The 57671-nt window shown below is 40.6% G+C and carries 61 protein-coding genes and 1 pseudogene (1 of these 62 running past the window's edge); 56 read left to right on the top strand and 6 right to left on the bottom strand.

Annotated features, from left to right (window positions below):
* Positions 1-71 precede the first annotated feature (71 nt).
* Complete coding sequence (locus tag JR334_04290) at positions 72-473, top strand: CBS domain-containing protein (GenBank protein QRN86450.1); 402 nt, start codon at positions 72-74, stop codon at positions 471-473.
* 8 nt (positions 474-481) lie between these two features.
* Positions 482-1660: an NAD-dependent malic enzyme gene (locus JR334_04285; GenBank protein QRN86449.1), complete on the top strand. Its 1179-nt coding sequence runs from the start codon at positions 482-484 to the stop codon at positions 1658-1660.
* Between the two features lie 33 nt (positions 1661-1693).
* On the opposite strand, the gene JR334_04280 is transcribed toward JR334_04285, so the two are convergent.
* Positions 1694-2059, bottom strand: a complete 366-nt coding sequence (locus tag JR334_04280) for a hypothetical protein (GenBank protein QRN86448.1) — start codon at positions 2057-2059, stop codon at positions 1694-1696.
* Between the two features lie 162 nt (positions 2060-2221).
* On the opposite strand from JR334_04280, the gene JR334_04275 reads away from it, so the two are divergent.
* The 42 genes from JR334_04275 (at position 2222) to JR334_04070 (ending at position 43334) form a co-directional block, all read left to right on the top strand.
* Complete coding sequence (locus tag JR334_04275) at positions 2222-2734, top strand: YigZ family protein (GenBank protein QRN86447.1); 513 nt, start codon at positions 2222-2224, stop codon at positions 2732-2734.
* A 38-nt stretch (positions 2735-2772) separates the two neighbouring features.
* Positions 2773-3468, top strand: coding sequence for a formate dehydrogenase accessory sulfurtransferase FdhD (locus tag JR334_04270; protein QRN86446.1), 696 nt, complete (start codon positions 2773-2775; stop codon positions 3466-3468).
* A complete protein-coding gene (locus tag JR334_04265) occupies positions 3461-3817 on the top strand; it encodes a YlbF family regulator (GenBank protein ID QRN86445.1) in 357 nt (118 codons plus the stop codon). Before JR334_04270 ends, JR334_04265 begins: the two co-directional genes overlap by 8 nt.
* A 22-nt stretch (positions 3818-3839) precedes the next feature.
* The gene (locus tag JR334_04260) at positions 3840-4463 is read left to right on the top strand and encodes a hypothetical protein (protein QRN86444.1); all 624 of its coding nucleotides are present in this window, start codon (positions 3840-3842) and stop codon (positions 4461-4463) included.
* 15 nt (positions 4464-4478) lie between these two features.
* Complete coding sequence (locus JR334_04255) at positions 4479-6632, top strand: xanthine dehydrogenase family protein molybdopterin-binding subunit (protein QRN86443.1); 2154 nt, start codon at positions 4479-4481, stop codon at positions 6630-6632.
* A gap of 198 nt (positions 6633-6830) precedes the next feature.
* A complete protein-coding gene (locus JR334_04250) occupies positions 6831-7322 on the top strand; it encodes a small multi-drug export protein (GenBank protein QRN86854.1) in 492 nt (163 codons plus the stop codon).
* A 205-nt stretch (positions 7323-7527) separates the two neighbouring features.
* Positions 7528-7965, top strand: coding sequence for a division/cell wall cluster transcriptional repressor MraZ (gene mraZ / locus JR334_04245; GenBank protein ID QRN86442.1), 438 nt, complete (start codon positions 7528-7530; stop codon positions 7963-7965).
* A gap of 11 nt (positions 7966-7976) precedes the next feature.
* Positions 7977-8918 (top strand): 16S rRNA (cytosine(1402)-N(4))-methyltransferase RsmH, encoded by a 942-nt coding sequence (gene rsmH / locus JR334_04240; protein ID QRN86441.1) that lies wholly within the window; start codon positions 7977-7979, stop codon positions 8916-8918.
* Positions 8911-9396, top strand: a complete 486-nt coding sequence (locus JR334_04235) for a hypothetical protein (protein ID QRN86440.1) — start codon at positions 8911-8913, stop codon at positions 9394-9396. Before rsmH ends, JR334_04235 begins: the two co-directional genes overlap by 8 nt.
* Before the next feature lie 13 nt (positions 9397-9409).
* Positions 9410-11536 (top strand): PASTA domain-containing protein, encoded by a 2127-nt coding sequence (locus tag JR334_04230; GenBank protein ID QRN86439.1) that lies wholly within the window; start codon positions 9410-9412, stop codon positions 11534-11536.
* A 1-nt stretch (position 11537) separates the two neighbouring features.
* The gene (locus tag JR334_04225) at positions 11538-13022 is read left to right on the top strand and encodes a UDP-N-acetylmuramoyl-L-alanyl-D-glutamate--2,6-diaminopimelate ligase (GenBank protein QRN86438.1); all 1485 of its coding nucleotides are present in this window, start codon (positions 11538-11540) and stop codon (positions 13020-13022) included.
* Positions 13015-14418 carry a UDP-N-acetylmuramoyl-tripeptide--D-alanyl-D-alanine ligase gene (locus JR334_04220; GenBank protein ID QRN86437.1) on the top strand — a complete coding sequence of 468 codons (1404 nt, stop codon included), beginning with the start codon at positions 13015-13017 and terminating at the stop codon, positions 14416-14418. Before JR334_04225 ends, JR334_04220 begins: the two co-directional genes overlap by 8 nt.
* Complete coding sequence (locus JR334_04215) at positions 14411-15367, top strand: phospho-N-acetylmuramoyl-pentapeptide-transferase (GenBank protein QRN86436.1); 957 nt, start codon at positions 14411-14413, stop codon at positions 15365-15367. Before JR334_04220 ends, JR334_04215 begins: the two co-directional genes overlap by 8 nt.
* Before the next feature lie 29 nt (positions 15368-15396).
* Entirely contained in the window at positions 15397-16761 is a 1365-nt protein-coding gene (murD, locus tag JR334_04210; protein ID QRN86435.1) for a UDP-N-acetylmuramoyl-L-alanine--D-glutamate ligase, read from the top strand.
* The gene (locus tag JR334_04205; protein QRN86434.1) at positions 16733-17854 is read left to right on the top strand and encodes a cell division protein FtsW; all 1122 of its coding nucleotides are present in this window, start codon (positions 16733-16735) and stop codon (positions 17852-17854) included. Before murD ends, JR334_04205 begins: the two co-directional genes overlap by 29 nt.
* A gap of 1 nt (position 17855) precedes the next feature.
* Positions 17856-18944 carry an undecaprenyldiphospho-muramoylpentapeptide beta-N-acetylglucosaminyltransferase gene (murG, locus tag JR334_04200; protein QRN86433.1) on the top strand — a complete coding sequence of 363 codons (1089 nt, stop codon included), beginning with the start codon at positions 17856-17858 and terminating at the stop codon, positions 18942-18944.
* 72 nt (positions 18945-19016) lie between these two features.
* Positions 19017-21194 (top strand): UDP-N-acetylmuramate--L-alanine ligase, encoded by a 2178-nt coding sequence (gene murC / locus JR334_04195; protein ID QRN86432.1) that lies wholly within the window; start codon positions 19017-19019, stop codon positions 21192-21194.
* Between the two features lie 35 nt (positions 21195-21229).
* Positions 21230-21964, top strand: a complete 735-nt coding sequence (locus tag JR334_04190) for an FtsQ-type POTRA domain-containing protein (protein QRN86431.1) — start codon at positions 21230-21232, stop codon at positions 21962-21964.
* Positions 21965-21973: 9 nt separating this feature from the next.
* Positions 21974-22324: a small basic family protein gene (locus tag JR334_04185; GenBank protein QRN86430.1), complete on the top strand. Its 351-nt coding sequence runs from the start codon at positions 21974-21976 to the stop codon at positions 22322-22324.
* 14 nt (positions 22325-22338) lie between these two features.
* Positions 22339-23451, top strand: a complete 1113-nt coding sequence (gene ftsZ, locus JR334_04180; GenBank protein ID QRN86429.1) for a cell division protein FtsZ — start codon at positions 22339-22341, stop codon at positions 23449-23451.
* A gap of 15 nt (positions 23452-23466) precedes the next feature.
* Positions 23467-23934 carry a transcriptional repressor NrdR gene (nrdR, locus tag JR334_04175; protein ID QRN86428.1) on the top strand — a complete coding sequence of 156 codons (468 nt, stop codon included), beginning with the start codon at positions 23467-23469 and terminating at the stop codon, positions 23932-23934.
* Positions 23934-24755 carry a peptidoglycan editing factor PgeF gene (pgeF, locus tag JR334_04170; protein ID QRN86427.1) on the top strand — a complete coding sequence of 274 codons (822 nt, stop codon included), beginning with the start codon at positions 23934-23936 and terminating at the stop codon, positions 24753-24755. The genes nrdR and pgeF overlap by 1 nt, the downstream gene beginning before the upstream one ends.
* A complete protein-coding gene (locus tag JR334_04165; GenBank protein ID QRN86426.1) occupies positions 24752-25438 on the top strand; it encodes a YggS family pyridoxal phosphate-dependent enzyme in 687 nt (228 codons plus the stop codon). The genes pgeF and JR334_04165 overlap by 4 nt, the downstream gene beginning before the upstream one ends.
* A gap of 11 nt (positions 25439-25449) precedes the next feature.
* Positions 25450-26004, top strand: a complete 555-nt coding sequence (locus tag JR334_04160; GenBank protein QRN86425.1) for a cell division protein SepF — start codon at positions 25450-25452, stop codon at positions 26002-26004.
* Between the two features lie 4 nt (positions 26005-26008).
* A complete protein-coding gene (gene proC / locus JR334_04155; GenBank protein ID QRN86424.1) occupies positions 26009-26809 on the top strand; it encodes a pyrroline-5-carboxylate reductase in 801 nt (266 codons plus the stop codon).
* A gap of 1 nt (position 26810) precedes the next feature.
* Positions 26811-27059, top strand: coding sequence for a YggT family protein (locus JR334_04150; protein ID QRN86423.1), 249 nt, complete (start codon positions 26811-26813; stop codon positions 27057-27059).
* Position 27060: 1 nt separating this feature from the next.
* Positions 27061-27837 (top strand): RNA-binding protein, encoded by a 777-nt coding sequence (locus tag JR334_04145; GenBank protein ID QRN86422.1) that lies wholly within the window; start codon positions 27061-27063, stop codon positions 27835-27837.
* 15 nt (positions 27838-27852) lie between these two features.
* A complete protein-coding gene (locus tag JR334_04140; protein ID QRN86421.1) occupies positions 27853-28314 on the top strand; it encodes a DivIVA domain-containing protein in 462 nt (153 codons plus the stop codon).
* A 307-nt stretch (positions 28315-28621) separates the two neighbouring features.
* Positions 28622-31408 (top strand): isoleucine--tRNA ligase, encoded by a 2787-nt coding sequence (gene ileS, locus JR334_04135; protein QRN86420.1) that lies wholly within the window; start codon positions 28622-28624, stop codon positions 31406-31408.
* Positions 31408-31989: a phosphate propanoyltransferase gene (locus tag JR334_04130; protein ID QRN86419.1), complete on the top strand. Its 582-nt coding sequence runs from the start codon at positions 31408-31410 to the stop codon at positions 31987-31989. The genes ileS and JR334_04130 overlap by 1 nt, the downstream gene beginning before the upstream one ends.
* Positions 31990-32328: 339 nt before the next feature.
* Positions 32329-32778 (top strand): signal peptidase II, encoded by a 450-nt coding sequence (gene lspA, locus JR334_04125; GenBank protein QRN86853.1) that lies wholly within the window; start codon positions 32329-32331, stop codon positions 32776-32778.
* Between the two features lie 11 nt (positions 32779-32789).
* A complete protein-coding gene (locus JR334_04120; GenBank protein ID QRN86852.1) occupies positions 32790-33749 on the top strand; it encodes an RluA family pseudouridine synthase in 960 nt (319 codons plus the stop codon).
* Positions 33730-34617 carry an Hsp33 family molecular chaperone HslO gene (gene hslO, locus JR334_04115; GenBank protein QRN86418.1) on the top strand — a complete coding sequence of 296 codons (888 nt, stop codon included), beginning with the start codon at positions 33730-33732 and terminating at the stop codon, positions 34615-34617. The genes JR334_04120 and hslO overlap by 20 nt, the downstream gene beginning before the upstream one ends.
* On the top strand, positions 34614-36374 hold the full coding sequence (locus JR334_04110) for a DUF4445 domain-containing protein (protein ID QRN86417.1): 1761 nt from the start codon (positions 34614-34616) through the stop codon (positions 36372-36374). Before hslO ends, JR334_04110 begins: the two co-directional genes overlap by 4 nt.
* A 126-nt stretch (positions 36375-36500) precedes the next feature.
* A complete protein-coding gene (gene pyrR / locus JR334_04105; protein QRN86416.1) occupies positions 36501-37043 on the top strand; it encodes a bifunctional pyr operon transcriptional regulator/uracil phosphoribosyltransferase PyrR in 543 nt (180 codons plus the stop codon).
* The gene (locus JR334_04100) at positions 37036-38328 is read left to right on the top strand and encodes a dihydroorotase (protein ID QRN86415.1); all 1293 of its coding nucleotides are present in this window, start codon (positions 37036-37038) and stop codon (positions 38326-38328) included. Before pyrR ends, JR334_04100 begins: the two co-directional genes overlap by 8 nt.
* 11 nt (positions 38329-38339) lie before the next feature.
* Positions 38340-39128 (top strand): dihydroorotate dehydrogenase electron transfer subunit, encoded by a 789-nt coding sequence (locus tag JR334_04095; protein QRN86414.1) that lies wholly within the window; start codon positions 38340-38342, stop codon positions 39126-39128.
* On the top strand, positions 39121-40041 hold the full coding sequence (locus JR334_04090; GenBank protein QRN86413.1) for a dihydroorotate dehydrogenase: 921 nt from the start codon (positions 39121-39123) through the stop codon (positions 40039-40041). The genes JR334_04095 and JR334_04090 overlap by 8 nt, the downstream gene beginning before the upstream one ends.
* Before the next feature lie 8 nt (positions 40042-40049).
* A complete protein-coding gene (gene pyrF / locus JR334_04085; GenBank protein ID QRN86412.1) occupies positions 40050-40775 on the top strand; it encodes an orotidine-5'-phosphate decarboxylase in 726 nt (241 codons plus the stop codon).
* Positions 40762-41343, top strand: a complete 582-nt coding sequence (locus tag JR334_04080; GenBank protein ID QRN86411.1) for an orotate phosphoribosyltransferase — start codon at positions 40762-40764, stop codon at positions 41341-41343. The genes pyrF and JR334_04080 overlap by 14 nt, the downstream gene beginning before the upstream one ends.
* 230 nt (positions 41344-41573) lie before the next feature.
* Positions 41574-42386, top strand: coding sequence for an S-layer homology domain-containing protein (locus JR334_04075; protein ID QRN86410.1), 813 nt, complete (start codon positions 41574-41576; stop codon positions 42384-42386).
* 246 nt (positions 42387-42632) lie between these two features.
* Positions 42633-43334, top strand: coding sequence for a hypothetical protein (locus JR334_04070; protein ID QRN86409.1), 702 nt, complete (start codon positions 42633-42635; stop codon positions 43332-43334).
* 102 nt (positions 43335-43436) lie between these two features.
* Here the strand turns inward: JR334_04070 and JR334_04065 are convergent, their stop codons facing one another.
* Complete coding sequence (locus tag JR334_04065) at positions 43437-44840, bottom strand: MATE family efflux transporter (GenBank protein QRN86408.1); 1404 nt, start codon at positions 44838-44840, stop codon at positions 43437-43439.
* 353 nt (positions 44841-45193) lie between these two features.
* Between JR334_04065 and JR334_04060 the strand changes: the two genes are divergently transcribed.
* Positions 45194-45376 carry a 4Fe-4S binding protein gene (locus JR334_04060; protein ID QRN86407.1) on the top strand — a complete coding sequence of 61 codons (183 nt, stop codon included), beginning with the start codon at positions 45194-45196 and terminating at the stop codon, positions 45374-45376.
* 8 nt (positions 45377-45384) lie between these two features.
* The gene (locus JR334_04055) at positions 45385-45741 is read left to right on the top strand and encodes a rhodanese-like domain-containing protein (GenBank protein QRN86406.1); all 357 of its coding nucleotides are present in this window, start codon (positions 45385-45387) and stop codon (positions 45739-45741) included.
* A gap of 187 nt (positions 45742-45928) precedes the next feature.
* Here the strand turns inward: JR334_04055 and JR334_04050 are convergent, their stop codons facing one another.
* The gene (locus JR334_04050; GenBank protein ID QRN86405.1) at positions 45929-46174 is read right to left on the bottom strand and encodes a hypothetical protein; all 246 of its coding nucleotides are present in this window, start codon (positions 46172-46174) and stop codon (positions 45929-45931) included.
* A 40-nt stretch (positions 46175-46214) separates the two neighbouring features.
* Positions 46215-46892 (bottom strand): molybdopterin-dependent oxidoreductase, encoded by a 678-nt coding sequence (locus tag JR334_04045; protein QRN86404.1) that lies wholly within the window; start codon positions 46890-46892, stop codon positions 46215-46217.
* Positions 46893-47082: 190 nt separating this feature from the next.
* On the opposite strand from JR334_04045, the gene JR334_04040 reads away from it, so the two are divergent.
* The 4 genes and pseudogenes from JR334_04040 to msrB all read left to right on the top strand — a co-directional run bounded on the left by JR334_04040 (position 47083) and on the right by msrB (position 50454).
* Positions 47083-47745 carry an ABC transporter permease gene (locus JR334_04040; protein QRN86403.1) on the top strand — a complete coding sequence of 221 codons (663 nt, stop codon included), beginning with the start codon at positions 47083-47085 and terminating at the stop codon, positions 47743-47745.
* 4 nt (positions 47746-47749) lie between these two features.
* Positions 47750-48655 carry a glycine/betaine ABC transporter substrate-binding protein gene (locus JR334_04035; protein QRN86402.1) on the top strand — a complete coding sequence of 302 codons (906 nt, stop codon included), beginning with the start codon at positions 47750-47752 and terminating at the stop codon, positions 48653-48655.
* Position 48656: 1 nt separating this feature from the next.
* Positions 48657-49502, top strand: a complete 846-nt coding sequence (locus JR334_04030) for an ATP-binding cassette domain-containing protein (GenBank protein ID QRN86401.1) — start codon at positions 48657-48659, stop codon at positions 49500-49502.
* A pseudogene (msrB, locus tag JR334_04025) lies at positions 49499-50454 on the top strand (peptide-methionine (R)-S-oxide reductase MsrB). Before JR334_04030 ends, msrB begins: the two are co-directional and overlap by 4 nt.
* 142 nt (positions 50455-50596) lie before the next feature.
* Here the strand turns inward: msrB and JR334_04020 are convergent.
* The gene (locus JR334_04020) at positions 50597-50932 is read right to left on the bottom strand and encodes a phage holin family protein (GenBank protein QRN86400.1); all 336 of its coding nucleotides are present in this window, start codon (positions 50930-50932) and stop codon (positions 50597-50599) included.
* A 254-nt stretch (positions 50933-51186) separates the two neighbouring features.
* Here JR334_04020 and JR334_04015 point away from each other — a divergent pair, with 254 nt between their 5' ends.
* The 4 genes from JR334_04015 to JR334_04000 all read left to right on the top strand — a co-directional run bounded on the left by JR334_04015 (position 51187) and on the right by JR334_04000 (position 54435).
* Positions 51187-51408, top strand: a complete 222-nt coding sequence (locus tag JR334_04015; GenBank protein ID QRN86399.1) for a hypothetical protein — start codon at positions 51187-51189, stop codon at positions 51406-51408.
* A 67-nt stretch (positions 51409-51475) separates the two neighbouring features.
* Complete coding sequence (locus JR334_04010) at positions 51476-52204, top strand: S8/S53 family peptidase (protein QRN86398.1); 729 nt, start codon at positions 51476-51478, stop codon at positions 52202-52204.
* 383 nt (positions 52205-52587) lie between these two features.
* Positions 52588-53175 (top strand): hypothetical protein, encoded by a 588-nt coding sequence (locus JR334_04005; protein ID QRN86397.1) that lies wholly within the window; start codon positions 52588-52590, stop codon positions 53173-53175.
* Positions 53176-53694: 519 nt separating this feature from the next.
* The gene (locus tag JR334_04000; GenBank protein ID QRN86396.1) at positions 53695-54435 is read left to right on the top strand and encodes a sugar ABC transporter ATP-binding protein; all 741 of its coding nucleotides are present in this window, start codon (positions 53695-53697) and stop codon (positions 54433-54435) included.
* Positions 54436-54575: 140 nt separating this feature from the next.
* Here the strand turns inward: JR334_04000 and JR334_03995 are convergent, their stop codons facing one another.
* Positions 54576-55790, bottom strand: coding sequence for an IS256 family transposase (locus tag JR334_03995; protein ID QRN86395.1), 1215 nt, complete (start codon positions 55788-55790; stop codon positions 54576-54578).
* Positions 55791-55804: 14 nt separating this feature from the next.
* On the opposite strand from JR334_03995, the gene JR334_03990 reads away from it, so the two are divergent.
* Together JR334_03990 and JR334_03985 are read left to right on the top strand one after the other, a co-directional pair.
* Positions 55805-56797, top strand: a complete 993-nt coding sequence (locus JR334_03990) for an ABC transporter permease (protein ID QRN86394.1) — start codon at positions 55805-55807, stop codon at positions 56795-56797.
* Between the two features lie 21 nt (positions 56798-56818).
* On the top strand, positions 56819-57671 hold the 5' portion of the coding sequence (locus JR334_03985; GenBank protein ID QRN86393.1) for a substrate-binding domain-containing protein. Its footprint extends 242 nt past the window's final position; 853 of the gene's 1095 nt are visible here — the first part of the coding sequence; it begins with the start codon at positions 56819-56821; its stop codon lies off the right edge, out of view.

Genomic DNA, 57671 nt, shown 5'->3' with positions numbered 1-57671 from the left:
CGATATGACTCTTTGACTTGTAAAAGAATAGGTTCTCTAATATAATTCAGAGTGGCAAAGGAGGGGTAGAAATGAACATAGCTTTTTTTCTGTTGCCGAAGAATGACGTTATTGTTATCGATAAGGAATCAACCATTAGACAAGCTTTGGAAAAGATGGAATATCATGGCTATACAGCGATTCCCGTTATTGACTCAGATGGGAAATATGTAGATACGTTAACAGAAGGCGATATTCTTTGGAAAATCAAACATACCAAAGGATTGACCTTTGAAACGACAAGCAAGTATTATATTAAGGATGTTGAAAGAAAACGCCAAATGATGGCGGTCTCGATTAATTCTGATATGATGGATTTGTTGGAATTAGCCAAAAAACAGAACTTTGTTCCAGTGGTGGATGACCAGAACGTATTCATTGGTATTGTTAGAAGAAGTGAGATTATATCATATTGTTTTGATCAGATTAAATAGGTGGATAAATGAACATATTCGAAGAATCATTATTAGCACACAAAAAAGCAAAAGGGAAAATTGCCATAAAGAGCAAGATGCCGCTTGAGAGCAACAAGGATTTGAGTATTGCATATACGCCAGGTGTAGCAGAACCGTGTCGCCACATCGCCAAGGATGAAATGCTAGCTTATGATTATACCAACAAAGGGAACCTTGTAGCTATTGTGAGCGATGGAACAGCTGTCCTAGGGCTGGGAGATATTGGAGGCCAGGCGAGTATGCCTGTCATGGAGGGGAAAGCCATTCTTTTTAAAGAATTTGGTGATGTAGATGCATTCCCCATTTGTCTTTCAACTAAAAATCCAGATGAAATTGTAGCTGTTGTAAAAGCCATAGCGCCTACATTCGGTGGGATCAACATCGAGGATATTGCCGCACCGGCTTGCTTTGAGATAGAGCGCAGATTAAAGAAAGAGCTATCTATACCAGTATTTCATGATGACCAGCATGGAACGGCGGTAGTGACCTTGGCAGCGCTGATCAATGCACTTAGGGTTGTTGAAAAAGAGATGAGTGACGTAAGAGTCGTTATTAATGGAGCCGGTGCTGCTGGCATTGCCATTGCCAAACTTTTACTCCAAGAAGGTGTAGAACATTTGGTGCTTTGTGACCGTACTGGAATACTATATGAGAAAAGAATCGAAGGCATGAATGAGGCCAAAAGAGAAATCGCGGCTAAGACCAATAAAGGCGAACTAAAAGGAACCCTGGCGGAAGCCATGAAGGGTGCTGACGTATTTATCGGTGTTTCTTCAAAGGACGTGGTGAAAGAGGAGATGGTTGCCTCTATGAACGATGGAGCAATCGTCATGGCAATGGCCAATCCTGACCCGGAAATAAATCCCGACCTAGCCAAAAAAGCCGGGGCAGCTATCGTATGTACAGGACGGAGCGATTATCCAAATCAGGTGAACAATGTACTTGCATTCCCAGGTATATTTAGAGGTGCGCTTGATGTTATGGCTACTGACATTAATGAAGAAATGAAGGTGGCTGCGGCTCATGCTATTGCGGATTTGGTTAAAGTTGAAGAATTATCGACAGAATATGTGATTCCTGACGCATTGAATAAGGAAATCGGAATAAAGGTTGGCGAAAAGGTAGCGGAAGCGGCCATTCGAAGTGGTGTAGCTCGAAAAAAATAGCTGGTTCATATGAACCAGCTTTTCTTACATATACTACATTTTTTCAATAACGGTGCGGTAAGGTCTGCAAGTTGCATTACGAGTAGTATAAGTGCCCTTCAGCTTGTACTTATCTGAAAGCATTGCAATTACATCGTAAGTAACCTTTTGTGCTGCCTCAATATCCACTTCACCGAATGCGTCTGTTGCCTTATTTTTAGGATAGTAACAGGTGGCGTAAATTTCTGCTTCATCCTTGGCTACGTCGTAGACACTGTCTTTTATAACCATGAAGACGCCACCGACATACATTGTGCCGGAAGGAAGGAAGTTTCTGTCGACAGTGAACTCGAAATCAATATTTTCGACGGAGTTCAGGTTATTAGTACAAACGAAATTAATAAGATACTTTTGTTTCATATGAGCCTCCTTTCAGTATATAATTCATTATATATGCTAGAGAGTTTCAATGCAAACTAAAAGGGGTGAGTCATAATTAGCGCAGAATCTTATAGAACGATTGGTAAAAGTAGTGAGCAAAGACTGGTAGTAGAACGTTCAGAATTTATTGCTAGAACGAAAATGGTGGAAACTGAGGATGAGGCTAAGACTTGGATTAAAGAGATGAAAATAAAGTACAAGGATGCTACTCATAACTGCAGTGCCTACGTTGTTGGGATCCAAAAGGAACACAAATTTTATGATGATAACGGCGAACCACATGGCACGGCTGGTCGACCAATCCTAGGTGCCATCGATTCCTTAGATGTAACCAATGTGGCAATCGTAGTTACTCGCTATTTTGGGGGTAAGAAGTTGGGTGTCCGAGGTTTAATCGATGCCTATAGTCAGGTAGCGCGTGATGCGCTTGAAAGCAGTGAGATTACCTGTCTTCTTGTCACCAGCGAGATTCGTATTCTAACCGATTATAAACATGTGGATAGAATTCATTATTTGATTAAGGATAATGGAGCGAAAATTTTACAGGAAGTATTCCTTGCAGATGTTGAAATTCAGGTTAGCATTGCTAAAAATCAGGCAGAGCCTTTTGTAGAACAGCTTAGAATGTTTGCCAAGCAAGCTAACGTCATATAGAATAAGCCTAGAATTGATTAATTGCAGGAGAAGTAGACATGTACTATACTAATAAAGATATTATTCGATATGAAAAAGGACACTATATACCGGTTCGTGACAAGGTAATCATGGAGGACGAGATCGAAGTGATTTGTGGAAAAACACGGTTAGGAAGCTATCCTTGCACGAATAAGGAACGGGACTTACTCGCCCTAGGTCTAGCCTATTGCAATGGCTATCAGGTGAATGCGAACACCCCAGTCGTACTAGAAGATAACAAGGTCCTTTTACCTGAAATTGCGAAACGTACTCAAGCGGATTGCATAATATCAGACTTACGTTACGATGCAGATGATTTATTGAATAGGATGCAACAACTACGAGATAGGCCTGGATTATTCGCACTGACCGGGGGAACACATAATGGAGCCTTGATTTATCAAGGCGAACTCACCGCTTGTACGGAAGATATTAGCCGCCACTGCATGTTAGATAAACTGATTGGAGTGGTTCTAAAAAATGGTTGGGATTTTTCTAAGATAGCCATTTTGTTAAGTTGCCGGGTATCTGAAAGTATCATGCGTAAATTAGTTGCAGCTGGATTTCCTATTGCCGTATCTATGTCTGCAGTGACGGATAAAGCGATAGAAATAGCCAACGAACGTGGAATGACATTGGCGGGTTTTGCTCGTGGGAATAGAATGAATATCTATGCGGGAGATAGGATAGGAAAAGGGGAAAAGTGTGATTAAAGATATAGCGAAGGAACTGGCGGATGCTATTGTTGGTTCCAAAGAATACATGGAATATAAAAAGGCCAGGGCAGCGCTGGAACACGATGAGGCTAATTTCGAGCTTTTGGAGGAATTAAGACAGAGACAATGGGAAATACAGCTGGATGCCTTGCTAGGCAAGGAAGCACCGTTTGCGGACACGGAAGAAGTAGATGAAATTTACTCAAGTGTCGTCGATAATGAGAAAATCAACCAGTTTTTATTAGCTGAATATCGATTTACCAAGGTTCTTACTGAGGTTCAGAATATCTTACTCGAGTCCATTGAAACACCGAAAGATAACAATGAGAACATTGCTTTGCATTAGTAGAATACCATAGGAGAAAAATATGTTTAAATTATTACGCAACAAAAAAGTCATGAGGGTAGTTGTTGCTTTTGTGGCTTTTTCTTTTCTTGGAGGGTTTGTAGGTTCGTATGCCCTTAGGTCATTAGGCCAAGTAGGTCAATCTGAAGCGCAAGAAAATGACTTTGCTGATGAATTGGATAATGCGATTAGTAGCTACGAAGGAGATATAGAGTATTACCAAAATGCTACTGTTGCCGAACCAGAAAATGTGGACAATTACATTTTACTTGCTGATAGCTATTACAATTTAGCGAATCTAAGGAATAGCTACAAGGGTGAGGACGTAAGTGACTATCTAACTGTAGCAAAGGATAATTACCAAAAAGCATTAGAATTAGATGACAGTAGGGTAAACTTACTGCTTTCCATAGGTATGTTGGAAACGGCATTGAATAATTATGCTGATGCGGCTGACTATTATGAGACTTTCTTAGAACAATATCCAGATTCATTTGAGGCCAACGCCTTGTATACGCAGTTGTTGGTAGTTTCCGACGAACTGTCCGAAGCGAAAGATTGGCTTGAGAAAACAAGAGATTTAGCTACTAGTGAAGAAGACCAACAAGTTGTGGAACAATTGGAAGGTATGGTTAATCCTTCCTAAAAAGGGGACACTATTGTGGAAATAATAGGAAAGCGTATACCCATAGAAGATGCAGAAGTGAAGACTAGGGGTAGAGCTACTTATGTGGATGATTTGCGTTTTAAGGAAATGGCTTATGCTGCTCTAGTACTCAGTACTGTAGCGCATGCAGAACTAATTCATGTAGATATAGAAAAAGCGCTTGAAACAGAAGGTGTAATGGCAGTGTACACCTTCTTTAATACACCGAATACTGTATATAATAGTGCAGCTCCATTTGATACAAAGGATTTTCCAGCTCAGGAATGTCTTTTTTCTAAAAAGATTCGCCACCAAGGTGATCGCATCGCCATGGTTATTGCCGAAACGAAAGAACAAGCAAAGCTAGCGGCAAAAGAGATTAGTTATGAGATTACGCCCTTGCCGAGCGTGCTTAGTATTGAAGAGGCCTTAAAAAAAGATGCGCCTAAGATTGACCCATCGGGAAATCTAGTCGGAACCTGCGAAATGATGAGTGGGGACATGGAGGTGGCCCAAGGAAATGCTGATAAGGAATTCAGAACAAAAATATTAATTCCTTCTTACCATCAAGCGGCGATGGAACCCCATGGTGTCGTGGCTGATTGCGATGAGCTGGGTGGGGTTGTCGTGTACACACCTACTCAGAATATATTTTCAGCGCGCATGATTTGTGCCAAGGTGCTTGGCATTAGTGAAGCCCAAGTGAGGGTCGTGCAGACGACGATGGGGGGATCTTTCGGTTCCAAACTAGAAATCATCCTGGAACCGCTATGCGCCTATGCGGCTTACCAGTTGAAACGTCCTGTGAAGCTGGTGTTGACGCGCAAGCAAACCATGGTGGCAAGCCGCAGGAGTTATGGCATTCAGGCAGATATATGTAGTTATATACAATCTGGAAAATGGATTGGAATGGATATCGACATTGTGGCCGACGCGGGTGCCTATTGCTCAAGTGGGCAGGATTTTATTTGGGCTATGAGCGCCAAACCCTTTCGCCTATATAAAATCCCGCATGTGAGATATCGGGCAAAATCAGTTCTTACCAATAAAACGACAGCTTCTGCGATGCGAGGTTATGGTTCTACCCAACTAATTACTGCACTCGAACATCATGTTGATGCGCTGGCCAGACATCTGTCACAAGATCCTGGTGAATGGCGAAAAGAGTATGCCTTGGGTCCTGAAGACAAAGATTTGAGGGATGAAAAGTCTTTCGGCAGTATTGGACTCAAACAATGTATCGATGAAGGATTAAACGCTTTTAATTGGCCATTGGGTATTTCTAGTGAGGATGAAGAGTATTGGTATGGTGCCTCCTTAGCCTTGGGTATACATGGCAACGGAATGTATCCAGTACATACTGACCTCACGACCATGGGACTTAAATTGAATATGGATGGAAGTCTAATCTTATCTACAGGTACGGTAGATATGGGAACAGGTGCCAACACTAGCTTTCGGATGATGGTTTCTGCTATATTGGGTGTTCCGATGGAAAAAATTGGAATCATGCATGGCGATACTACGGCATGCCCTTATGATTTAGGATGCTATGCCAGCCGGAGCATATTTGTAGCGGGAAATGCAGCTGTCAAGGTTGCTACCAGCATGAAAAAAATGGTGGAAAAGGACACGGGCTTAGAATTAGAGCAGGTGGATCTTGCTGTTTATGCACTCGATGCTTTTACGAGATGTGGCAAAGATATTTGTTGCTCAGAAACCTTTGTCTCCCAAGCAGACCCCATGAGCTACGCTGCTCATTTTGCGCGAGTGCGTGTACATAAGAAAACGCAGGTTGTCCAAGTACTGGATTATTTGGCTGCCCATGATATTGGTCGAGCGATTAACCCTTTAAGCCTAGAAGGCCAAATTGAAGGAGCTGTCCAGATGGGTATCGGCATGGCTCTTAAAGAAGGACTCCGATATGACAATGTGGGGAAACTAATAAATGATAACTTTAAAAAGTATCCGCTAGTCCATGCAAAAGAAATGCCAAATATCCAAGTGAAATTAATTGAAAGCAATGAAAAAGCTGGCCCATTTGGAGCCAAAAGCATCGGCGAAATTTCTGCAGTACCTAGTGTAGCAGCAGTGTGTAATGCGGTAGCTGTGGCTTTGAATAGGACGATTGATATGTTACCAATTCAAGAATTCATGGATAGGGTATAGTGGTATAGTGTGTTTGTGCTAAAACCAAGTTTTTGCACCGTGCTAGCATAGGTATATTGCTTGCAAAATATGCTCTTTTGAGCATCTAATATTCTCAACTTTATTAATGAGCATCAAGGTAAGGAGAAATGAATGAGTGAATGGATAATAAATGCTGTCACGGGCTTGCCAGTAGAGTGGCGAGTATTCCTTCTTTCAATGCTACCCATTACAGAGCTTAGGGTAGCCATTCCTTTGGGAATTGCTTGGGGTATTGCTCCGATGACAAATTATATTTATGCGGTTGCTGGTAATATTTTGCCAGTACTACCAATACTACTATTTTTGGACCCAGCGATACGCATTCTATCTAAGAATGCGACGATGAAGCGGTTCATCGACCGGATTCTTAGTTCTGCTGAGCGAAAAAAAGAACGCTATGAAAAGTATGAAATCTTTGGGCTAACCGTTTTTGTAAGTATCCCAGCACCAGGTACCGGAGCCTGGACCGGGACCTTGCTAGCCTATCTTCTTAGGGTAAATCGCTTGAAGGCTTTTTTGGCCATATCGTTAGGGGTAATAGTAGTCGGTCTCTTAATGACAGGTATTTCTATGGGTATCCTTTCATTATCTGGAGAACATATTGTATTGGCGATAGGAGCAGGGCTTGCAATACTAGCACTCGGCATATGGCATCAGTCGAAACAATAGGGTTATCGCTAGGACAGTATTTAAAAACACAACAACAGACAAAACGATGAAAAGATAATATATTTTTTCCCAACATAGGCCAAGGGCCTATGTTTTTTTATACCTATTTTTATTGTACAAGACTTTTATAGTGGGCGAAGCAATAATAAATGTGGTGTAAAGTGGAGGAAAGTAGTATAATATTGGTAGAAAGTGGGGGTAAAAGATGTTTATTGGTGAATACCAGCATAGTTTGGACAGCAAAAATAGAATTATTATCCCCGCGAAATTTAGGGATGGGCTGGGTACTCACTTTGTGATGACCAAGGGAATGGACAATTCCCTATTTATCTATCCTATGAAGGAATGGAAAACCATTGAGGAAAAACTGAAAGCTCTATCTTTTACCAAAAAGAGCGTTAGAGATTTTCATAGGATGTTCTTTTCTGGCGCTATTGAGTGTGAACTCGATAAACAAGGACGGGTCACAATTTCTGCGAATTTGATTAAACATGCAAAGTTGCTCAAGGAGGCAACCATCATTGGAGTTTCTACTCGAGTTGAGTTATGGGCTACTGAAAACTGGAATGAGTATAATCAGTCGGAGAACATGGACTACGACTCCTTAGCAGAAAAGATGTCTGAGTTTGATTTAGATTTATAAAGGAGAATACGATGTTTCAACATACGACAGTACTCTTGCAAGAGACAGTGGATATGCTGAATGTCAAAAAAGGTGGGATTTATGTAGATTGCACCTTGGGTGGCGGTGGTCATTCTACTCTAATATTAGAGAAACTGAATGGCAGTGGCAGATTGATTGGATTAGATCAAGATCAAACAGCAATCGAAAATGCGAATAAGCGATTTATAAAAAACCCCAATTTCTTGGCAGTACGTTCAAATTTCAGAGATTTGGATGATGTACTTGAAAAGTTGGAAATAGATAAAGTAGATGGATTTTTGTTTGACCTAGGTGTTTCCTCCCCACAACTCGACCAAGGGGAGCGAGGATTTAGTTATCACTTGGAAGCTCCGCTGGATATGAGAATGGACCAACGCCAGACGTTGAATGCTGCAAATATTGTGAACAGCTATTCGGCTGAAAAACTGACAAATATCATATTTCGATATGGGGAAGAACGTTGGGCAAAAAGAATTGCAGAATTTATTGTTCAAGAAAGACAGATTAAGCCAATTCAAACTACGACAGATTTGGTGCGCGTTATCAAGATGGCTATACCCAAAAAAGTTAGGCAGGAGGGCGGTCATCCTGCGCGAAAAACGTTTCAGGCACTTAGAATCAGTGTGAATGATGAATTGGGCTCACTGGAAGCAGCACTTGAGAAAACAGTAGATTATTTGGCTCCGCATGGCAGACTGAGTATTATTACGTTCCATTCGTTGGAAGACCGACTGATAAAAGACTTTTTCAAACAACAAGCGAAAGGGTGCACCTGTCCTCCGGATTTCCCAATTTGCGTATGTGGAAATAAGCCAAAGCTTAGTATTGTGAACCGCAAACCAATCGTACCATCAGAAAAGGAATTATTAGACAACCGCAGGGCAAGAAGTGCTAAACTGCGGGGTGCTGAAAGGATTGAATCCTATGAATAGAAAGAAAAGCGGAAAACATGATGCTCCTAAAAGGAAAATCACAAAGTCTAAATCACCGGATTCTATTTTACGACGGAATAAATTGAAACTAGATACCTTGCTTCTAGTATTTCTAACCTTCGTTTGCTGCTTTTTTTACTTAGGTAGTATAGGAATTGTAGACGCTAGATATCAGGAACGGGCCTATTTACAAAATGAAATTGCGACTATTCAAACTGAAAATGAACGGTTGCGCTTAGAAATTGGTTATCTAGATTCTTTAGACTTAGTAGAGCAGAAGGCCATTGAAGAAATGAGCATGGTCACGCCCCAAAAAGAACAGTGCATACTGATTAACATGGCTTACACGGCACCAGAAGTATCACAAGAATCAAACTATCCATCCTTAGCGGATATTAGTGGAAATAATCAGGAGTTTCCGTTGCTAACTAGTGCACAACAGTCAATCAGTGATATACTGTTGAGGTGGAATTTCTAAGGAGAAATGATGGATGCGCTGTAAACATGACCGTATTACATTTGCTACTGTAACATTTATACTGTTGTTTTGTGTTCTTATATATAGATTGGCAAATTTACAAATCGTTCAAGGGCAGTCCTATAAGGAAACTGCCCTTAATAATCGTTTAAAAGAGGTAACCATAGAATCAAATAGGGGAGATATATTTGACCGCAATATGGAACTTTTGGCGACGAGTACCTATGGCGAATCTGTTGCGGTATTTCCAATAGAAATCAGCGAAAGCAAGTTTGATGTGCAACAAATGGCTGCCACGCTAGCAGAACTATTGGGGATGGATGAAGGAACTGTCTTCAAGAAGTTGACGAGCAACAGTAGTTTTGTGTGGCTAAAACGAAAGATTCCTTTTGAGACGGGTCCAAAGATTGAGGCCTATGACTTTCCAGGTGTAGAGTTATTTGAAGAAGCACAACGCTATTACCCAAAGGGTAGAACCGCTTCGCAGACCCTAGGCTTCGCTGGCCTTGACAATCAAGGGCTTTCGGGACTGGAACTCACCTATGATGAAATGTTGGTTGGTAAACCAGGAAAAATCAGTATTGAAACAGACTCACTAAATCGGGAGATTCCAGAAACAGTTCATTCTTATGAGGAACCGACCCAGGGACTCAACTTGCAACTGAGCATTAATTCTAATTTGCAGTATAAGGTCGAAAAACGAGCTGCTGAGCTCCTCCTTGGCGAAGAGGCTGAGAAAGTTACCATCGTTGTTATGAACGTAAAGAATGGAGAAATCTTAGCCATGACGGGCATGCCGGATTTCGATCCTGCAGATTATGGCAATTATCCAGCAGAGAATTGGCTGAACCCTGCAGTTCAAGAGGTCTATGAACCAGGTTCAACGTTTAAGCTGATGTCTGCAGCCGCCATGCTAGACGGTACGGATTTGGAAATAACAGATCATTTTTATTGTGACGGTTTTGCCAGTGCTGGTGGACTATCGATTAAATGTTGGCGCTACTATCGACCGCATGGTGATGAGACCTTTATGGAGGCTTTGGGGAATTCTTGCAATCCAGTATTTGTTGAAGCCGCGCTAAGAACCAAGGAAAAAAATGAGGGTCTACTATATGAATATTACAAGAAACTAGGATTTGGCCAAAAGACCAGTATGCCCTATGCAGCTCAAGCAGCGGGTATCATGCCTGAAGACAATAGAGATATCTACATTGCCACCTCGGCCATTGGTCAAGGCATAGCCGTTACACCAGTTCAATTGGCAGCGGCAGTATCTACTGTTATCGGGGATGGAACAAAAATCGAACCAGTACTCGTAAAGGCTATTTTAGATGAAAACGGTAATATCGTAGAAGAACATAGCGGAAGAACCAATACACAGGTTATCCAAATGGATACTGTGATGGATATGCGTAAAATGATGGAATACACAGTGACAGATGCGACGGGCAAAAATGGCGCTATTGAAGGCTACCGTACTGGTGGGAAAACAGGAACAGCTCAAAAACCTTCTGAATCAGGAGGGTATTATAAAGATAAATTTATCTGCTCATTTGTAGGAGTCGCGCCGATGGAAGATCCTGCAGTCGTCTGCATTGTGATTGTAGATGCACCATCTGACCCGGATGCTTCGGGAGGAAATACAGCTGGTCCAACTTGTGCCATGGTGCTTAAGGAATCCTTGGAACAGCTGGAAATTGCGCCAGATTACCAACAGATTTACAATTCTTCGGAAGAAACAGAATCCAATTCAACCGAGGAAATACCAGCTGTAGTGGCCGTGCCAGATTTGATTGGGACCAAAGTAGAAGTGGCGGCATCGACGCTCTTAGATATGAATTTAGAACCAGAGTATATTGAAGAGGGGAATATCGTTACCTATCAAGAACCAACGGTGGGCAGTCTCGTTGAAGAAGGAAGTATTGTTCAGCTTACGCTTTCACATATTGATGCCCTAGAGACAAAAATTATCGTTCCAGATATTAAAGGGCTTCGGGTATATCAGGCGATGGACCGATTAGACCAAGATGAGTTATTGATTTCTGTGGTGGGTGAAGGGATTATTTTGGAACAAGATCCCAAACCAGGCACCTTGGCCCCCAGAGGATCTACCGTTATAGTAACGTGTGGAAAGGAGTAATATGCAACTCGATCAATTATTAATAAACGTAGAACACAGTATCGTACACGGAAATACAGAAATGGAAGTCGAGGGTATTGCTTATGACTCCCGAAATGTTAGAGAAGGATATCTGTTTATAGCAATTAAAGGTCTAGTTGTGGATGGCCATGATTTTATTGAAAGTGCTATCCAAAATGGTGCCTCTGCAGTCATAGGAGAAGATAGGGCAAAACTGGAATCGTGTTCTGCTAAACGATGCTTGCATACGAAAAATTCCAGAAGAGCATTGGCAATTCTTTCCGCCAATTTCTTCGAGAATCCCTCTCAAAGTTTAGGCCTTATTGGCGTTACCGGAACCAATGGAAAAACTTCGACTACGATGCTACTGAAAACCATTCTTCGAACAGCTGGGCATAAGACTGGACTGTTTGGTACCATTGAGAATTCATTAGATGATGAAATTTTGCCGGCCCACCATACCACCCCAGAATCGCGGGAACTCCAAGAGATGCTTGGAATACTACGAAATAAGGGCGCAGAATATACAGTGATGGAGGTTTCGAGCCACGCATTGGCATTGGAACGAGTATATGGCTGTGACTTTCAGGTTGGTGTCTACACGAATTTAACCCAGGACCACTTAGATTTTCACCCAAATATGGAAGAGTATTTCCAAGCAAAGCTTAGCCTTTTTAAGCAGATTGATGAAATGGAAATAAAAAACCCAAAAGGTCGCTATATTGTACTAAATAATGACGATTCTTATTCCAAAAGAATAGCCGATACCGTATCATGTAAAGTGCTTACCTATGGGATTCATGCGGAATCTGACTATATGGCTAAGAATATTCACGTCGGCTTAAATGGCATAGATTTTGAATTAATCCATCCCTTGGGTTCCTTGCAAATGCATCTAAGGATGACAGGAGAGTTTACCGTGTATAATTGTTTGGCAGCGGTCGCCATAGCTCTTGAAGAGGGAATCGAAACTGATATAATTAAGAGGTCTTTGGCAGAAACCAAGGTTCCTGGTCGGTTTGAACCAGTCCAGGAAGGGCAGGACTTTGCTGTTGTGGTAGACTATGCCCATACTCCAGATAGCCTGCAGAATGCCATCCGTACTGCCAAACAGGTAGCGGAGCATCGCGTAATCAGCATCTTTGGTTGTGGCGGTGATCGTGACCGCAGCAAGCGATCTATTATGGGAAAAATTGGAACTGAAGAAAGTGACTATGCGATTATTACGTCGGATAATCCACGGACAGAAGAACCCACCGAAATCATCAAGGACATACTGGCAGGTGTAACCGTTCCAGCGAGAAGGTATGAGACGATTACTGATCGCAGAAAGGCTATTCAAAAGGGAATTGCCATGGCTAAAAAAGGTGACTTAGTGCTTATTGCTGGAAAAGGACATGAAGATTACCAAATTATAGGAACAAAAAAATATCCTTTTAGTGATTTACTAATTGCGAGAGAAGCGATCAAGGAGAGAGATGAGTAAAGAAAGAACCATAGGCACTGTGCGAGAAATTGCACAGCTGCTGGGGTGCGACAAGTATGAAGAATATGGGCGTGACCAGATTTCATCCGTAGTCACGGATAGTAGGGCTGTGGTACCAGGGGCCCTCTTTTTTGCTATCAGAGGAGAGCGAACGGATGGGCATCTATACCTAACGGATATCCTAAAAAAGGAAGGCTCCATAGCTATTGTAGAAAAAGGGCATAAAGCTTTAAAAGAATTGGATAAGTATAGCACACGACTGATTCCGGTGGAAAACGTGTTAGACGCTATGCACCAGCTTGCTAGGTGGTACAGAAAGAAATTCAATATTCCAGTCGTGGCGGTGACCGGTTCTAGTGGTAAGACTACCACGAAGGACATGGTCCGGGATGTTTTGTCACAGTCGTTTAAAGTTAAAGCCAACCATGGTAGTTTTAACAACGAGCTAGGTTTACCACTTACAATTCTAGGCCTGGCCCCGGAACATCAAGTACTAGTTTTGGAAATGGGTATGCGAGGGCTGGGACAGATTGAGAAGTTATGTGATATTGCCTTACCTACAATTGGCATTATAACCAACATAGGCTTGACGCATATGGAACTGTTAAAAACGCAAGAAAATATTTTTAGAGCGAAAACGGAGTTGCTCTTGTCTATTCCCCAGGATGGTATTTGTATTCTAAACGGAACAGACCAATGGACAAATAAAGCGAAAACAAAATGCAATGGACAGGTTCTAACCTATGGCTTTTCAGAATCGGATAGTATTCAAGCCAAAAACATACTTCAAGAGGGTACAAGCACAATTTTTGACGTTACGTACCAAAGTCAAAGCCATCAATGCCGTTTGCCACTTCTCGGCAAACACAATGTGCTTGATGCCTTAAGTGCCATACTAGTTGGACTTAAGATGGGAATGAGTCTAGATGTATGTGTCCATGGTATAGAAAATTTAAAGTTAAGTGACAAACGATTATCTTATCAAAAGGGGGTAGGAAACAGTCAGATTATCAATGACTGTTACAATGCCAATCCAGATTCGATGAGTGCATCATTAGGTATCTTAGAGATGCATCCAGGAAGAAAAATAGCCGTGCTTGCCGATATGCGAGAATTAGGAGAAATAGAACAAGAAGAGCATAGAAAGATTGGAAGAATGGCTGCTCAAAAAGGTGTAGCCCTGCTAGTTGGTGTGGGCCCCTTAGCCAAGTATATAGTAGAGGGAGCAAATGATTACAAGCCAGGCATGGCAATTCACTGTATCAATAATGATGAAGCAGCGGAGTATCTTTTGACGCAATTGAAACTGGGAGATACAGTGCTAGTCAAGGGATCAAGGAGCATGAAACTAGAAGAGATTATCGATAAGATTGTAAATGAGGACAATAATGAATAACCTTGAGATAAGAGGGTATCTGATAGCCGCTAGTCTGGCCCTACTTTGGGCTTTGGTAACAGGAAAAATTTTGATACCGTTTCTAACACACTTAAAATTTGGGCAAGAAATAAGATTGGATGGCCCCCAAGGGCATTTGAAAAAGGCTGGTACTCCAACCATGGGTGGCTTTATATTTATCATACCAATTGTTGTGCTTGCACTAGGATGCTATAGTAAACAATTAATCCCTATGATTGGCTTTATTGGCTTTGCCATACTGGGCTTTGCTGATGATTATTTAAAAATTCGCAAAAAAGAAAATGAAGGCTTAACACCAAAACAAAAATTCATAGGACAGTTAATTCTTGCTATCGTACTATCACTGGCGCTGGCTGGACAGTCATCCGACTACCTATATTTGTTTAGTAGAACCTGGGTTGTGGATTCATTTTGGATAAAATTCGCGATAGATATCCTGGTGCTACTTGCGGTACCGAATGCTTTGAATTTGACGGACGGCCTAGATGGTTTGGCAGCAACAAGTAGCCTTCCTGTTTTTCTGGCCATGGCATTTATTGCCACACGCTTTGGGAATGTCTCCTTGGCAGGCGTAGCAGTTATTGCCGTTGGTGCTCTTTTGGGATTTCTTTTTTACAACCGATATCCAGCCAAGGTGTTTATGGGTGACACCGGGTCATTGGCCTTAGGCGGCTTGATCGGAGTGATGGCGATTCAAATGGGACTGGAACTTCTGCTGATTATTCTTTGTGGCCTGTTTGTAAGTGAGACGCTATCGGTTATCTTACAGGTGATGTATTTTAAATATTCTGGGGGGAAACGTCTTTTTCTCATGAGTCCAATACATCATCATTTTGAGTTGAAAGGTTGGACGGAAGTAAAGATTGTTGGTGTGTTCTTTTTGGTATCACTAGTATTTTGCCTACTGGGTGTTCTTATTATTTTATAAGGATTGGTAATGGAGGATAAACGGACATTATGAAGAAGCAGAAAATATTGGTTCTCGGGATGGGCAAAAGTGGCTTAGCTGTGGCGAATCTACTAAGCCGTTCGGGTGCCGATGTTGATTTATATGATGAAATTAAGAGGGGCGAGGCAGATCTAAATCAATTATCTGTTAAGCAGAAGAATCTGAATTTGTTTTTTTCAGATGATTCTTTCAATGTTGAAGCTACAAAATATAATTTTTGCGTAATTTCTCCTGGGATTTCGTTGGACCGCCCTATTGTTAGGCAAATACAGTCGCAAGGGATAGAATTGCTTGGAGAAATGGAACTCTCAACACGATATTTTCCTGGAAACTATGTTGCTGTAACTGGTACCAATGGAAAATCCACCACGACTACCTTGGTAGATCATATCTTGAAAGGTGCAAAGAAAGATTCCTTGATGGCTGGCAACATTGGCGATCCACTTTCTTTATTGGTTGACCAAGCAAAGGAAGATACCATTGGTGTTTTTGAAGTTTCTAGCTATCAACTGGAAACAGTTCGTCAATTCCATCCAGTGGTGGCAGCCATCACCAACATAACAGAAGACCATTTGGCTCGTCATAAAACGATGGAAAAATACATAAAACTTAAGAAAAGAATTTATTTAAATCAAACAGATTCAGATTATACGGTTTTGAATTATGATGATTCAGAACTTAGAATGATGGCTGGTGAAACCAAAGCAAAGGTGCTTTTTTTCAGTACCAAGCAGCATGTGGAGGGCGCTTATTTAGAGGAAGAGGTTTTGTGGCTGCGGCGGGGAAATCATGTGGCTTCCATTATGCCTAGAAGTGAGCTAAAACTTCCTGGAAAACACAATGTTGAAAATGCACTTTGTGCGATCTGTATCTGCCATGCTTTGGGATTGAATACCATGGAAATTGCAGAAGGAATTCGAAGCTTCAAGGGTGTAGAGCATCGACAAGAAGAGGTTTGCAGTATTGATGGTGTTCGGTATATAAATGACTCAAAGGCTACTAATTCTGATTCAGCCATGATGGCATTGAATAGTTATAATTCTAAAGTATTTATACTGTTGGGTGGAAGTCCTAAAAAAGCAGACTATTCCCAGTTGGCTAAGACTATTGTAAGTAGAGATGTAGAGGTAATTCTCTTTGGTCAGACAAAAGATGAAATTGCTGAGGCTCTTGAGAAAGCTGGCATGAGTCGCTATTATAAGGTAAATGAGATGCTTGAAGCGGTTCTACTAGCTAGAAAGAAAGCCAAAAGGGGCGATATAGTACTGCTGTCACCAGCCTGCCCAAGTTTTGACTTTTTCCGCAATTTTGAGCACCGCGGTGAGGCCTTTAAGGAGATCGTGCATGGTATCGAAAAAGGAAGTATCCAATAAAAAAAATCCAGATTTCCTCATGATTTTATCTATCATGATCCTGTTAATATTTGGCTTGCTGATGGTATTTTCTTCGAGCTCATTAGGCGGTGGAAGCCTAGGGGATGAGGGAAAGATTTTTTATTACTTTAGCCAGCAGCTTAAATGGGCGATACTGGGACTTTTTGTATTTTTCATTGCCATGTTTTTGCCACTTACGCTCGTAAAGCGTTTTACCCCTTTGTTTTGCCTATTTGTGTTGGGTACTTTGATTGCAGTGCTCTATATCGGTGTTGGGGCAGAGGAGTATGGAGCAGCTAGATGGATGTTTATTGGTCCCGTCCGTTTTCAACCGTCAGAGCTTGCTAAACTTGCTATGGTGTTTTTAATGGCTGGCATTTTAAGTAGCTGGAAGGAAAATATTCGGAAATTTTGGCCCAATTTTTTGGTAGCGATACTGATTATTGGCCTAATCTCTGGATTAGTCTTGGCGGAGCCTGATTTGGGAACGACCTTTATGATTGCGACCACTGGCTTTTTTATGCTTTTTATTGCTAAGTCGAAAATTATGCATTTGGGTATGATGGGCTTTGGTGGTTTAGGATTAGGAATCCTAACTATTTCGAAGAGTGCCTACCAGATGCGCCGGTGGGAGATTTTTAAGAACCCTAAGCTGGAACCACTAGACGGTGGATACCAAATCCTACAAGGGTTGTATGCTATCGGATCTGGGGGAATACGTGGACTAGGTTTAGGCAATAGTAGACAAATCTATTGGGTACCTCAGCAACATACGGATTTTATATTTGCTATACTTGCAGAGGAAACGGGTTTCATAGGAGCCAGCTTGGTAATTGCCATGTTTATCCTATTTACATATCGTGGATTTAGTATTGCCAAAAAAGCACCCAGTCTTTACATGCGCTATTTGGCTATTGGGTTAACCTACCTTATATCCATGCAGGGATTTATCAATATTGCTGTTGTGACGAATATGATTCCTACAACGGGCATTACCTTGCCATTCATCAGTTATGGCGGTACATCCCTTTTGATTACGCTAGCGGCATCGGGACTAATTTTAAATGTTTCCAGATATTCAGAGGAGAGTTGATATGCAGCAAAATTGCATTGCAGTAACAGGTGGAGGAACAGGAGGCCATATTTACCCTGCTATTTCAGTAGCAGAAGCCCTAATGGGACGAGGCGATTTGGAGATTTGTTATCTCGGGAGTCGCGGTGGAATGGAAGAAAAAATTGTAAGTCAAATGGGCTATTGTTTTATTCCGGTGAGCGCTGCTGGTGTTATGAATAAGAGCGTTCGAAAACAGTTAAAAGCATTGCACCAAGCTTTCATTGGTATCGGAGAGGCTAGGTCCATCTTAAAGCAAAAACAACCCAAGCTAATTTTTGCAACAGGTGGTTATGTGAGTTTACCTGTCATTGTGGCCGGCTGGACATTGGGCATTCCTGTGGTACTGCATGAGCAAAATGCTTTTCCAGGATTGGTAAACAGACTAGGCAGTCTGTTTTCTAAGAATATTTGTGTAACTTTTGTGGAAAGCAAAGCACATTTTTGGAAAAAGAAGGGTATTATACATACGGGGCTTCCAATTCGGGGTGCCTTTCATAGACAAGCAGAAGGAAGCAGCAAAAAAGATAAGGATGGGATTACGATCTTGGTTTCTGGCGGTAGCCAAGGAGCCAAGCCCATAAATGATGCAGTGCTTGCAGCGTCAGCAGATTTAATATCTGATGGATACCGAATGATTCTCTTAACAGGTGAAAAAAACTACCTAATCGTAGAAGAACAGCTTAAGGAGCGCTTTTCGGGGACAATACCAACCCAAATAAAATTGCTATCCTTCAGCGATGATATGCCAAAGCTGATGCACCAAGCAGACTTGGTGATTTCACGTGCAGGCGCTTCATTTTTAGCAGAAATGAATGCAGTGGGTCTAACAGGGATTTTAATACCATTTCCCCACGCTGCTTCAGACCACCAAAGATTTAATGCACAGGCTGAACAAGAAGCGGGTGCAGCGCTACTATTAGAAGAAAAAGAATTGAGCGCTGAAAAACTAATCAATACCATTAAGACTTTTAACAAAGAAACGATAGAGCGGATGTCTGCATCATCCCAATCCTATGCACAAATTAATGCAGTAGACAGGATCATGGAGGTCCTAGCACCATATTTATAATCGAAGAACTGTAACAAGAAAAGCGGGGAAACAATGAAAACCTGGTATTATATTGGAATAGGTGGATGCGGCATGGCTGCATTAGCAAAAATTTATATAGAAAAGCAAGATATCGTCCGGGGTTCAGACATGATGGAATCTCCAGTTATAGAGCGCTTACGTAAGCAAGGCGCCATTATTAACATTGGACATAATGCTGAGCATATTACTGAAGATATCGATTATGTGGTGGTATCTACGGCGATTCGTGAGAACAATGCGGAATATGTGCGCGCCAAAGAAATGGGTATACCAATATTGCACCGTTCCCAAGTACTGCAAATGTTGACTGAAGAAAAAAAATCAGTAAATATTGCTGGCTCCCATGGTAAGACGACGACTAGTTCTATGCTAAGCTCATTGCTTATGCAGTCTTCAATTGATGCCACGTGCGTTGTTGGTGGATATATGGAACGGATGCAAGGCAATGGCATTTATGGAAAAGGAAAATATATGGTCGCCGAAGCGGATGAATCCGATGGGTCTTTTTTGAATCTACACTCCCATATCGCGGTCGTTACCAACATAGAAAATGACCATCTAGAACATTATGGAAACATGGAAAACATGGAAAATGCTTTTAATGCGTTTCTTTTTGCCACAGACGAGCCCGGCATTGCGGTTTTGGGAATTGACTGTCCTAGGGTAAGACGCTTGGCGCAAGGTTTAGATAAGAAAATTACCTTTGCCTTGGATGAACCAGCAGACTATACTGCGAAGAATGTGCATTATGTAAAAGGGCGCCAAGTATTCGACATACAATATGATCAAGAGATTATCGCAACCTTATCGATTCATATGCCGGGACGCCATAATGTACTAAATGCACTTTGTGCATATATCTGCGCAAGGTACATAGGACTTGAGTCTGAGGAAATTAGTCAATATTTTTTAAATTACCTTGGTGTGGGTCGGCGTTTTCAATTAAAAGGTAAAGAATCCGGTGTTACAGTAGTAGATGACTATGCACATCATCCATCAGAAATTGGTTCTTTGTTAAGGGGAGCAAGGGAAATTGGCTTTAAGCGTATTATTGGTTTGTTTCAACCGCATCGATATTCAAGAACAAAACAGCTGATGCAAGAATTTGCTGACGTGTTGACACTCTGCGATATTGCTTATGTTTCGGATATATATTCAGCGGGTGAGGAGAGTATACCAGGAGTCAGTAGTCAAAAATTAGTTGAGTTATGCAAGAAAAACAATGTGACCTATATTGGGACCATCGAAGAGATGGCCATGGCTGCAATCAAAGAGGCAGAGCCAAACGATCTGATTTTGACTATCGGCGCTGGAAATATCACAGAAATTGGTGACGCCATAGTAGCCAACATGCAATTTTGCCATAGGACAGGTCTCAACGCTGGGATTAAGAAGCTAGTTTCTTTGAATAGTTGGCACGTGGGGGGGACTAGTGCAATATTCCTTGAACCGAAAAATGAAACGGAACTAGTAGAAATAAGTGGTCTGGTGGATGAGAAATGGATTATTCTGGGCAACGGTTCAAATGTACTATTTTCCGATGATTTGTTGACAAGGCCTTTGGTTCATATTGGAAGTGCTTTATCCAAATGGAAGTTGGATGGAGATTGCATGGTTGCCCAAGCAGGTATATCAATGGCCTTACTGTCTCAGAAAGCCATGCTGGAAGGCCTTAGCGGGCTGGAGGCTTTATCTTGTATACCAGGCACACTGGGTGGGGCGATATATATGAATGCAGGTGTTAAGGATGTCTGCATCTGGGATTTGGTAGAGCAGGTTCGAGTGGCCGATAAGGGTCGAATCCATAACCTTTCCTGTACAGAGGCAAATGCCACATACCGGCATACAAAGTTCATGGATAATACGATACCAACAATAGTATTGGATGTTCGCCTTAGAATGTACAAAGACGATGTGAGCAGAATTGAAGGTCGTATGAAGGCGGCCAAAAAGATGCGTAAAACTCAACCGTCTGGTTTTAGTGCTGGTAGTACTTTTAAAAATCCACCGGGAAAGAGTGCCGGACAGCTCATAGAAGAATGTGGTCTGAAAGGCTATAAGGTTGGGGATGCGCAAATATCTAGCGAACACGCCAATTTTATCATTAACTTGGGTAATGCTAGTGCGAAAGATATTTTGAGTTTGATTAAGATTTGTCAGAATAGGGTTCTAGAACAATTTGGAATTTCCTTGGAAACAGAAGTGCTTCTTATCGACTATCGTATATGAAGGACCGTTGATATCTGATATAATGGGAGGAAGTTATGGGGAAGCACAAAAGAAAATTAAATATTTGGCTTGTCCTATTGATTTTCGTAATCCTAGTAGTGTCTTGGCTGTATCTTAAAGATTATACGGCCAAAGTATTCAAGGTGAAAGAAATCCGGTTGGAAGGCATTGAACAGATTGACCGAGAGGACCTTGTCATTCTTAGTGGCATTGAGTTGGGAGAGGCCTTGTGGAAGATTCCTGCAGCTGGCATTGAGGAAAAATTGAAAAGCCACGTCCTAATTAAGGATGCCTTGGTGGTACGGGTAGTTCCTGATGCTGTTAACATTCAAATCTGGGAACGAAAAGCCAGTCTTTTAATGGCTAGCAACGGCCGATTCGTGGTTTTGGATTCTGACGGAGTGGTCATGGAAGTGGTTCGTACCTTACCGGTGGAACATTTAGCTTATTATGCAGGTACTTCATTGGATGAACCTGTTTATCTTGGACAGAAAATTGTGGAAAAGGAGACCCAAGAGGTCTTGGCTTTTCAACAAAAGATTCCCGAAAGCTATAGATACTTAGTCTATGAGATTGAACCGATGCTAAACACTTGGAATATTTATTTAGAGGACGGGCTAAAGATTTCGTTAGGACAAGATGAGCAAATTGAGAAAAAATTGGAACTCTTAGTAGGATTATTGCAAGACTCTGAATTGATGGAGCGTTATCCTGAAATCCAATATTTCGATTTATCGGATCCAGAAAAGCCTGTTGTTAAATATGAATAGAGGTAATGTATGAAAAAGATTTTTATCCCATTGCTGGGACTGTTGGCAGGGATTCTCATTGGGACACGCTTTCCCTTAGAGATACCGGCTTCAGTGAGTAAATATGTAGCACTAGCTGCCTTGGCAGCGCTAGATACAGTTGTGGGCGGAGCTAAGGCTGGAATGCAGTCAAGATTTGACTACAAGATATTCCTATCAGGTTTTTTAATCAATGGATTGGTAGCAGCTTCAATTGCCTATATGGGTGATAAACTGGGCGTTGAGTTGTATATGGCGGCCATCGTAGCTTTCGGTGTCCGAATTTTCCAAAACGTATCAACACTGAGAATCTTGATTATCGAAGGAAGAAAAGAGAAATAGAAAAGGAGCATGACATGCTGGAATTCGAAGATGTAAGTTTTGAACAATATGCAACCATAAAGGTTGTCGGAGTCGGTGGCGGTGGATCCAATGCCATCAACCGGATGATCGAGGCGGGTCTGCAGGGAGTGGAATTCATTGCAATTAACACAGATGCTCAGGCACTACAGATGTCAAGAGCATCAAAGAAGATACAAATAGGAATGAAATTAACCAGGGGATTGGGTGCTGGTGCGAATCCTAATGTTGGTTTGGCTGCAGCGGAAGAAAGCAGTGATGAGATTAACAAAGCATTGCAAGGTGCCGACATGGTTTTTATTACCTGTGGTATGGGTGGAGGTACCGGAACTGGTGCTGCTCCTGCTGTAGCTAGGATAAGTAAAGAACTAGGTGCGTTGACAGTAGGTGTTGCGACGAAACCGTTCCGCTTTGAAGGAAACCGTCGGGGACGTTTTGCCGACCAAGGCATAAAGAATTTTCAAGAAGAAGTGGACACGCTGATTACAATCAAGAACGATCGACTACTAGAAATAGCGGATAAAAATACACCAATGACGGCTGCTTTTTGCATGGCGGATGATGTACTGCGCCAAGGGGTTCAGGGTATTTCCGACTTGATTGTGGTTCCGGCCATGATTAACCTTGACTTTGCGGATGTGCGGACCATCATGAATGAACGTGGCTCTGCCTTAATGGGTATCGGTGTTGCAAAAGGGGAGAACAGAGCAGAAGCGGCTGCCAAGATGGCTATTTCCAGTAAATTGTTGGAAACCAGCATTGAAGGAGCCAAAGGGGTTTTGCTTAACATCACAGGTGGCGAAGATATGACAATCTTTGAAGTGAGTCAAATTGCTGATTTGGTAACCGAGGCCACGGATGAAGATGCCAACATTATTTTCGGTGCTCAGGTAAACAAGGACATGGATGAGGAAATCAAGGTTACCGTTATTGCGACAGGATTCAACACCGAAGCAGAAGTGGTTCGGACGATTGAAGCACCGGTAAGCAAAAGCAAACCAGAAACAGAATTGCTGAGCCAAGGAGAAAGGGATTTCGCTAAGAAAAGTAACGAGAACCCATTTGGAGCGAAGACAATTGACTTTGCAGACTTTCTTGAAAAACTGTAGTAACAGGAGAAAATCATGAAATGTATCTATTGTGGGCATGAGGATTCCAAAGTATTGGATTCCAGGCCAGTTGAAGATAATCAAGCCATACGAAGAAGGCGGGAATGTTTGAAATGTGGCCGTCGTTTTACAACGTATGAGCGAGTTGAAAATGTACCCTTGGTTGTAGTTAAAAAGGATGGCACCAGGGATATTTTTAACCGGAATAAGCTGTTGACTGGATTGTTGAAGGCCTGTGAAAAACGTGAGATTTCTTTGGAAACTTTGGAGAAAACAGCACTCGAGATTGAACGGGAGTTCATGAACGATTCTGAACGGGAAATTAGCAGCATAAAGATTGGTGAAAAGGTGATGGAAAAACTCAAAGGCATCGATCCTGTAGCTTATGTTCGTTTCGCTTCAGTCTATCGTGAGTTTAAAGACGTAGAGACATTCATGACTGAACTTGAAAGCTTGGTAGAAAAAAGGCACAATGAAAAATGATGGATGAAATAATAGTTAAAAAAGATGGCTTTGCTTGGATACAAGCTGAGCCATTGTTGCAAAAAGGGCTATTGCATGGTTTTAGCACTCGTTTAGGTGGAACGAGTAGAGGTTTTTATGAAAGCTTGAATTTAGGCCTTCATGTAAATGATGTTCAAGAAAGAGTGCTGAAAAACCGGGAAGCTTGGGCTAGTGCCCTGGGATTTGATCTTGATAAGAGTGTTTGGGGCGAGCAGGTACACGGAAGCAATTCAGTCTATGTTACGAAAGAACATTGCGGTCGTGGAGCTAGAACCTTTGCTAGTACAATGCCAGGTGTAGATGCACTGTTCACCAATCAACCGGGTATACCGCTGGTAGCCGTTTTTGCGGATTGTGTACCAGTCCTATTGTATGACCGTTCAGCAGGCTGCATAGGTGTCGTACATGCAGGTTGGAGGGGTATAGTGGCCCACAATACAGAAAGAACCATAGAAGGCATGGAAACGCTTGTGGGCGTTAAACGGGAGAACCTACAAATCTATGTAGGACCTTGTATTAGTCAAGACTATTATGGGGTAGATGAAAATGTGAAAAGACGATTTGAAGACGCAGGGTATGGAAAAAATATTGCAGAACGAAACGGGTTGCATTATATTGATTTGAGAAACTGTCTCGCCGAGGCATTGCTTGAATTTGGTATAGCAAGAAAGAATGTATGCGTTTCTACGCATTGTACCTATAGAGAGGAAACCTTGTTTTTTTCACATAGGAGAGATAAGGGACAAACTGGCAGGATGGCAGGAGTCATAATGATGGATTGGAGAGAAATAGAAAAATGAGCATCAAGGAAAACTTACAAATTGTGCAGGAAAAAGTAAATCAGGCCATTGAACGTTCTGGCCGGGATGCATCTGAAATTACCTTGATTGGGGTGACCAAAAACCATCCAGTGGAACCCATGAGAGAGCTGATCGATTTGGGTATCCGAGACCTGGGTGAGAACAAGGCACAAGAAATTCGAGAAAAATACCCAGTACTTGAGCGTGAGGCCAATTGGCATTTTATCGGACATTTACAAAAAAACAAGGTAAAGTACATCATCGACAAGGTATGCATGATTCATGCAGTTGAGAGTCTGTCGTTGGCTGAGGAAATATCCAAACGAGCATTGAAACTTGATAAGGTGATGCCGATTTTACTTGAAGTAAACATATCAGGTGAGGAAAGTAAGTATGGACTCACACCGACGGATGTGCCAGAATTTCTAGAGCAAGTTGAGCAATTAGCAGGTGTAAAGGTTCGCGGACTTATGACTATGGCACCTCATTATAAAGAAATTGAAAAAACAAGACCTGTTTTTAAAGGATTAAAAACACTGCTTGACGAATTGAACGAGAAGGGGAAAGAATTGGATGTCCTATCGATGGGGATGAGCAACGATTATGCAATCGCTATTGAAGAAGGTGCAACACACATACGCGTAGGTACTGCAATTCTCGGGAAAAGAGATTATTCGAAATAGGGAGGTATACGATGGCTAAGTTTATTGATGGAATCACTTCGGCTTTGGGCTTGGAGGTTGTTGATGATAAGGAAACCGATGAAATGGAAGAATCTGTGTATGGAGACGTCAAGGTGCTCAGCAAAGGAAAGCCTAAACAAAAAAGACGTGTAGCCAGTGAACCGTCGATTCCCGTAGTGGACCCTGAATCACCAGCAGAGGATTTCTTTCGAAATGGTAGACAAAAGATTCACACGATGAAGCTGTTTATTGTTGAACCAGATAATTTTGACCAGGTTCGTGAGGCGGCTGATTTTCTGAAAGAAAAAAAGGCCATCATCATCAATTTGGAAGAAGTTGAGTATGAAGATGCCAGAAAGATTATTGACTTTATGTCTGGTAATATCTATGCCTTGGGTGGGACAGTACATAAAATCAGTGCAGGTATTATTCTCTTTGCACCAGATACCTTAGGTGTAGAGTCTCTAAAGAAGAAGCAGGATACAGCAGACAAGAGTGCACCGGAAATAGAAAAAATTACTGGAACCAAACCATCAGGACCTATCGAAGAAGAAGGAGAATTTTAGGACTATGATAACCAACCAGAGAATTGGTTTCATTGGTGGCGGTAAAATGGCGGAGGCCATCATTGCTGGTATCACTGAGAAACGACCTGAGCTTGAAGTATATGTTTATGATATTGATGAAAAAAGGATTATTATTCTTGAAGAAAGTTATGGCGTAAAGGCTGTTTCTTCCATTGATGCCTTGCTTCAAGAGAGTTCCGTAGTTTTGCTGGCAGTGAAACCCCAGGTATTGGGAAAAGTGCTTGAAGGAAGTCAACAACTTTTCACAGAAAACCATTTGCTTATTTCTATAGCGGCGGGTATTCCTCTGTCAAAGATACAATCTTTAGCTCAAGAATCTAGGGTCATACGGGTTATGCCCAACACACCAGCATTGATTGGTCAAGCTTCAAGCGTGCTATGCACCGAGACAGCAAATGATGCAGACAAAGAGCTAGCCACGGACATCTTCCTATCTGTCGGTCACGCGTATTGGATGGAAGAAAAGTATTTTGATTCTGTTACTGCAATTTCGGGCAGCGGTCCTGCATATATCTATTTGTTTATAGAAGCACTAATTGACGCAGGTGTAAATCAAGGTCTGCCACGTGATATAGCACGAAAGCTTTCAATCGATACAGTGATTGGTAGTGCTATGATGGTGGATGTGACTGGGAAACATCCTGCTGAGTTAAGAGACATGGTAACCTCGCCGGGTGGAACAACCATTCGAGCAGTAGAGATTTTTGAGGAATTGGGATTGCGTAATGCAGTCATCAAAGCGGTTGCAGCTGCGGCCCAAAAATCTAAGGAATTGGGAGAATAGAATGATACGAGATTTTGTGCAGTTTGCTTTCAATGTGTTGACATGGTTAATTGTCGCAAGAGCCATATTAAGCTGGTTACCGAATGCTAGAAGTAACCGGTGGTATCGTAGTTTGGTTGAATTGACAGAAACCTTTATATCACCGATTCGGAAACTATTGCCTGCTAATAACAGTATGATCGATATTGCGCCGATGGTTACAATCGTTATTATCATTTTGTTGGAAAATTTGGTAATGGGCATACTTTAGTATGATGGATAAACGTTTGAATCATATCAAAGATTCTGCCGATAGACAGATACTGTCCCGTGTCCTAGACCTTGCAGAGAAGGCTATGGTAAGTAAGAAAATTGTTTATTCAGACTTTTTATCGCCACTACATGTATCAATGGCAGAAGATATTATACGAGGCATGCCAGGCCTTTCTGTGAGCAGCTCTGGTGGATACCTAGAGGCAGAAAGAAAGATACTTTCCATCTACCCGGATTTTAAAAATGAGCCACAAACGTATCCGATACAGATTTACCGCGTTGCAGTTAAATCTGGGAACCCATCGTTGTCGCATAGGGACTATCTAGGTTCTATCATGGGCTTGGGCATTGTACGTGAGAAACTCGGAGATATTGTAGTGATTGACGAGATGAGCGCTGCTGTGATTGTGCAGGAAGAAATGGCAGATTTCTTATGCATGAACTTAACGAAGATAGCCAGGGCAAATGCTAGTTTGAAACAGATTGATACAGTAGATTCTTCATGGATTGATTACCAAGAAAATGTATGTACAGTAACTAGTCTGAGACTTGACTTGATCGTAGCTCAAGGTTTTCATATACCAAGAAATAAAGCAGAAAAACTGATTCGAGGTGAGTCGGTAAAAGTGGACTGGAAAACTGTGAACAAGCCAGGTTGTCAAGTAAATGCAGGGAGCATGATATCTTGCAGGGGATATGGACGTGTGGCTTTCATGGAACAGATTGGGAAAAGTAAAAAAGGAAAGAATCAGGTAAAACTGAGAAGATATCGATAGACGTTGGAGGAAAAAATGAATCATATCAAACCGGAAGATATTCAAAAAGCCAGTTTTCATACGGGAGCACTAGGATATAAAAAGGAAGAAGTGGATAGCTATTTAGAGGAATTGTCTATTTCTGTACAGGCCATGTGCAGGGAGATTGAGGAGCTAAAAGCAGATATTTCGGAACAGGCTGAAAGAATAGACAATTACCGTAATTTAGAGGAAGATCTGAAGAATACCTTTATCCTTGCCCAACAATCAGCCGGTGAAATTCGTGAGAATGCAGTCAAAGAAAGCGAAATGCTGATTAAAGAAAATGAGCTTAAAGTAGAAAAGATTTTGGTGGATGGCCAAAAAGAAATAGACGAGATGGAAGCATATTATGCTCAGTTAAAGCGTAAGGTTAGCAACCATAAGACGAAGATGAAGGCAGATTTGAAGACGCTTCTAGATATTCTAGAGGAGGAAGCTGAAGAAGAGGAAGAATAATCATCGGATAGGCTTTGACAATAATGGCCGATGTGTTATAATTTTGAAGAAATATAGATAAGAAATAAATGCGATGATAAAGACGTACCTTGTTCATTTACTTGCAGAGCGAGTCCAGGAAGGTGGAAGCTGGGCCAAGAGAAGAAGGGAAAATCACTTTGGAGCAGAGTTCTGAAATTGACAGTAGGAACCTCCGGGCGGTACCGTTATGCCGATGTACACTTAGGGTGGTATAGCGAGTAGAACTCGTCCTTTTGGACGGGTTTATTTTTTTTGAATTATGAAAGACCATGAAAGGAGTAATTAGATGGAATACGATAAGACGATGAATCTACCAAAAACAGAATTTCCAATGCGGGCCAATTTACCGAAACGGGAACCAGAAACGTTGGATTGGTGGGAGCAACAAGATATTTACAAGTTGGTACAGGAAAAGAATCAAGGCAGGGAAAAATGGATCTTGCATGATGGGCCTCCATATGCCAATGGTGATATTCATTTAGGTACGACACTCAATAAGATTCTTAAGGATATTATTGTAAAATATAAATCTATGAGTGGTTATGACGCTCCGTACATTCCTGGTTGGGATACCCATGGTCTCCCCATTGCTCAACAGGTTACGAAAACACTAGGAATCAATCGCCATGAGGTTGGAAGCGTAAACTTCAGGAACGAGTGTGCAAAATATGCCATGAAATTTGTGGATATCCAGCGTAATTCCTTTAAACGTTTGGGTGTACGTGCAGACTGGGAGAATCCTTATCTGACGCTTACCAAAGAATATGAGGCCTCCCAAATTAAGGTTTTTGGTGAAATGGCTGACAAAGGATATATCTACAAGGGCCTTAAGCCAGTCTACTGGTGCAAATCTTGTGAGACCGCGTTAGCAGAAGCAGAGGTGGAGTACCATGATCACAGATCACCGTCCATCTATGTGAAATTTAAAGTAAAAGATGGAAAAGGTAAGTTGCCAGAAGATAATACGTATATCGTAATTTGGACAACTACACCTTGGACTTTGCCAGCAAACGTGGCTATTTCCTTGCATCCGGACTATGAGTATGAGTTGCTGCAGTTTGGTGATGAAAAGTATCTTATGGCAAAAGAGTTAAAGGATAACGTAATTGCTGAATGCGAGCTAACTACTCCGGAAGTACTGGGTACTTTTAAAGGTAGTGAACTAGAATATGTAGTGGCTGAAAATCCTTTGTTGGATCGTGAATCATTGGTACTCAATGGAGATCATGTAACCTTGGAAGCTGGTACTGGTTGTGTTCATACTGCACCGGGACATGGTCTTGAAGACTATGAAGTGTGTAGAAAATACGAAGGGCTGCCTGTGATTTCGCCATTGGACGACCAAGGTGTATTCACCGAAGAAGGCGCACAGTTTGCAGGCATGACAACCGATGAAGCCAACAAAGCAGTGACCAAGGAATTGGAAGAGAAAAAGGCTTTATTAAACCTGATTTTCATAAAACACCAATATCCTCATTGCTGGCGTTGTAAGACACCCTTACTGTATAGAGCGACAGAACAGTGGTTTGCTTCTATAGAAGGATTCCGCAAAGAAGCCTTGAACGCAATTGAAAATGATGTTGAGTGGATTCCATCCTGGGGTAAGGATAGGATTTACAACATGGTGGCTGACAGATCTGACTGGTGCATTTCCAGACAGAGAATTTGGGGCGTGCCTATTCCAATTTTCTTCTGCAAAGATTGTGGCGAAGCCATTATCGATAAAAATGTAATCAATCACATTGAAGGACTCGTAAGAGAGCACGGCTCCAATATTTGGTTTGATAAACCAGCTGAAGAACTAGTACCTAAGGGTTTAACTTGTCCGTCTTGTGGAGGAAGTACCTTCCGCAAGGAAACAGATATTATGGATGTATGGTTCGACTCCGGTTCAAGCCATGAGGCAGTCTTGATGAATCGCAAAGAGCTTCAAAGACCTGCAGATTTGTATCTAGAAGGTAGCGACCAGCATCGTGGTTGGTTTAATTCTTCCTTGTCTACATCAATTGCAACCAATGGAAAAGCACCATACAAAGCAGTTTTAACGCATGGCTATGTTGTGGATGGTAAGGGACGAAAAATGTCCAAGTCTGTTGGTAATGGAGTTGATCCCAAGGATGTAATCAAACGCATGGGTGCGGATATCTTGAGGCTTTGGGCTGCTTCAGCAGATTACAAAAAAGACATTTCGGCTTCAGATGAAATCTTTAAGCAAATGACTGAGATGTACCGCAAGATTCGTAACACTGTTCGTTTTGCCTTGGGTAATCTATATGACTATGATCCAAACAAAAACAAGGTAGAATACGATCAATTGCGGGAAATAGACCAATACGCATTATTAAGAATGAACACCATGATTGCTAAGGTTATTAAGGCCTACGACAATTACGATTTCTATATGGTACTACAACATATCCACAACTACTGCGTGCTGGATTTGAGTGCCCTATACATGGATGTTATTAAGGATAGAGCGTATGCTTCCGGTAAGGAGTCTGTAGAAAGAAGAGCTATACAGACTGTGTTACACAAAATTGTATACAACCTTACCATCTTGTTAACACCAATTTTGGCCTATACTACAGAAGAAATCTGGAATTATATTCCGAAGGAAGCAGGAGAACCGGTTAGTGTTCAACTTTGCGAATTTCCAGAAATAGATTCACAATATGATAACGAGACGCTTCGTACGAAGTTTAATACTGTGTTAGAATTAAGAGAAGAAGTCAACAAGGCATTGGAATTAGCGAGAGGCGACAAAAAAATTGGTAATGCCTTGCAAGCTGAAGTAATCCTATATGTAGACGGAGAGATTAAAGACTTTGTTGAAAGCTGTAAGGATGATTTGGCCACTTGGTTTATTGTATCTCAGGTCCGCATCTTGAACCTATCTGATGCACCAGATGATGCATTAGATGCAATGAATATGAAAGACTTAAAATGTAAAATTGAACCAGCGAAGGGCGAAAAATGCGAAAGATGTTGGATTTATTCTGAAGAATTGGGAACGAACCCTGAGCATCCTACACTATGCCCACGCTGTACGAAAGTAATTACGGAAGGGGAGTAATGATGAAGGAAATGAAGGTAGTATTGGGCGTAAGTAACCATCACCTGCACTTGTCAAGAAAAGACATGGATGTATTGTTTGGTGAAGGTGCTGAATTGCACAATATTAAGGATTTAGGACAACCAGGACAATATGCATGTGATGAAACAGTAACCATAGAGGGACCGAAAGGTTCCATCGAGAGAGTCCGCGTACTTGGACCTTTTCGTTCAGCCACCCAAGTGGAGATTTCGGTTACAGATTCCTTTAAGTTGGGTGTACCTGCTGTGGTGCGGGATTCCGGTATACATGAAGGAACCCCGGGTCTTAAGCTGATTGGCCCGAAAGGTGAAGTAACCCTGACACAAGGCGTACTTGTAGCTGCTAGACACGTACACTTGCATACTTCTGAAGCAAAGGAATTCGGTGTAGAAGATAAGCAACATGTAACTTTGACTACAGAAGATGAATACCGTCCTATGGTGTATGGCAACGTCTTGGTTAGAGTAAGCGACCAATATGCGGCAGAATTGCATCTGGACGTAGATGAAGCCAATGCTGGTATGTTGAAAACCGGCATGATGGTTACAATTAGTAAATAGCAACAATAGAATAGGAATGATTGATAAAAACGGTATAGCAAATGCTATACCGTTTTTTTACTGAAGAATCATTTTGGATGTTTGAGTAAGGATACTATATACTTACCTAGTAGAAAAAATTGTACATAATAAGTGATGCTTTTGATGATTACATCAAAAAATAGACGATGTCATAGTGTGAAAAAGAAAGGCTAGAAACGGAATAAGGCTGTTTTACCGCAGGTTACTTATGGAACTTTATACAAAAATGCTTGTTTAACCATTTCCTTTTTGTTCGTTTTTACACATGAGCGAAGCCCTGAAATATGATACAATAAGCGATAGAATGGAGGCAGAATGATAAGTATATTCTTGGTACTGGGCCTATTGGCCTTGGATCTTTTTACAAAATATTTGGTGAGTCAATCACTTGTTCTATACCAAAGCATACCGGTAATCAAGGGATGGCTACATATTACATTTGTGCACAATACCGGGGCCGCATTTAGTATGCTTGAGGGAAAACTCTTGCTGTTCCAAATCTTTACAATTCTAGCCATATTGGGCTTGGGTATTGTGGCCTATTCTATGAGAAAAGACCGGATTACCTACTATATTATCTTAGTGACCTTGGCTGGAGCACTAGGAAATCTCTATGATCGAATTCGATTTGGTTATGTTCGAGATTTCATTGATGTCAAATTTTTTGCCGTATTCAATGTTGCGGATATTTTTATAGTTTTAGGTATGATTGCTTTGGTGGCTAGATTGCTGTATTTGGAAAAGAAAAAGGATGAAAAAGTAAATTGATGAAAGAAAAAATGAAGAGTGGTATAGAAAATAAATTTATTATAGATGAAGCTGAAAAGGATATTCGAATCGACCGGTATTTGGCTGATACCTACCTAGATATTTCTCGACAGTATGTAGTGGAGCTTATTGAGTCTGGCCATATTCTAGTAGATGGAAAAAAGGTGAAAAAGAACTATAAGCTTAAAGCAGGTGAGACGGTTATAGTAGAAATACCGAAGCCAGAGGAACTGTCTGTGGAACCTGAAAATATCCCATTGGATATTTTGTATGAAGATGCAAGTGTCATTGTCATAAACAAGGGAAAAGGAATGTCTGTGCATCCAGCACCGGGTAACTACACTGGAACCTTGGTTAATGCACTTTTGTTTCACTGTGCGGATCTTTCTGGTATTAATGGAAAGATGCGACCAGGTATTGTGCATAGGATTGACAAGGATACCACGGGTGTATTGGTGGTCGCGAAGAATGATGAGGCACACCGTAACCTTGCCGAGCAGTTTAAGGCACATAGTGTCGAAAGGCTATACACAGCTCTGGTATATGAACAGATGGAAGAAAATGGTGGGCGAATTGAAGCACCCATTGGACGTGACCCAAGGGATCGAAAACGCATGGCCGTAAATCATAAGAATGGTAAAGCAGCCATTACCCACTATAGGGTTTTGAAACGTTTTCCTGGTTTCACGCTAGTGGAAATGAAGTTGGAAACGGGACGCACACATCAGATTCGGGTACACATGAGCTACATAAAGCATCCATTAGTGGGTGATACTAGATATACGAAACGTGCCAATCCCTTTGATACCACTGAACAGATGCTTCATGCTGGTGTTCTTGCTTTTGACCATCCTAAGTCTGGGGAAAGAATGAGATTTACCTCACCGCTACCGGATTACTTTCAACAAATTTTGGATCAATGGGATTATTTAGAGGAAAGGGAAGTTGAAGATGGCGGATTATCTAATTAGTGCGACAGCAGAAGGGCAAGCTAGAGCCTTTGTAATTCAGTCCACAGAAATCGTAGAGCATGCTAGGATAATTCATGACTTATACCCCACATCAGCAGATGCATTAGGTCGGCTATTGACTGCAACTGCACTGATGGGTCATACACTAAAATCGAAAGAAGATAGCATTACACTTCGAGTGATGGGTGATGGACCCCTGGGTGCAATAATTTCAGTTGGGGATAAAGACTTAAACGTTCGCGGTTATGTAAATAACCCGCATGTAACTATGCCAATTGAAGAATATGGTAAATTTGCATTTGCCAATGCAGTGGGGATGGGAAACCTTTTTGTTACTAGAGACCTTGGATTGAAAGAGCCTTACACTGGCAGTGTCCCATTAACCTCAGGTGAAATCGCTTCGGATATAAGTGAGTACTATTTGAGTAGTGAACAAATACCAACTGCTTGTGGTCTAGGCGTATATATTGAGACGGATGGAACAGTACAAGGGGCTGGTGGATTTTTAGTGCAGCTTCTTCCAGGAGCAGATGAGGAATTTGCCAAGCAATTGGAAAAGAATGCTTTGGCAATGCCAGTTTTGAGTGAACTTTTTAAAGAAGGCAAAACCCCAGAGTATGTTTTGACGTTGTTGTTTTCAGGATTGGAATACAAAATCAATGAGAAAAAAGAAGTAGCATTTCAGTGTGTTTGCAGTAAGGAAAAGTATAGCGAAATATTGGGAACGCTAAAAACGGAAGCTATCGAAGAAATGATCCGCGAGGATCATGGAGCCGAAGCTGTTTGCAGTTTTTGCAATAAACGCTACCAGTTCAGCGAGGAGGAACTAAAAATAATGCTCCAGGAAAAGAAGAGAGAATTGTCATGATAAAAGTAACTATTCTGGATAATGGAAGAATTATAACTGCAAAAAAAGGAAGTAATCTACTCAAGGTTTTGAAAAAGAATGACATTAAAATAAGCAGTCCGTGTGGTGGCAAGGGTACCTGTAAGAAATGCAAAGCGAGTCTGCAAGTTTTCCAAAATGGCATAGAGAGCTATGAGGATATTCTTACGTGCAAATACAAGTTGGATAAAGACATCTGTATTCGCATCAAGGACGCTACCAAATTTGTGGATAAGAAATCTTCTCTTGTGAAGAACCAGGTATATAAGGTTCAAAAACAGATTAAAAAGGTTCCCTTCGAGTTTGATAAGGCAACCCTAAAACACGATGCCTCCATCGTTGACCGGCTTGAGAAAGCGGTAGGTCAATCACTGAAGATATCGATAGATTTACTGCATAAACTTTGTTCCGACATCGGAACTGGTGCCTACAAAGGATATGCAATTATTGAAGGCGATCGACTGCTTACCATAACGACAGAAGATATTCCCCTGCTGGGAGCAGCCATAGACATCGGAACCACAACGATGGTGCTATACTTGGTGAATCTTGAAAATGGTAAAGTAGAGGGAATTTCAAGTGCCAGCAATCCTCAGGCCGTTCACGGAGCAGATGTGATTTCTAGGATTGCATATTGTACAGAGTCTGTTGAAAAGCGTAAAGAGTTAAAAGATGCTGTGCAAGCAGGTGTGAAAGAACTAACCGATAGGGTATTGAAAATGACGGGGCTTAACGCTGAATATATCTTTAAGGCAACTGTGTGTGGCAACACCACCATGATGCATCTTTTCCTAGGATTGGAACCGAGACATATTGCACTGGCACCGTATCTAGCTACTTATCGGACAATACAGCCAGTTAAAGCCTCATCTGTTGGTATGAAGTGGAATGGGGAAGCAATATTACATATAATACCCAACATTGCTGGCTTTGTAGGAGCAGATACAGTTTCTGTAATTCAGGCCAACAAATTGGATAAGACGAAAAAAACCATAATGGCACTAGACTTGGGTACCAATGGAGAACTTGCCTTAGCAGTAGGTGGCAAGATCTTAACCTGTGCCACAGCAGCAGGGCCAGCTCTAGAAGGAGCTTCCATAGAATATGGTATGCGTGCTGATGTTGGGGCTATTGAATCTTTGGATATTATTGACAATGAAATTGTCTTAAAAACCATTGATGACGGAACACCGGTAGGGATTTGTGGCTCTGGTTTAATTGATGGTGCTGCCAAATTGCTGAATCATGGCCTGATACTGAAAAATGGAAGGGTAGCAGCTTTACCAGATGAAAATCCCTTAAGTCGGTGGTTAGGTACCTTTAATGGTCAGAGAGCAATCAAGCTTTATGAAAATTTAGAAGAACCCGACAAGGAAATCTGGTTGACTCAAAAAGATATCCGAGAGTTGCAATTGGCAAAGGGCGCTCTCTTGGCTGGCATGAATGTGCTTATGAAGCGTGCAGGTATAACGAACAAAGATATTAAAGCTATTTATTTAGCAGGTGCTTTCGGTAGTTACGTGAATACCAAGAGTGCACTAGAAATCTCTATGTTTCCAGATATCGCTTTAGAGCGAATTGTGGCTGTAGGCAATAGTGCAGGACAAGGAGCAATCATCAATCTACTATCTGCGGATGAGCGTAAGAGAGCTGAAAAAATATCTGTTAAATCCAAATATATTGAGTTATCTACAGACAAGGACTTTAATTCAGAATTTGCTCGCTGTATGAGTTTTTAGCAAGGTTGACGATATGGGGTTAAAAGAAGTATAATTTTATGATAATTTCTTTAAATTGGTACGAGATGCCATCAAGAGAGATATGAATGAATCTGTCTTCGGCAGATTCTTTTTTTTGGAGGGCTTATGTTACAGGAAAAAGCGACAGTTATGGATGGTGAGAAGATCCGCAAGACATTGACCCGTATTACACATGAAATAATTGAAAAAAATAGGGAACTAGACGAATTGGTTATTGTTTGCATTCATCGTGGCGGTAATGCAATAGGTGAGATTATACAAGCAAATATCAAAAGGATTGAAGGGGTGGAGATTCCTTTGATCTATTTGCAAACAAAGGCATATAGAGATGATGTTAACAAAGAAAACTTGGATTTAACGCTGGATGTAAGTGAATCGGTGGATGGCAAGGTGGTCATATTGGTTGACGACGTCTTATATACTGGGCGTACTGTCCGAGCAGCCTTGGATGCCTTGAACACGCTAGGCCGACCGCGGAAAGTAGAGCTTGCAGTCTTAATAGACCGTGGGCACAGAGAATTGCCCATACGCGCAGATTTTGTGGGCAAAAATGTACCTACTGCACATAAAGAAAATGTGGATGTATTGATTCATAAGGATATGTCTGGAAGCCACGTCATTATTACAGAAAGGAAGAAAAATGGTTAATCTATTGATTAAACAGGTCCGCTGGGTAAATCCTTATGAGCAAACGGATGAGATTAAGGATATCTATATTCGTGAAGGCGAGATTGCTATCGTCGGAAATAACCTCAATCCGGAAAGAGTGGAGACCATCGATGGAGATGGGTTGGTATTATGCCCAGGATTTATTGATATGCATGTACATTTGCGAGAACCAGGGTATGAGCATAAGGAAACAATTCTTACCGGGATGCAGGCTGCTGCCCATGGCGGTTTCACAGCGATTGCGCCTATGCCCAATTCTAAGCCGGCAGCAGACTCCGCAAAGACGATTCGCTACATATTGGATAAAAGCGAGGCAGGCCCGGTAGAAGTCTTACCCATAGGGGCGATAACACAAGGACTGAAAGGGGAAAAGTTGACCGATTTGGCTGAATTGAAGAAGGCTGGTGTTGTGGCTTTCTCCGATGATGGTATGGCTGTCATGGATTCAGAAACCATGAAAAATGCCATGCAAATTTCAAAAGGATTGGGTGCTGTAGTTATCGACCACTGCGAGGATCTTTCGCTCACCAAAAATGGTGTATTGAACAAAGGCCCCATCTCTGAACAACTAGGTTTACCGGGTATTCCTAGGGCAGCGGAAGACATTATGACAGCAAGAGATATTTTACTTGCCAAGGAGTATGATCTTCCTATTCATATTGCCCATGTAAGTACCAAAACCTCCGTAGACTTGATTAGGCATGCTAAGGCAGAGGGGGTTGATGTGACTGCTGAAGCGACTCCGCACCACTTTTCTTTAACCGACGAGAGTCTCCTGACGAATGATGCCAACTACAAAGTAAGTCCTCCTCTCCGGGGTGAAATGGACCGTTTGGCTGTTGTGGAAGCAATAAAGGATGGTACCATAGATATGTTTACTACGGACCATGCACCACATAGCCAAGAGGAGAAGGCAAAGGGGCTAGAAAATGCACCCAAAGGTATGATTGGTCTTGAGACATGTTTTGGGGTTATCAATACGGAATTGGTCAGAAAAGGGGTTATCGATTTGGTGAAGGCCATTGAGATGTTGACCATAGCACCATATACTCGTTTTAGTTTACCGGAGCAATGTGGCAATCCAATGGAAGGACTTGCCAATCTAGTACTTATTGACCCCGAAAGAAAGTGGGAAGTCCGACGTGAAGACTTCTATTCTAAATCGATTAACTCACCATTTTTAGGCACAGAGCTTTATGGGAAAGTGCTGATGACCATAGCTGGAGGAGACTTGGCTATGAGAGACGATAACGTCACATTTTAGAGGAGATACTTATGCCTTATGCGATACAAGGAAAAGTAATTAGTAATGTTTCCTTAAACCACCAGGTATACCGGATGGAAATAGAATGTCCGGATATTGCTAACGAAGCGTATCCTGGACAGTTTATACAGATTGGATCTAGTAATGAAGCTTCACCGCTTCTGAATCGACCGATAAGTATTGCTCGAATTATCCCGGGTGGTTTACAAATTATGTATGCTGTAGTAGGGCCTGGCACCCTGCAGCTTTCTCGAAAGCAAGAAGAAGACAAGCTAAAGATTATTGGACCGTTGGGTCATGGATTTAGCTGGACAGCAGAAATGAAAAAAGTCCTACTAGTTGGAGGGGGTATTGGTGTTGCGCCGTTACACGCTTTGGCAGAAGCACTATATGAAGAACAGGTAGAAATCCATACTATTTTGGGCTTTAATTCTCAAAAAGATGTCTTTTCGCAAGAGCAACTTGCAAAATGGAGCAAGAAACTATGGGTGACTACCATGGACGGTACATGTGGTATTAAGGGACATGCTTGTACGCCACTTGAAGGCCTAGTGTCTATTTCAGAATACGACCATGTCTACGCCTGCGGACCAAAACCCATGTTGAAGGCCCTAGCCAAGATTTGTAACACAAGACATATTCCTTGTAGTCTTTCCATGGAGGAATATATGGCGTGCGGTATTGGGGTATGTTTGGGTTGCGTTACAAGAATTCTTAACCAAAACCAAGAAGAGACCTATGAACGAGTCTGTGTGGAGGGGCCTGTTTTTTCAAGCAGAGAGGTGGTTTTCGATGACTGATCAACAAGTAGACTTATCGATTGATTTGATGGGACTTCACTTAAAGAATCCTGTTATGACTGCTTCGGGAACTTGTGGCTCTGGTGTTGAGCTTTTGCCCTATATGGATGTATCCTCCTTGGGTGCTATAGTAGGGAAGGGTACAACTTTGAATAATAAAAAAGGAAATCCTCCTGGAAGATTGATGCAAACATCTGGAGGACTTCTAAATTGTATTGGTCTTCAAAACCAAGGAGTGGACTATTTCTTAGCAAATATTCTACCGGAGGTAGGGAAACTAGATACCCATTTTTTTGCAAATATTTCTGGCAACACGGTAGAAGAGTATGGAATATTGGCTGAAAAACTAGATGTGGAGGGTATTTCAGGGCTTGAAGTGAATATTTCATGTCCTAATGTTAAGTCTGGTGGCTTGGCTTTCGGTACGATACCAGAAGATGCACGTGCTGTTACCGAGGAGGTCAAAAAGCATACTAGCAAAAAGGTTCTGGTCAAACTTTCACCAAACGTTACCGATATTACCGCAATCGCTCAGGCGGTTGAGGACGGTGGTGCAGATGGAATCAGTCTGATTAACACCTTGTTGGGTATGGCTATAGATAGTGAGACTATGAAAGCGTCGCTATCCAATACATTTGGAGGGCTGTCTGGTCCTGCTGTAAAACCGGTAGGTCTAAGGATGGTTTATCAGGTCTACCAAAAAGTTAGTATTCCCATTGTTGGATTGGGTGGGATCATGAATGCTAAAGATGCTATTGAATATATGCTGGCAGGTGCTACCGCCATCCAATTGGGTACAGCCAATCTGGTGAATCCAGCAGTAGGCCTAGAAGTCATCGATGGTATTGAAAGGTATATGAAACAAAAGAACATAAAAGATATCAAGTCCTTGGTAGGCAAGGCACATAGATAGGAGGAATGATGGCTAAGGAAAAACTCATTGTGGCACTGGATGTGGATACAATGCAAGAAGTAGAATATTATGTTAATCTTTTGAAGGACGAAGTGGGTATGTTCAAGATTGGCATGCAAGTCTACAACAGCCTAGGGAAAGAAGTAGTGAGCCGAGTCAAAGAGTTGGGCGGAAAAGTATTCTTGGATCTCAAGTTACACGATATTCCCAACACGGTTGCTCAAGCTACCAGAGTACTTACGAGTTTAGGTGTGGATATATTCAATGTTCATGCGTCTGGTGGTGAAGAGATGATGCGAAAAGCTGCTCAAGCAGCTCGTGAAGAAGCAAAACGTCTAAATATCCCCTCTCCAATGGTTATTGCAGTGACCATCCTGACGAGTCTATCAGATGAGGATATGCAAGCCATAGGGTATGCAGAAGACCCAACAAACATGGTTAAAAGGCTGGGTGCCTTATCTAAAAAGGCAGGTCTCGATGGCGTTGTTTGTTCACCCTTGGAGGCAACTTTGATTCGTGAGGTTTGTGGTAAAGACTTTATCAGTGTGACGCCAGGTGTAAGACCGGCAAATTCAGATGTAGCAGACCAAAAACGGATTATGACACCTAAGAAAGCCATAGCAGCTGGTTCTCATTATTTAGTAGTGGGAAGACCTATTACAAAAGCAGATGACCCAGTAGCTGCGGCTAGAAGCATTGTAAAGGAAATGGAGGAAGCATATGTTAACGAATGAACAAATAATTGAAATCTTTGAGGAATCCGAAGCTTTACTGAATGGGCATTTCAGATTAACTTCAGGTAGACATAGTGGACAATATGTACAATGTGCTCAAGTACTCAAGTTCCCAGAATACACGGAAGCACTCTGCGAACATATGGCAGAGTCTTTTGTAGATGATGAAGTAGATTTGGTGGTAGGCCCGGCAATGGGTGGGGTGACTCTTTCTTATGAGATGGCACGCCAACTGGGTACACCTAGTCTTTTTACAGAACGTGTGGACAACAAAATGACCCTAAGAAGGAACTTTTTTATACCTAAGGGTGCAAGAGTCTTGGTCACTGAAGATGTGACGACGACGGGTGGCTCAGTAATCGAAGTGATTAACTTAGTGCGAGAAGCTGGTGGCGTGGTAGTAGGCACTGCTGTGCTAGTAGACCGTTCCGGCGGAACATTGGATTTGGGCGTGGATAAACAGGTAAGTGCTCTAACTTTAGACGTGGTCAGCTTTGATGCAGAAGAATGTCCTTTGTGTAAAGATGGCGTTCCCATTGTAAAACCAGGCTCTAGAAAAGTAGATTAAGATGGATTCAAAAGCCCGCCTTGGCGGGCTTTTTTTGATAGGCTACAGGAAATAAAAGGCAAGTGATAATTCGGGGTGTGAAGATGAGGCAACTCATACCATGGCATGATATAATAATAAAGAAGAACAGATGAAGCAGGATGGAGAAGATATTCTTAGTTTTGTTGCAGCAGTGGAAGGCTTGGCATAATAGGTTAAAGCTATGATAGTAAGAGTAGGGGGAAAAGAAAATGAAACAAAAATTACTCATTATTCTACTTGCCACGCTACTGGTTTTTAGTGTTTCCACGATGGCGTATGCTGAAAATTTGGTGGTAGAACCAATTAACCAAGAGCTTAAAGAACAGATGCGTACTATGCTACAAGATAGGATTCAGATACGTGATGAAGCACGAGAACAGTTGCAGGAACGTATTAGACTACATGACAATGATCAACCTTGTTTTAATGATATAGAGGGACATTGGGCTCAGGAACAGATTCGTTCATCATTTTATTGGGGCCTTGCAGGTGGATTTCCAGATGGTTCTTTTTCGCCCAATAGCCCCACGACAGGCACACAAAGTGTGCTTATGGTAAAACAGCTACTCCGGAGCCTGGATGGTATTTCATATGATGACCAAGATCTAGATGAAATCGATTGGGACCTTGTTCCAATTTGGGCTAGAGAGCTCATGCAGGAAAAAACAACCATGCAGATTGCTCAAATGAGCCAAAACTATGGTAAAGCAAATAGTAGCAGGCTACAATTTGCTCTTCTGCTAGCCAAAAGTCTGAAAATTGATAAGATGGACTTTGATGAGGATAAGACCTATTACTTAGACCAGGATGAGATACCTACTTCTGAATTGGGATATGTGTTAGCGCTTAGAGAAATGGGCTTGATTAGTGGATCTAATAACAGATTCTATCCTAATAGAGAGATTACAAGAGCCGAAGTGGTTGTTGTTTTAAATAGGGTAATCGCCCAAACTGAAGCTCGTGAGAGAATTACACAGAATGAAGAGAATAAGATGCAAGAAGAAAAACCTGCTTCGGGTTGAGGCAGTTGTGAATAGCTGGTACAGCTATGTGTAATAATAAGAAAATCGCCTTGAATACTGAAGGATTGCCTGTCTAAACATGCAATCCTTCTATCTTATTGCTACTAGGAATAGTATTCGAAGACAATAGCAAAAAAGTTCTTGGGATGGAAAACAATATCTAGACAGAACTAAGGTATGAACGTTCGATTGGGATACCATTGAAATATCTCAAAAGAGACCGATGAATTTGGAGTTTACTGGCCTATGAAAACAAGAAGCTTAGGGAATGAGAATTTTATCAAAATTGTTGATGGAGATCACACATATTACGGTGGCAATCAATTGTGGTTTCAACCAAATCAAGTTGGCATGTTTGGTGGTTGTGGGACCGTTGCAGCAGCAAATTTGCTAGCCTATCTAGCCATAAACAAGGAGAGTTTTCGCGGATTATACCAGTACGATATCTTGAACCCTACCATAGAAGAATTTAGAAGGCATATGCAAGATGTATACGAGTATATTACGCCCATTAAAGTATTTAAACCAATTCATCAAGTTCATGGTATGCCTGTAACACTAGGTTTGCCAACCCTGTCTATGCTTTCAAACGGGATAAGGCAATATGGCAAGAGTAGGGGGATTGACCTACTAATTCGTTCCAAGAAGAGAATTGGAAATATGGACAACGTTATTCAATTTATTCAAGAAGGCCTGCAATCCGACTCACCCGTTCTATTGTTAATCTACTTGAATAGAAGTTTAAAGAATGTAGGCTTTATAGATCATGGGGGACATCAAAGAGAAGAAGACTTCCAACGGCACTGGGTCACGATTACAGCACTTCATGAGAATCCGGAAACCATGAAAACCACAATGGATGTTTCCTCCTGGGGCTCTATGGCAACCCTTGATTTGGACGAAGTGGTGCAATGGTTTGGATTTGGTGGCATGCTATATGTTGAGTAGTGGTTGGGTTTTAAAGTGAAGTCAGTGTGAGATGAATCATTCGTTTGGTTCATCTCATACTGCTGTTTGAAGAGAATATGTTAGATACCAAGATGGCTGAATCTATAACAAATTTTCAGCTTTCTTAAGAGCAACTATATTAATCTTGTTTTCTTCGCTTTCTTTTCCTAAGCCTTTCATGATGTATATCATGACAAGAGCGGTTGCAAGAAAGGAGATAAGATCTGCTATTGGTGCTGTAAAGAGAATACCTTCAACACCCATAATATTGGTCATTATGAATATTAACGGTAAGACTAAGACGATGTCTCTTAGAAGGGATAACCCCATAGAGAGTACTGGCTTTCCTAGCGCTTGTAAAAAGATGGACGATGATTTTTGCACCGCACATAAAATGACAAAAGCCAAGTAGATTCTAAAAGCTTTAACGCCAAATGCCAAATACAGGTTATTTTCTGTACCGAATAAACCTAGTATTTGACTAGGAAACAGTTCAAAAGCTAAAGTACTAATGGTCGCAAATATAATTTCAGCTTTTAGGACTAAGGCATATAAGGACTTAATTCGGTCATATTTGCCAGCACCTAAATTAAAGCCGACAATGGGTTGTGCACCAATTGCGATTCCCACGATAACAGAAATTACGATTTGAAAGACTTTTGTAACAATACCAAAAGCAGTCAAAGGAATATCACTACCATATTTTGATAGTGCTCCCTGCGTAACCAATACATTGTTCATGACCGTAAAAGTAATCACAATGGATATTTGCGTTATGAAGCTACTAACCCCCAGTGGCAAGAATTTCCCAATTATTGCATTGGGGACAAGGTCCTGTAATCCTAATGTAAATGTATTCATTCTGAATAAGTACCGACAGGACACTGCTGCAGAAATTACTTGGCCAATCGATGTGGCAAGTCCAGCACCCATCATGCCCCAATTGAATACAAATATAAAGATGGCGTCTAATACGATGTTTACGATTGCACCAATAAACATGGATCCCATTGCATATTGTGGGCTTCCGTCCGCTCGAATAATTGAATTTATCGAGTTTGCCAATATAAAGAAGGGGATACCGATTAGAATATAATTCATATATTCAATAGCATAGCGAATGTTATTTTCAGTAGCGCCAAAGCGCCATAGGATAGCTTCTTTATTCAAAACAGCAACCAAGGTCAGCGCAATGCTTACCATAATCATTAGGGTTACTGCTGATCCAACACTTTTTCGTCCAGATTCATAATCTTTTTTCCCAGAACATATACTGAGAAGTGCGGCACTACCATCGCCAATGAATAAGGCTAAGGATAAGGCTATAATCGTAATGGGGAAGACTACATTTGTAGCTCCATTTCCAAGATAACCAACAGCGTGACCTATAAATATTTGGTCAACGATATTGTACAGGGATGAAATTAGAAGGGAGAGAATGCAAGGAATAGAGAATTTCAGTAAAAGTGTTCCTAGTTTTTCTTCTGCTAAATAGTTTTTGTTCATGACAACCTCCATAAAATAGTTCTGAATTACTAAAAGTGTGTGAAAAATACTGCTTTTTGCAAATAAAAAAGCGTAAGTCCAGTTATAACTGGACTTACGCTTTCGCTACTCGCTATGTTTTACAGTATAACAGATTTTTAGATTGTGTGTAATCATTAATTATTTATAGGATTGTCTACATATTGTTCTGACCAAATAGTTCATTATATGCAAAATAGGAATGATTTGTTTTTCCTAATCTCTAAAGGGATAAAAGCGATTAGAATTATTTTGACAGAAAAAGATAATTCTGTTATTCTTCTCATATACCCCACTGGGGTATATGAAACTTGTGAAGAGTAAAGGAGAATAAAATGAGCATAATTGTTGAAGGACAACGCTGTCCTAAAAACCACCGTTGCCCCTCTATCGCGTATTGTCCAACTGGAGCAATTGAGCAGCAGGGATTTGAAGCACCAACTATTGATAAGGCGAAGTGTGTACAATGTGGTAAATGCTTGATGATGTGTCCTTATGGCGCATTTCAGAGTGTATAGGAGTAAACATGGATATACTGATACCGGCGTTAGCAGCTTTGGTTGTATTTAGTTTGTATAAAAAGATATATTATCGTGGTAGAAAGAAGATTGGCAAGGAAGAAGCGAAGAAAAAGATTAGAGAAGAAAAAGCAGTATTGCTAGATGTACGTACTGCAAAAGAATATCAAGCTGGTCACATTAAGGGAAGTAAATTAATGTCACTCCATACCATTAAATCGGTTGCACCGAAAAAGATTAGTAGGAAGGATCAGCCGGTAATAGTCTATTGTGAGAGCGGTTCTAGAAGCATGAAGGCAGTTAAGATACTAAGTTCTTTGGGATATACTGATGTCTATGATTTTGGTCGTAGGGCAAACTGGTAAATTAATTCGTTTCCTTGCTATGGCTCCTTGTAAATATCGCATGGATGATTTCAAAAATAATAGGGATAAAGTAACGATAGGTGGCCGATGTGCTGCTTTTGGAAATTTTAATAGGCTGGCAAGCTAGCATAATAACTAAAAATCGGAGTGACGGAAGAGTATAGAATCTTCTGGCACTCCGGTTTATTTAATATATGGCCATTACAAACCAAACGATAATTAACAGGTTTAGCAACAAGTAAAATGGCAGTATTAGTTTTGCAAGCATTTTGTGTTTTGCTTTTTTTACAACCCGAGTGTAAATTACATAGCTAGAGTGGATTAAAAAAGCAATCATAGTGGGTATAAACAAGTATTTAATATGCCATAGACTGGATAAGATGGGAATAAACTGTCTGCTAACCGAATCCAAACCAGAAATAATAAATAGCATAAATAAGGGAATCAAGGCCCAAGCGGCAATTTTATTGAGCCTAGATATCAGCTTCATTGTTGTAACCTCTGCTTTCCCAGAAGCCCTTATAGTTCTCATCATCGGAAAGCTCTATTCTTGTTACCCATTTAATCCATTTGTAACCAAGCTTGTCTTGTGCTACCAATTGGAAAGGAAATCCTCTTTCTTTAGGCAGGACTACGTCATTCATTTTATAGGCTAATAAGATATCATTGTCTAAAATGAAATCCAAGGGTACAGAAGTTGTGTACTCATCTACAGCATGAAAGATGACAGTTTTGGCGGATGGATCAATACCAGCTTGTTCCAAAAGATCAGCAACTTTTATCCCTTCCCAAAGAAGATTTACGCTCCAACCTTCTACACAATACATGTTTACGACTTTGGAATATCGGTCAAATCCGAGCGCTTCATCATAAGTGTATTCCATCGGGTTATCTACCAAGCCATCAACAGTAAGTCTATATGCGTCAATATCGACATCCTGTGGTCCCTTGATAGAGTTTTCTCTAAAATCGAGGATAGACGAAAGATCTTCTCCTTCATATTCTCGTACTTCCACTTCTGCAAGTTCGTTGATTGTGGGCCCTTCTGGGGTGTCTATCGGGGGTTGTTCAGCAGGGTCTTCACCTGATGAGCAGGCACTGAAAGCGAGCATTACAATGAGCAATATGCTTATTAGTTTAAACTGTTTCATTTTAGCCTCCTTGTTTTGGTGCTACTTCTTACTTATTAATCATAGCACTAAGCAGCTCGAGCTTGAAATTTAATGAGGGGTACTAAAAAATATGCAATATGTCATTTTATTCGGTATGCTTAAGAGGAAGCAGGGGTAAAGAGTGGAATATGTAGGTATAGGAATAGTTTATACAATAGCAGGAGGTGCAATGGAAGTCATAAAAGGAGTAATACGTGTTTACACAGAACGGTGGCCCTATTTTCTAGAATTGACATTGGATCATATCTTTTTAACAGGGGTATCTGTATTTTTTATTTTAATCATTGGTTTAACGGTAGGTGTTCTAATAACAAAGAATCGGAATCTAGCTTCCATTGTGATGGGCATCAACAATTTTCTTTATACGATTCCATCGATTGCTCTGTTTGGATTCTTAGTAGCCATCACTGGCATCGGTAATAAAAGTGCAATTATCGCCTTGGTGATTTACGGGATGCTTCCAATCGTTAAAAATACATATGTGGGGATTATGGAGGTAGATGACCAAATTATTGAATCAGCGATTGGCATGGGAAGCACGCCAAGTCAATTGTTGCTACGGGTTCAATTGCCACTAGCAATGCCGGTGATTATAACAGGCATACGGACTATGGTCGTGATGACCATTGCTTTGGCAGGAGTTGCAAGTTTTATAGGTGCGGGCGGTTTAGGAAATGCACTGTGGCGGGGCATAACGACCTATTTCCCCGAGATGACGATTGCGGGTAGTTTATTGGTTGCCCTACTGGCAATCATAGCGGATGCATTGCTGGGTCTATTGGAAAAAAGACTATATAGTAGGGTTTTAGGAAAAGAATCAACAGGGAGGTAAAAGTATGAACGGTAGAGTAGGTTTAACGAAAAAAATATTTGTATTGTTGCTTGTGCTCGTAATATCACTAAGTATAATTGGATGTGCAAAGGATGAAAAGACGGTAGTCATTGCTTCAAAGCCAATGACGGAACAGTATATCTTGGTGGAAATGCTGACCCAGCTGATTGAGTCTAATTCAGATATTGTGGTTGAACAAAAGTTGGGCATCGGTGGTGGTACATCAAACATCCATCCAGGTATGATTAATGGAGAAATAGATATCTATCCAGAATACACTGGAACAGGTTGGCTGTTTGTTTTAAAACAGGATTTGATTAATGATCCACAAGCCTTATATGAAGCTGTGAAGGAACAATACAAGAGTGATTTTGATATTGTTTGGTCAGAGCTCTATGGCTTTAACGATACGTATGGCATTGCTATGAAGAAAGAAGTAGCAGAAGCTATGAATATTAAAACGTATAGTGATCTTGCAAAAGTAAGTGACCAACTTGCGTTGGGTGCGGAATATGATTTTTATGAGCGTGAGGATGGTTATCCAGGATTAGAGGCAGCGTATGGATTTGATTTTGATGATAAGGTGGAATTGGATATAGGTCTTAAATATCAAGCAATTGGCTCTGATCAAGTTGATGCAATTAACATTTTTTCGACAGATGGACGTTTGAAAGAATTTGGTTTGGTTGTCCTAGAGGATGATATGAATTTCTTCCCTTCCTATTTTGCAGCAACGCTGGTTCGTCAAGAAACGCTAGATATGTATCCTGAGCTAACTAGTATTTTGGCAATGATGGACGGCCTTATTAGCAATGAAGAAATGACAGAGATGAACTATTTGGTAGAAATAGAAGATATGGATCCCAAACAGGTGGCAATGGATTTCTTGACTCAAAAGGGATTGCTGTAATATGCAAGTTATCCAGATTCAAGACATAGTGAAATCATATCAGAAGGATCAACTTGTCATTGATCATTTATCTTTGGATGTAGAAAAGGGTGAGTTTGTGGTACTTTTAGGGGCCTCGGGCTGTGGTAAGACGACGCTGCTTAAAATGATTAATAAGCTTCTTACTTTTGAGTCCGGTCAAATTATTGTAAATGGTCGGAATATTCAAGAGTGGGATACGATTGAACTAAGAAGAAGTATCGGGTATGTGATTCAACATATTGGACTTTTGCCACATTTGACCATAGAAAACAACATTACTTACGTGTTGTCACTTATGAAGGTTGCAAAGGGAACAAGAAGGAAAAGAGCAGAAGAGCTGATTGACTTACTCGGCTTTGAAAGAAGCTTTTTAACACGGTATCCACGGGAACTGAGTGGAGGGCAACGCCAAAGGATTGGTGTAGCAAGAGCACTTGCGGCGGATCCAGATATCATATTGATGGATGAGCCATTTGGTGCAGTGGATGAGATTGCGAGGGGTACCTTGCAGGACGAACTGAAGTCACTGCATGCAAAGCTGGGGAAAACAGTTATCTTTGTAACGCATGATATTGCAGAGGCTTTAAAGCTGGGAACAAGGATTATTCTTTTAAACAACGGGAAGATTGAACAGCAGGGTACGGGCAGAGAGTTAATATTTAATCCTAAGACACCTTTTGTAAAAGAATTTTTTGGACTTAAAGGGTTCCGCTCTATTTTGGACGGTTCCTTGATGGAACAGGTATATGAAAACATCTTATGTGGCTCTATGACACTAAATGAGGTCTATAACAACTTACGTGTAGAAAATAGTTGTGAGGAGTGATGTTAATGAGTACCATCTATCTAGCAGGCGGTTGTTTTTGGGGAGTACAAGCCTATTTTGATCGTATTGAAGGTGTCTTGCGTACTGAAGTAGGCTACAGCAATGGAATCACGGAGAGTACCAGCTATATGGAATTACATCGTACAGATCATGCGGAGACGGTGAAGGTGGAGTACGATGAACTAAGGTTGCCACTTGTGACTTTGCTGACGGAGTATTTTAAGATTATTGATCCAACTAGCGTGAACAAACAAGGTAATGACAAAGGTAGACAATACCGTACTGGCATCTATGTGACAGAGGAGTCGGAAATTCCTACAGTGGAAGAATTTTTGAAGGAAATGTCTGAAAAGTATACAAAACCAATTGTAGTAGATGTAAAGTTAGTTCGTAATTATGTGATTGCGGAGGAGGAACATCAAGACTATTTGAAAAAGCATCCAGGCGGATATTGCCATATTGACTTAAGTAAGGCGGGGGTATAGGCATGACTAAGAAAATTGTCTCCAAGAAATACAGTAAACCTTCCAAAGATGAAATTCGTAAAAAACTGAGTCAAGAGCAATTCAGGGTAACACAAATGTCGGGCACGGAAACACCGTTTATGAATGACTATTGGAGTCAAAACAAAGTCGGCATCTATGTGGATGTGGTAAGCGATGAGCCCTTGTTCTTTTCGAAAGATAAGTTTGATTCAGGATGCGGTTGGCCTAGCTTTTCTAAGCCGATAGAGGAATCTTTGGTCCAGGAGAAAACGGATATGGCTCATGGTATGAATCGAACAGAAGTGCGGAGTAAAACGGCAGATTCACATTTAGGACATGTGTTTACCGATGGTCCCAAGGAAATGGGTGGTCTACGTTATTGTATAAACAGTGCAGCAATGAGATTCATACCCAAAGAAAATATGGAAGAAGAGGGTTATGGCTATTTGCTTCCTTTTGTGGATTAGAGTATTGGATTGACAGTTGAAATTGGATTAATCGAAATGAACGAAGTCGTAGAAGTGAAAATAATCCAATAAATGTACCTAGAAAAGTTTGAGATTAAAATATAAGGAAGATTCCCTGATTTAGGAAATCTTCCTTAATTCGTTATTTTTTACTTTTAACAAGACTTTGCAAAATAGCAAGCATCAAAGATACCAAGAAAGCGCTCATAAAACCATTTACGTAGACACCATTTACTAGTGAGGATGCGAGCATAATCATCCAGGTGTTAATTACTAGTAAGAACAATCCAAGTGTCATCACTGTAATGGGAATGGTTAAAAGCTGCACGAGTGGCTTCACAATCAGGTTGATTAAGAATAGTACCAATGAGAATACCACCATTGCCGAGATAGAGCTTACCTGAAATCCAGAATAAAAGTAGGAAATTACGGCAATTGTAGATAAGTAAATCAGATAACGAGTTATAAGTTTAGACATAAATACCTCCTTATAAGCAAAATGAATTCCTATGTATGTACGCTATTCTATCATTTTTATGTGATAATAGACAATGAAAAGCATATGAACTAGAATCGAAAGATTGAATTGTATATAATCTTTAGAAATCAAAAGCATATTCATTTGATGAAGTCCTTACGCCTGCTGTAGAATTTTAGTAGATGGCATTTAAGAAGCTAAGGTTGACAAGTAAAGTTCATTCGGCAGAATGGTTAATATTTGGAGGTAGAATTATGAAAGAGATAAAGTTTGAAATTAAGGAAAATATTGGTACGTTATCTGAATCAGCAAAAGGCTGGTCCAAGGAAATGAACCTTGTTAGTTGGAATGGTAGGGAAGCTAAGTACGATCTCAGGGAATGGGATCCAAATCACGAAAAGATGGGCAAGGGCGTCACCTTGACTGTAGATGAAGTAAAGAAACTTAGAGAATTATTAAATGAGATTGAAATATAATTGGGTTTATTTGTAGCAATTAGATAAACAGCGTAAAGCTAGTAGACAAAATAGGTATGAGGTAGGTATGGATAAGGAATTATTATTTCATGGGATAAAAAGGTTAGATGAGATGGGATACAAAGGCCAAAAGGTCAATGTGCTCATTTTCGAGGTACCAGGAACAGACCATGCCAGCAGAGTGGAAGCCTCTCTTCGGTATATGGCTCCGGAGGTCAACGTATATCATGCCTGGTATAATCTTAGAAATTTCAAGCTGATAGAGATGGTTCAATATATTGTGGAAAAAGAAATTCACATTATAAATATAAGCTTGTCTGCGGAGGGTTATCCTTCCGAATTTGTCCAAATGTTGGAAGACTTTATTGAACGCGGTTTATTGGTTTTTTGTGCAGCTGGTAACGATAGAGACAAGGGCCCTTTCGGCTTGGCCATGGATGTAGCAATCACCATTGGGGCAGCTAGCCTTATCGAAGAAGAAGTATGTAAAAGAGATGATAGCTCTGCAATTACTTCTTATCTTGACTTTATCTTTTTAAGACCACCAGACCATATTGCTGGACATGGAACTAGCTTTGCCTCGCCAATGGCGGCTGGCCTAGCTGCGCGTCTACTTAGTGGCTATGGCCGAATTGAGCAACAGGAAATGATTGAAGTTTTTAGAGTGCTTAGCCAACATCATAGCAAGCTCTTACGGGATGATGCTGAAAACAGCAGTGTAATTAAATCTAGATATACAGGTTGGGGCGCTCCAATATTCAAGCAAGAGTTGGTTGAAGAATTATTGGATAGATAGACTGATTTTTTAGCTGAAAATATATAACCAAAGAAGCTGGAAACGATGAATTGTAATCTAACAGGTACGATATCTGAAAAAGATAGGCATACAATCTAGTGCAGGTGGAGAATCTTGATGAGGATTTCTATCTGCACTAATTTTAAATTGCATGTTGAAGAAATTGACGCTGTTCAATACATGTAAAAAAAATGAGTATAGCAAGGAACAGGTATCTAGAAGCTCGGTTGATATAAGGTTTTAGCAACAAAATATTTGGATATACTATTTCAGAGGTTGAAAAATGGCTTATTATTAACAATTATCAGCATGCAGAAAGGAATATCTATCCTAATAGGAGAATATCCAAAGAATCAGATAAAATGAAAAGGACTGAGAGTGAAATGGATAAAAGGGATCTTGGAAAAAGCTATGAGTATGATGAAATCAATAAACGTTTTATACTGGATGTACAGCTAGAAGACTACCGGGATGCATATAGTGATTGGGATTTTTCTCCTTTTACGAATAGAGATCTTGATGAAGACCTAACGGAGTATTTACTAGAGTGTTCGTATGAGATTCCAATGAAGTATGATCTACTGATTAAATTCTATATTTTAAATCAGGAAATTAATCAGAAAAGGGAAGATAGAAGCATAAAGGGTATGCATAATTATTTTGAATATCAGCTGAGAAGAATAAAAAAGAATAAGTTGAGAGTGCTACGTGAAATCGTTTCCTATACATTTATCGGTGGGATATTGTTAACAGCTGGCTACTATTTAGAAAGCCACGGGTCGGAATCGATATTTTTTTCGGTACTAGATGAGGGCCTATTCATTGGTGGATGGGTTATGCTCTGGGAGATGTTTTCTGCCTGGTTCTTTGATATGAAAAAGATAATTAATAAGGGTAAGCACTTTGAAAGACTAAATAATTCAAAAATCATCTACTCCTACGGAAGAGATGCTGTTAGTTCAAAGCCGTAAAGCGTGATTGTAGCATAATAATCCACTCGATGAATTGAATAAAAAGTGGAGGCATACTAAGCAAATCAGAACAGCCGTTTTCTGAATGCTTATTGTCTTACTTGTGTTTTGAATACAGAAAGATTGCATCCGTTTCGCAGAATATTGTAAATATGAATATTTCATACTGAGCCTTGACCATGAGATAACATGGAAAAGGCTTTTTTTATATCCAATCGACTAATAACAAGAATTGTAAATAGGTGAAAGTATTCATTTACCTATCAAAATAAAATAAATTGATAATATTGTGGAGTACATTTGCAATATTTATTGGATATTTAGTGCTGCCTTAGTTATAGTAATGAGGAAACTAGGAAGATATTTTTGGGCTTATACAATGTTTATAATTCAGTGTATAAAAGATAATTCTTGTGATGGCTACATTGCGATAAGATAAGAAAGCCTAGGAATAATTTTCATTTGACTTATGGGATGGATTGAATATTGCGAATAGTTCTGAAAGAGAGTTGTATAGGTATGGGTAGCATAAGTGATGAATTCATTGTACTCGAAGATATTTCGAAGCGTTTTGGGAAACTAGAAGCACTTAAAAATGTATCTTTAAAAATAGAAAGAAATAAAATTACATCATTAGTGGGGGATAACGGTTCAGGTAAGAGTACATTGATTAAAATTTTATCTGGAAATTTGAAGCCGAACGGTGGAACAATTTATATTAATGGAAAAGCGTATAATTATTTACTTCCAAAGATAGCAAAACAGTGTGGCATATCTACTGTATATCAGGACTTGTCACTTGATAACTATAAAGATGTTGTAGAAAATATTTTCCTCGGACAAGAAATCACCAGATTTGGTTTTATTATCGATTATCCGAAGATGCAAAAACAAACTGAAAAACTTCTTGAAAAACTTGAAATAGATATACCTTACCTTGGAACTTCAGTAGGCTATCTATCAGGTGGGCAAAGGCAATCTATCGCAATAGCAAGAAGTATTTTTCAAGGGGAAAAGCTGATAATATTTGATGAACCAACGGCGGCAATGGGAATAAAAGAGTCAGCAGCAACCAATAAGATGATTCAATCATTGCCTGCGAAAGGATTCACTGTTTTAATGATTAGTCATGATTTAAATCAAGTATTTGATACTGCTGACCGAATATATGTTATGAGGAATGGGGAAATCATTAAGGATGCTGTTAAAAACGATATCACACTTACAGAGTTGAAGACTGGGATTAAAGAAACATATTAAAGAACGAGGTGGATACAAGTTGAAAATACCATACAGGAGAGTAATAGGGAAAAATGAAGGAGTAGATCGGTCTTTTGGAGTCTGTCAAGAAATTGGTGTAAACTTCCTTAAAGATTTTTCTTAACTCAATTCGTGGAAGGTCAAATACGTCCCTCGAAGTGAATTGCTAGCTGATTAATAATTTTACCCCAGTCCCGAGTCCTCATAGTCCATTTCTTGGTTATATCAATCATTGCCAGATACAGCATTTTCAACAGGGCATCATCGGTTGGAAACACACTCTTGGATTTCGTGACTTTGCGTAGCTGGCGGTTAAAGCTTTCGATGGCGTTTGTTGTGTATATCATCCTTCTGATTTCAGCCGGATACTCGAACATTGTTGCTACTTCATCCCAGTTGTCTTTCCAAGGTTTTACCGCGATATAATACTTCTCGCCCCACTTGTCTTCTAAATCTTGTAGAGCGTTCAAAGCGGAATCTTCGTTGATTGCTTTGTAGATTGGTTTAAGATCATTGACGAATGCTTTACGGTCCTTCCAGGACAGGTATTTCGTTGAATTGCGAATCATATGAACGATGCACCGCTGAATTCTGGTGTCTGGATAAACAGCCTGTATTGCTTCTTTAAAGCCATTCAGTCCATCGATAGACACTATCAGCACATCCTTAACACCACGATGCTGCAAATCAGTTAACACTTTAAGCCAAAATTTACTGGTCTCATTTTCTCCGACCCACATACCTACAACGTCCTTTTTACCGTCCAAATCAATACCTAGTATGATGTAGACTGCTTTGTTGACTATCTTTCCATCCTGACGGACTTTGTAGTGGATGGCATCCATGATTAGGTGGGCATAAACCTCTTGTAGTGGGCGTTGCTGCCATTCCTTTATTACAGGTAATATTTTCTCAGTAATCTGTGAAATCATGGTTGGTGATACATCAATTCCGTAAAGGTTATGTAGATGATCCTGAATGTCTCTGACAGTCATCCCTTTGGCATACATGCTTATGACCTGGTCATCAATACTTGAAACATCACGTTGGTTTTTCTTAATGATTACAGGTTCAAAATCCCCATTACGGTCTCTAGGTATGTCAATTTCCATTTCTCCATAATCGGAACGAACCTTTTTAGAACGAATGCCGTTACGGCTGTTTGTAGTATCCTTGTTCTTATAGTCATACTTGCTATATCCGAGTTCATGATCCAGTTCAGCTTCCAGCATTTCTTGCATGATGTCTTTGAATTGTGCTTTTAGTAGGGACTGGATGTCTTTGACATCCTTAAGCTCGCCTTCTTTCATGAGTTCGCGGATCAGTTGTTTGTCGATGAGTTTTTTCTGGGCCATTATAGTGTTCCTCCTTGAAGATAGATTTAGTTTATACAATCTCAGGAGTTTACACCAATTATTTTACACCCTCGTCTTTTGCCCAGGTCTTTCTTTTTTTTGTTTTAATTTTGTTAGTTGCATTTTTATCGAACAGATCGCCATTTTTCTTTACTAGGATCAATATAATTAATATTCTTGATAATACATCTCTACAGCTAATAATGGCTATAGGGATGACTTTTGTTATTGCAAGTGGCGGAATAGATTTATCTATCGGAAGTATTGTGGCATTAAGCGGTATATCAATTGGACTAATGCTGAATGCTGGTATACCGATAATAGCATCTGCTCTAATCGGTGTCTTAATTGGAGGAATGTTAGGTTTATTTAATGGTTTCATAATTTCAAAATTCAAAATTGCTTCTTTCGTAGTAACAATAGGTAGTATGTCCTTATTTAGGGGACTTAGTCTAGTAATAACAAAAGGTCAACCAATCTACGGTTTTCCTGCAGCTTTTACGTTTTTTGGAAAGGGAAATTTAGGAGAAATTAACTTTCCAATCAAATTGGCTTTCGTTATAACATGCATTGCTTTTTTACTACTGAAATACACCAAATTTGGGCAATATACGTTATCTATTGGAGGAAATGAAGAGGCACTGAGAAGAGTAGGCGTAAACATCAACATTTATAAATCATGCATATATATGTTTTCTGGTATTTGTGCTGGAATTGGTGGACTAATTTTAGCATCGAGATTGAATGCAGCAGAACCAAATGCTGGTTTCATGCTGGAAACCAATATAATTGCAGCTGTTATTTTAGGTGGCACATCCATGAATGGCGGTAAGGCCAGTCTTGGTGGAACGATAATTGCTTGTATCCTTTTATCAGTAATGAGAAATGGATTGACAATTCTAAGTATTTCTTCTTATTATCAACAGCTTTTTATAGGGCTTATCATTTTAATATCTGTATCTATTTCTCAAATAAGACAAAGAAGACAGCTACAGATAAATTTATAATATAATAATTGGAGGTTTAAAATGAAAGGTAAAAAAATTGTATCAATATTGTTAGTGGTAATTATGGTAATGGGTCTATTTGTTGGCTGCTCTGATCGTGGAGAAGAAAATACAGATGCAGATGAGCCAACAAATTTGGATGTGGAAAATTCAGCAGCATCTAGTGAAGAAAACCTAAAGATCAAAGAAATGGAAACAATTCTTATGGATCAATTAGACCCAATGCCAGAAACTGGTAAAGGCGAGAACGTAGGTGTTCTAATTATTTCTTTGACGAATCCATTTTGGGCTAACATGAAGGAAAAATATGAAAAAGCAGGTGAAGAGTTAGGAATCAATGTTGAGGTTTTATCAGCACCGACGGAAGGAGATACTGTTTCTCAATTAGAAACTTTAGATGGTATGGCGGTTAAAGATTATGATTCCATAATTTTTTCCCCCATAGATGGAAATAACCTGATTCCGGGAATAATTCGAGCAAACCAGGCTAATATTCCGGTTATAAACTTAGGACCTGGAGTAAATAAAGAAGCCCTAGGAGAACAAGATGGACATCTCGACGGTATTATTACGGTAGACTTTGAAAATCAAGGCGAAATGGTTGCTAACGATATGCTTAACTATTTACCTGATGGTGGTAAGGTAGCTATAATTCAAGGACTAGCCGGAGCAGGACAAAGCGAGGGCCGTACGAATGGTGCAAAAGAGGTATTTGAAAATACGGATGGAATAGATCTTGTGAGCATACAGCCGGGAGATTGGGATCGCAATAAGGCATATGAAATCACGACAGCCCTTATTCAAGCTCATCCTGATATTAAGGGTATATTTGCTTGTAATGATGTAATGGCGTTGGCTGCAGTAGAGGCTTTAG

The organism is Clostridia bacterium, assembly GCA_016887505.1.
GTDB lineage: Bacteria > Bacillota > TC1 > TC1 > UBA5767 > UBA5767.
This window is presented reverse-complemented; position numbering and strand designations above follow the sequence as displayed.

Excerpts from the sequence above, each read along its gene's own strand:
- JR334_04230 (QRN86439.1), top strand. The coding sequence starts at position 9,410 with ATGCGCTGTAAACATGACCGTATTACATTTGCTACTGTAACATTTATA.
- JR334_04270 (QRN86446.1), top strand. The coding sequence starts at position 2,773 with ATGTACTATACTAATAAAGATATTATTCGATATGAAAAAGGACACTAT.
- murD (QRN86435.1), top strand. The coding sequence starts at position 15,397 with ATGAAGAAGCAGAAAATATTGGTTCTCGGGATGGGCAAAAGTGGCTTA.
- JR334_04050 (QRN86405.1), bottom strand. The coding sequence starts at position 46,174 with ATGCTATTTATTATTTCTGGTTTGGATTCGGTTAGCAGACAGTTTATT.
- JR334_04100 (QRN86415.1), top strand. The coding sequence starts at position 37,036 with ATGGTTAATCTATTGATTAAACAGGTCCGCTGGGTAAATCCTTATGAG.
- JR334_04150 (QRN86423.1), top strand. The coding sequence starts at position 26,811 with ATGATACGAGATTTTGTGCAGTTTGCTTTCAATGTGTTGACATGGTTA.
- JR334_04165 (QRN86426.1), top strand. The coding sequence starts at position 24,752 with ATGAGCATCAAGGAAAACTTACAAATTGTGCAGGAAAAAGTAAATCAG.
- JR334_04250 (QRN86854.1), top strand. The coding sequence starts at position 6,831 with ATGCTACCCATTACAGAGCTTAGGGTAGCCATTCCTTTGGGAATTGCT.
- pgeF (QRN86427.1), top strand. The coding sequence starts at position 23,934 with ATGGATGAAATAATAGTTAAAAAAGATGGCTTTGCTTGGATACAAGCT.
- JR334_04205 (QRN86434.1), top strand. The coding sequence starts at position 16,733 with ATGGTATCGAAAAAGGAAGTATCCAATAAAAAAAATCCAGATTTCCTC.
- JR334_04185 (QRN86430.1), top strand. The coding sequence starts at position 21,974 with ATGAAAAAGATTTTTATCCCATTGCTGGGACTGTTGGCAGGGATTCTC.
- JR334_04045 (QRN86404.1), bottom strand. The coding sequence starts at position 46,892 with ATGAAACAGTTTAAACTAATAAGCATATTGCTCATTGTAATGCTCGCT.
- JR334_04080 (QRN86411.1), top strand. The coding sequence starts at position 40,762 with ATGTTAACGAATGAACAAATAATTGAAATCTTTGAGGAATCCGAAGCT.
- JR334_04260 (QRN86444.1), top strand. The coding sequence starts at position 3,840 with ATGTTTAAATTATTACGCAACAAAAAAGTCATGAGGGTAGTTGTTGCT.
- pyrR (QRN86416.1), top strand. The coding sequence starts at position 36,501 with ATGTTACAGGAAAAAGCGACAGTTATGGATGGTGAGAAGATCCGCAAG.
- JR334_04075 (QRN86410.1), top strand. The coding sequence starts at position 41,574 with ATGAAACAAAAATTACTCATTATTCTACTTGCCACGCTACTGGTTTTT.
- ileS (QRN86420.1), top strand. The coding sequence starts at position 28,622 with ATGGAATACGATAAGACGATGAATCTACCAAAAACAGAATTTCCAATG.
- JR334_04070 (QRN86409.1), top strand. The coding sequence starts at position 42,633 with ATGAAAACAAGAAGCTTAGGGAATGAGAATTTTATCAAAATTGTTGAT.
- JR334_04030 (QRN86401.1), top strand. The coding sequence starts at position 48,657 with ATGCAAGTTATCCAGATTCAAGACATAGTGAAATCATATCAGAAGGAT.
- JR334_03995 (QRN86395.1), bottom strand. The coding sequence starts at position 55,790 with ATGGCCCAGAAAAAACTCATCGACAAACAACTGATCCGCGAACTCATG.
- JR334_04140 (QRN86421.1), top strand. The coding sequence starts at position 27,853 with ATGAATCATATCAAACCGGAAGATATTCAAAAAGCCAGTTTTCATACG.
- JR334_04005 (QRN86397.1), top strand. The coding sequence starts at position 52,588 with ATGGATAAAAGGGATCTTGGAAAAAGCTATGAGTATGATGAAATCAAT.
- JR334_04060 (QRN86407.1), top strand. The coding sequence starts at position 45,194 with ATGAGCATAATTGTTGAAGGACAACGCTGTCCTAAAAACCACCGTTGC.
- pyrF (QRN86412.1), top strand. The coding sequence starts at position 40,050 with ATGGCTAAGGAAAAACTCATTGTGGCACTGGATGTGGATACAATGCAA.
- JR334_04220 (QRN86437.1), top strand. The coding sequence starts at position 13,015 with ATGAGTAAAGAAAGAACCATAGGCACTGTGCGAGAAATTGCACAGCTG.
- JR334_04095 (QRN86414.1), top strand. The coding sequence starts at position 38,340 with ATGCCTTATGCGATACAAGGAAAAGTAATTAGTAATGTTTCCTTAAAC.
- rsmH (QRN86441.1), top strand. The coding sequence starts at position 7,977 with ATGTTTCAACATACGACAGTACTCTTGCAAGAGACAGTGGATATGCTG.
- murG (QRN86433.1), top strand. The coding sequence starts at position 17,856 with ATGCAGCAAAATTGCATTGCAGTAACAGGTGGAGGAACAGGAGGCCAT.
- JR334_04010 (QRN86398.1), top strand. The coding sequence starts at position 51,476 with ATGGATAAGGAATTATTATTTCATGGGATAAAAAGGTTAGATGAGATG.
- mraZ (QRN86442.1), top strand. The coding sequence starts at position 7,528 with ATGTTTATTGGTGAATACCAGCATAGTTTGGACAGCAAAAATAGAATT.
- JR334_04275 (QRN86447.1), top strand. The coding sequence starts at position 2,222 with ATGGTGGAAACTGAGGATGAGGCTAAGACTTGGATTAAAGAGATGAAA.
- nrdR (QRN86428.1), top strand. The coding sequence starts at position 23,467 with ATGAAATGTATCTATTGTGGGCATGAGGATTCCAAAGTATTGGATTCC.
- JR334_04065 (QRN86408.1), bottom strand. The coding sequence starts at position 44,840 with ATGAACAAAAACTATTTAGCAGAAGAAAAACTAGGAACACTTTTACTG.
- proC (QRN86424.1), top strand. The coding sequence starts at position 26,009 with ATGATAACCAACCAGAGAATTGGTTTCATTGGTGGCGGTAAAATGGCG.
- murC (QRN86432.1), top strand. The coding sequence starts at position 19,017 with ATGGCTGCATTAGCAAAAATTTATATAGAAAAGCAAGATATCGTCCGG.
- JR334_04145 (QRN86422.1), top strand. The coding sequence starts at position 27,061 with ATGATGGATAAACGTTTGAATCATATCAAAGATTCTGCCGATAGACAG.
- JR334_04020 (QRN86400.1), bottom strand. The coding sequence starts at position 50,932 with ATGTCTAAACTTATAACTCGTTATCTGATTTACTTATCTACAATTGCC.
- ftsZ (QRN86429.1), top strand. The coding sequence starts at position 22,339 with ATGCTGGAATTCGAAGATGTAAGTTTTGAACAATATGCAACCATAAAG.
- JR334_04160 (QRN86425.1), top strand. The coding sequence starts at position 25,450 with ATGGCTAAGTTTATTGATGGAATCACTTCGGCTTTGGGCTTGGAGGTT.
- JR334_04130 (QRN86419.1), top strand. The coding sequence starts at position 31,408 with ATGATGAAGGAAATGAAGGTAGTATTGGGCGTAAGTAACCATCACCTG.
- JR334_04190 (QRN86431.1), top strand. The coding sequence starts at position 21,230 with ATGGGGAAGCACAAAAGAAAATTAAATATTTGGCTTGTCCTATTGATT.
- JR334_04285 (QRN86449.1), top strand. The coding sequence starts at position 482 with ATGAACATATTCGAAGAATCATTATTAGCACACAAAAAAGCAAAAGGG.
- JR334_04110 (QRN86417.1), top strand. The coding sequence starts at position 34,614 with ATGATAAAAGTAACTATTCTGGATAATGGAAGAATTATAACTGCAAAA.
- JR334_04120 (QRN86852.1), top strand. The coding sequence starts at position 32,790 with ATGAAGAGTGGTATAGAAAATAAATTTATTATAGATGAAGCTGAAAAG.
- hslO (QRN86418.1), top strand. The coding sequence starts at position 33,730 with ATGGCGGATTATCTAATTAGTGCGACAGCAGAAGGGCAAGCTAGAGCC.
- JR334_04280 (QRN86448.1), bottom strand. The coding sequence starts at position 2,059 with ATGAAACAAAAGTATCTTATTAATTTCGTTTGTACTAATAACCTGAAC.
- JR334_04055 (QRN86406.1), top strand. The coding sequence starts at position 45,385 with ATGGATATACTGATACCGGCGTTAGCAGCTTTGGTTGTATTTAGTTTG.
- JR334_04090 (QRN86413.1), top strand. The coding sequence starts at position 39,121 with ATGACTGATCAACAAGTAGACTTATCGATTGATTTGATGGGACTTCAC.
- JR334_04290 (QRN86450.1), top strand. The coding sequence starts at position 72 with ATGAACATAGCTTTTTTTCTGTTGCCGAAGAATGACGTTATTGTTATC.
- JR334_04040 (QRN86403.1), top strand. The coding sequence starts at position 47,083 with ATGGAAGTCATAAAAGGAGTAATACGTGTTTACACAGAACGGTGGCCC.
- JR334_04235 (QRN86440.1), top strand. The coding sequence starts at position 8,911 with ATGAATAGAAAGAAAAGCGGAAAACATGATGCTCCTAAAAGGAAAATC.
- JR334_04215 (QRN86436.1), top strand. The coding sequence starts at position 14,411 with ATGAATAACCTTGAGATAAGAGGGTATCTGATAGCCGCTAGTCTGGCC.
- JR334_04035 (QRN86402.1), top strand. The coding sequence starts at position 47,750 with ATGAACGGTAGAGTAGGTTTAACGAAAAAAATATTTGTATTGTTGCTT.
- JR334_04000 (QRN86396.1), top strand. The coding sequence starts at position 53,695 with ATGGGTAGCATAAGTGATGAATTCATTGTACTCGAAGATATTTCGAAG.
- JR334_04015 (QRN86399.1), top strand. The coding sequence starts at position 51,187 with ATGAAAGAGATAAAGTTTGAAATTAAGGAAAATATTGGTACGTTATCT.
- JR334_04225 (QRN86438.1), top strand. The coding sequence starts at position 11,538 with ATGCAACTCGATCAATTATTAATAAACGTAGAACACAGTATCGTACAC.